This window comes from Klebsiella sp. K-Nf6 (genome assembly GCF_002806655.1).
Lineage (GTDB): Bacteria > Pseudomonadota > Gammaproteobacteria > Enterobacterales > Enterobacteriaceae > Klebsiella > Klebsiella variicola.
The window spans coordinates 114594-172264 of the sequence record NZ_PIBN01000009.1 but is presented as its reverse complement, the minus strand read 5'-3'; the positions used below and the strand labels follow the sequence as shown (position 1 = coordinate 172264).

Genomic DNA, 57671 nt, shown 5'->3' with positions numbered 1-57671 from the left:
TGGAAATCTCGTTGCATATTTTTTCCCTTTCGCTGAGCCGGGCACCAGGCCCGGCGGAAGATGTGAATCGTTACCGGTTAGCTGGAGGTGGCGCCGTTGGGGGAAATGGCGGCCAGTTTTTCCTCGTGGCGGCGCATCAGGATGACCTTGCTCTGCAGCTTCTGCTGGAACTGGTCGACGACCACAGCGGTGACGATCACCACGCCTTTAATCACCATCTGCCAGAAGTCGCTGACGCCCATCATCACCATGCCGTCGGCAAGGAAGACGATGACGAAGGCGCCGATAATTGACCCGGTCACCCGACCGCGGCCGCCGGCCAGCGCGGTGCCGCCGAGCACGGTGGCGCCGATGGCGTCCATCTCGAACATGTTGCCGGTCATCGGGTGCGCGGTTTGCAGCTGTGATGCGACAATCAGGCCAACAAACGCCGCGCACAGGCCGGAGAAGGCATAGACGAATATTTTCGCTTTCACGATCGGCACGCCGGCGAGGCGGGCGGCGGATTCGTTGCCGCCGATGGCGTAGATGTAGCGGCCAAGCGGCGTTTTGGTGGTCAGCCAGTAGCCCAGCACGAGGAAGCCGATCATCAGCCAGATCGGCAGGTAGACGCCGAGCAGAGTGCCGGAGCCGAGGGTGGCGAAACCGGTGTTGCCCAGCGCTTCCATGCCGTTAAGATTCGGGTAGGTGCTCCCGTCGTTAAACAGCAGCGCGGAGCCGCGGGCGACGTACATCATGCCTAAGGTGCAGATAAACGGCGCCACGCCGAAGCGGGTGATCACCGCGCCGTTCACCAGGCCGACCAGCACGCCGAAGATCGCCACGCAGAGGATCACCTCCGGGACGTTAAAGAAAATAACATCGCCGTTCCACAGCGGCAGGCCGTTGGTCAGCAGCGCGCCCGCCACCATGCCGCAGATCCCCGCCACCGCGCCGACGGACAAATCAATGCCGCCGGTGAGAATGACCAGCGTCATGCCGATGGCCAGCAGGCCGGTGATCGCCACGTGCTGGGTCATGATCAGCAGGTTCGAGGCGGTCAGGAAGTTGGGTACCATCACGCTGAAGAACGCGATCACCAGCAGGAGGGCGATAAAGGTGCGGGCCTTCAGCAGGTACATATAAATCATATATTTCTGGTTCATGATGGATTCCAGCCTGATTAATCTTGAGGTGTTGAAGCCGCGATTAACTGTTCGCGGGTCACCGCGTGACGCGGTAGATCGGCGGTAATGCGGCCATCGGCCATCACCAGGATGCGGTCGGCCAGGGCCATCACCTCATCCAGCTCCGAAGATGAAAACATCACCGCCAGCCCCTGCTGGGCCATTTTGCCGATCAGGTGATAGACGTCGGTTTTCGCGCCGACGTCGATGCCGCGCGTCGGTTCGTCGAGGAATACCACCTGTGGCTGAGTCATCAGCGCTTTACCCAGCACCACTTTTTGTTGATTGCCGCCGCTCAGCGAGGTGATGGGCAATGTGGCGTCGCTGACCTTGATCGCCAGCTGCTGGATCATCTCTTTTACGCAGCTCTCTTCTTTTTGCGGGTTCAACCACCGCCAGGCGCGGCGGAACCCCTGCAGGCTGAAATCAGAGAGCGTCATGTTGGCCTGAATCGACATCATCTGTACCACGCCTTCGCCCTGACGGTCCTCTGGCACCAGTGCCAGCCCCTTTTTCAGACGTTGCTGAAAGCGCGTTTTGCCGATGCTTTCGCCGTTGAGATGCACCTCGCCGCGCTGGCAGGGCATCAAGCCCACCAGACCTTTAAACAGCTCGGTGCGCCCGGCGCCCAGCAGGCCGTAAATACCGATCACTTCGCCTTTGCTGAGGGTGAAGGTGACGTCATTAAGTTTGTAGCCGCCGCTCGGATGCAGCGCGGTCAGCCCTTTGACGTCAAGCACTGCGTCGCCTTTCGGCGCCGGTTGATAATCAAAATGTTTTTTCTTATCACCGACCATCTGCTCGATGATCCACGGAACGCTGGCGTCGCTGACGTGACGCTCGCTGATAAAACGACCGTCGCGGAAAATGGTGATGTTGTCTCCAATCTCCATAAGCTCTTCGAGGCGATGCGAGATATAGATGATGGTCACGCCGCGGCGTTTAAGCTGCGCGATCACCTTGAACAGCACTTTGACCTCAGACTGGCTCAGCGCCGAGGTGGGTTCGTCCATGATCAGCACCCGAGTGTCTTTCGACAGCGCGCGGGCAATCTCGACTAACTGCTGGTGGCCGATACCGAGTTCACCGAGCGGGGTGTAGGGATCAACATCCAGCTCCAGCCGTTCCAGCAGCGATTTTGCCAGCGCGTACTGGTATTTTTCGTTAATGCGTCCTTTCTGAAAGAATTCATTCGCCATGAAGATGTTGTCCATCACATTCATATTGGGAAATAAATTCAGTTCCTGGAAAATAATACTGATGCCCAGTTTTTCTGCCTGATGCGTCGACTGTAATGAAACCGCTTCGCCATCAAGAATAATTTGCCCGGAAGAGGGCGTTTCCACACCGGCAAGCATTTTCATCATGGTGGATTTACCCGCACCATTTTCTCCGATCAGCACGTTGACCTTATTTCGATAGACCCGGTAATTAACATTATCCAGGGCGGTCACGCCGGGATAGACGCGCGACAGACCGCGGGTTTCGATAATCACTTCGGACTCAACGGGCTGGGGAGCGACGAGATCGTGCGGCGCCATATTATTGTCCCCCCGCATGAATGATTTTCGCCGGGGTAATTTCCGGGAGAGTTTGCGGAATATCCCAGGCCGAGAAGACGCCGTACACCTCCACGCTATCGCCGGTTTTAACGTTGGCTGTCTGAATCATTTTGACCGCCTGACTGTTGATATTCTTGCTGTACTCGCCGAACAGCACCTGGTCATTAAAGTCCTGATAGCTGGCGCCGCTGTAGCCGTCGCGCAGCTGGGTGCCGCGCAGGGTAGGGCCAATTTGCACCGTCACATTGCCGACGCTGGCGTCGGACAGGGTCATTTTGCCGCTGCGCGAGGCGGTATCGAGTTTGCTGACGGTACCTGAAACCTTGACGTAGAAGATGCAGGGGTTTTCATCCTGCGCACGGTAGCCGAGGGTTTTGCAGGCGCTATCAATGTCTTTTGCCGCCTTGAGCGCGCTCATCAGTTCCGCCGCCGGACGCGCTTTCGTCACCACCTGCGGTACGATGCTCTGCTGCCAGGTTTTATCCATATTCGCCATATGCGGGTTGGGCGGGGATTTCAGGTCTGCCAGCTCCTGCTGCGAGACGATGCGACAGCCCCCTAGCGCCAGTACGGCCAGCGTCAGACAGGTTTTCTTAAACATAATGCTCTCCTCTGCGCCCCCGCAGGGGCGCAACCACCCGAACTCAGGACTTAATGTTGAAATCCTGGACTTTATCGGCGTTATCCTGGGTAATCAGAATGCCGCGGAACATCACGCGCTGTTTGGCCGGTTTTTCGCCTTTTTGCAGGTAATTATCCAGATCGGTGACGCCCTGGGCAGCGATAGCCTGCGCCTGCAGCATCACGGTTGCCTGCAGGGTGCCGGCTTTCACGGCGTCGCGCTCATCGTTGCTGCCGTCGATGCCGACGACAATCACATCGCTACGGTTGGCCGCTTTCAGCGCCGCAATCGCGCCAAGGGCTACCGGCCCGTTGCCACAGATGACGCCTTTCACGTCGGGGTGCGCCTGCAGGATGCTGTCCATGATGCGTTTGCCGTCGATCAGGGTGCCTTTGGCATCCTGTTTCGCCACGCTGACCATATCCGGATACTGGTCAATGACCTGATGGAAAGATTTAGAACGGGTGACGCAGTTATTATCGGCGAGGTTGCAGGTCAGCTCGGCGTATTTGCCTTTCTCCGCCATTTTTTCCACGAAGACGTTGGCGACCTCAGAGCCGGCCTGGAAGTTATTGTGGGTAATTTGTTCCAGCGCCACATCATCAACCGGAATTTCGCGGTTAATTAAGACCACCGGAATGCCGGCTTTTTTGGCTTTTTCAATGGCGGCGACGCTGGCGGTGGAATCAGCGTTATCGAGAATAATGCCCTGCACTTTTTTACCAATCGCGGTGTCGATAAGCTCATTCTGCTTTTTGACATCTTCGCCATGGGACAGCACGGTGGTTTTATAGCCGAGCGCCTGGGCTTTTTCGCTGGCGCCTTTGGCTTCCGAGGCGTAATACGGGTTATCCAGCGAGTTGACCATGATCATAATGGTGCCTTTCTCCGCGGCGTGCGCGGCAAAGGAGAAGGCGGTCAGGGTAGCAGCGGTTAAAAGGGTTATACGTAATTTCATGACTCTGTTCCTGTATTTTTATATTCGAACAAATGAGCCCCTGAGCGGGCAGGCTTTTACGGTCTGAAATTTCCCCTGATGTATTCGGGGATAGCGATATCGTTATGGGCCGGGTTTCTCCTGTGATAAGTGAATGCGTGTCGTCGCGCAGTCTGGCGGTCAGGCTGGCGAGTCCGGTTTCCATAATGTTCGGTCGACCGCATGGCGCCACTCCTGCCAGCGCGTTTGTAAGCGCAGGTGGCGGGCCATGTCGGGCTGAAAGGTGCTGTGTTCGGTTAAGAAGGCCTGCAGATCGGCGGTCGACCCCGGATGGAGCGCTTTGCGCGCCAGCAACGCCGCGCCGATGGCGGACAGCTCCGGCACGTCGCTGCGCATCACCGGGCAGCCGAGCAGATCGGCTTGGTATTGCATCAGCCAGTCATTGTTGGTCGGCCCGCCGTCCACCATCAACGCCGTCAGGGTGAACTCCTCATGCTGACGCATCGCCACCACCACGTCGGCTATCTGATAGGTGATGGACTCCAGCGCCGCACGGATCAGATGCGCGCGTTTCACCCCGCGACTCAGGCCGCAAATCACGCCGCGGGCGCTGTCGTCCCACCAGGGCGCGCCAAGACCGGTCAGCGCCGGCACGAAGTAGACCCCGAGGGTTGAGTCGACGGAGGCGGGGAGGGTATTCAGCTCATGGGCCAGCTCGGCGGCAGAGAGTTCGCTCAGTCCGGTGCTGTCCGCCATCCAGGCGACGGCATCGCCGGTGTGGGGAATATTCCCTTCCAGGCCCCACACCAGCTGGTCACCATCGTGCCAGGCGACAGTGGTCGCCAGCGCGTCGATATCGCACTGGGCCGATTTGACCGGGGCCATGACCGAAGAGCCGGTGCCGTAGGTGGCTTTGACGCAGCCGGCCTCGCCGAGCGCGTGGCCGAACAGCGCGGCGTGGGAGTCGCCGATCATCGCCATGATCGGAATACCGTCCGGAATGGCGGCCAGTCCTTTGGTATGGCCGAAGAGGCCGCTCGACGGTTTAATGTCCGGCAACGCCGCGCGCGGAATGCCGAACAGCGTCAGCATCTCGTCGTCCCACTCGCCGCGGTGCAGGTTCAGCAGCTGGGTGCGGGCGGCATTGGAGTAGTCGCAGCAGAAGGCTTCTCCGGCGGTCAGATTCCACAGCAGCCAGCTGTCGATGGTGCCGAGGCAAATCTCACCGCGTTCGGCGCGCAGGTGGCCATCGACAGTCGCATCCAGCAGCCAGCGCATTTTGGAGGCCGAGAACAGCGGGGCGATTGGCAGGCCGGTGGCACACTTAATGTGCTGTTCCTGGCGATCGTGACGCAGTGTGTCGCAGAACGCGGCGCTGCGGGTGCATTGCCAGGTGATCGCCGCGTTAATCGGTTCGCCGCTGTCGCGATACCAGCCGATGGCGGTTTCCCGCTGGTTGCTGATGGCCAGCGCGGCGACGTTTTCCGCGCCAACGTGGGCCACCGCGCTGGCGATCACCGCCAGCGAGGCGGTAACCAGCGCTTCGCCCGATTGCTCCACCCAGCCGTCGCGCGGCGTTTGGATCGCCAGCGGCTGCGAGAATTTGACGATAACCTTGCCCCGGCTATCCAGCACCACCGCTTTGGCGTTGGTGGTGCCTTCATCCAGGGCAATGATGAACTCTTTTGCTGTCGCCTGCATCGTGCTCTCCTCGGTCACTCGGTGTCCTGGAACCGCGGAGACGAGGAATATCTCCCACCGTCTCCTGCGTCTGTGCAGGCCATGTTGTGACATTTCGTTATCATCTTTTTAATCACTGAATATATATTCGATAGTGATTATTTATTTGATACCTTAAGCCACAAACCCGGTGACGGGCTACCGGAAAAATCATCAATTGTGCTGGCAATCACATTTCGCCGATCGGTGAAAGCGGCGGCTGGCGGCTGGAGTGGTTGATTAACTGATTGAATTTAAATGCATTAGCAGAGCCAGCCCTGAAGCTAAAAAAGCACGTCAGGGCGGCAGAAAGGAAAAGCAGCGCGGCAGGTTAGTCGCTAACCAGCATGCGAGCGGTAGGATAATCGGTGATTAAAACATCAATGTAGCCGCCGGTGAGGGCGCCTTTGATGGCCGCGACTTTATCGGTACCGCCGGCCAGCGCGACCACGTTCGGGCATTTTTTGACCTTCTCCAGCGCCATACCGATCACCGGATCTTCATCATCGCGTAACACCGGATGGCCGTTTTTGTCGTAGTAGTGCAGGCAGATATCACCCACCGCGCCGCGCGCCGCCAGCACCTGCAGCATATCTTCATGATAGTAGTTACCGGAGGTTTTCAGCAGCTGGGAGGGTTCGAGAATGCCGATACCGACGATGGCGATATCCACTTCATCAAAGCGCGACACCACGTCAGCGACGTCTTTGCTGGCCAACAGCCGGTTGCGCTCCTCCATGGATCCCTCGATGCTCTGTGACGGCAGCAGCCAGGCGTCGCAGTTCAGGCGCTGGGCGAGGGTCTGGGTAAGAATCGTCGCCTGCACGTTACCGTTTGGCCCGACGCCGCCGAGCAGCTGGATCACGCCGCTGGCTTTCAGGTTTTGCGCATGAACTTCATCGACCATCGCGCGAATGGTTGAGCTCCACGAGGAGACGCCAATCAGATCTTTTGGCCGCAGCCGGGTTTCCAGATAGTGGGCGGCGGCGGAGCCAATCGCCCGCTTGATGGTATGATCGCTGGCCTCTTCCTCGGTATCCACCACCACCGCCTGCTTAAGGCCGTAGCGATCCTCAAGCCCTTTTTCGAGCTTCAGAAAGATGTTGGACGGCTGAACGACGCTGATCTTGACGACGCCTTCTTTCTGGCAGCGGGTAATGGCGCGGGAGACAAATGACTGAGACAGCGAGAGAAGTTGGGCGATATCAGACTGCTTTCGTCCTTCCAGATAGTAAAGCGTGGCAATCTTAACCAATAGCCGTTGTTCATCCTGCTTAGCCATATTAATCCTCGAAAATCATTTATCGCCTTTCTTCAGGCGGTTAGCTGCAGCCATTATCGTAGTGACTTTTATCATACGCGAAAAAAAATCAGACTTAAGTGTGACAGGCGTCTAACTTTTGCCAATCCTCAAAATCGGCTATGGACAAAAACAAAACAGCCAGGCCATAATCGAATAAAGAGTCATTATTGAATATATATTCAAGGCGATTTCGAGTCAACGTGTTTATCCGGGCTTCGCCTGGAGCGGGAGGCAGAATGTTCCTGAGTAGGGCGCTGTGGCAGAAGGCTTACCACCCGGCATGGGGATATCTGGTTTTTTTAGTCCTTGCTGGAATAAATATTCCATGCTGAAAATAAATTCAGAGGTATGAAATGAATCCCTACAGATATGATATTCAGACGCTGGAGCGTAAAGCCCGCGCGGTGCGGCGCCACATTGTGCGCTTAAACGCCAATAGTCCGGCCGGCGGCCACACCGGGGCTGACCTTTCGCAGGTCGAACTATTAACCGCGCTCTATTTCCGCGTCCTTAACGTCGCGCCGGACCGGCTCGACGACCCGCAGCGCGATATCTACATCCAGTCGAAAGGCCATGCCGTGGGGTGCTACTACTGCGTCCTGGCGGAAGCCGGTTTCTTCCCGGTTGAATGGCTGGAGACCTACCAGCATGCCAATTCCCATCTCCCTGGCCACCCGGTGCGGCAGAAAACGCCGGGCATCGAGCTGAACACCGGCGCGCTGGGTCACGGTTTGCCTGTTGCGGTGGGGCTGGCGCTGGCTGCGAAGAAAAGCAACAGCACCCGCCGCATTTTTTTGATTACTGGCGACGGCGAGCTGGCGGAGGGGAGCAACTGGGAAGCCGCCCTGGCGGCGGCGCACTACGGTCTGGATAATCTGGTCATTATTAATGATAAGAACAACCTCCAGCTGGCCGGGCCGACGCGCGAAATCATGAATACCGATCCGCTGGCCGATAAATGGCGCGCCTTCGGTATGGAAGTCAGCGAGTGCCAGGGTAACGACATGGCCTCGGTGGTCGCGGCCATCGAGGGGCTACAGCAGACCGGTAAACCGAACGTCATTATTGCCAACACCACGAAAGGCGCGGGGATCTCCTTTATCCAGGGGCGCCCGGAGTGGCACCACCGGGTGCCGAAAGGCGAAGAGATCGCTCTGGCGCTGGAGGAACTGAAAGATGAGTAATACAGAACACCTGGCTAACGTCATGGTCGAGGCCTTTATTGCTGCCGTAGAAAACGGCGTCGATCTGGTGCCGGTGGTGGCCGATTCCACGTCGACGGCTAAAATCGCCCCCTTTATTAAGCAGTTTCCCGGTCGGCTGGTGAACGTCGGCATCGCTGAGCAGAGCATGGTCGGCACCGCCGCGGGGCTGGCGCTGGGCGGCAAAGTGGCAGTGACCTGTAACGCCGCGCCGTTTCTTATCTCGCGGGCCAATGAGCAAATCAAAGTGGATGTCTGCTACAACAACACCAACGTGAAGCTGTTCGGCCTTAACGCCGGGGCCAGCTACGGCCCGCTGGCCAGCACCCACCATGCCATTGACGATCTGGCGGTGATGCGCGGCTTTGGCAATATCCAGATCTTCGCCCCCTCCACGCCGCGCGAATGTCGGCAGATCATCGACTATGCCCTTGCTTATCAGGGCCCGGTCTATATTCGTCTCGATGGCAAGGCGCTGCCGGAGCTGCTTGACGAGTCGTATCGCTTCGTTCCCGGCGCCGTGCTGACCCTGCGTGAAGGCGAGGACGTCGCGCTGGTGGCCACCGGATCGACGGTGCATGAGGTAGTGGAAGCGGCGCAGCAGCTTGCCGACCTCGGTATCCAGGCGAAAGTGGTCAGCGTGCCGTCGATCCGCCCCTGCGATACCGCGGCGCTGCTGGCGGCGCTCCGGCCGTGTGGTTCGGTGATCACCGTCGAGGAGCATAACGTCAACGGCGGGCTGGGCAGCCTGGTGGCGGAGGTGTTGGCGGAAGCGGGGGTGGGCATTGCCCTGCAGCGGTTGGGGATCCCGGACGGGGAGTACGCCGCCGCCGCCGATCGCGGCTGGATGCGCCAGTACCACGGGTTTGATGCCGCCGCCATCGTTGCCCTGGTGCAAAAAAGGGGCTGATGGCCTGAACGCCCGTCGCGTGAAGCGCGGGCGTTTACTGCTGCAATGCGCAAAGCGTGATGACCTGCTCCTCCGACGCTATCCAGTGCAAGGGATAGCGTTGCTCCGCAAACTCAAGCGCTAAGGTGCTTGCCGTTATGTCCACGATCTGAAAATCGGCGAACCCCAGCGCGCGCTGATTTGCCGCAGGCGTCGCCTTAAACCCACTCTCTTTGGCCGAAAACGCCAGCGTCAGCGCCAGCGGAAAGGGCAGGCCGCTGCGCAGCAGCGCCGTTTTTTCCGCCGGACTGATAATGCTGCTCTCCAGCTCCGCCGACAGCTGTGGGGGAAACCGGCGCTCAATATCGACGCCCACCGGCCGATCGGCGATCACCGCCAGCGCGCGCTGGCCGCAATGGCTGATGCTACCGAACCAGGGCGTGGGCCACAGCGGCTGGCGCTGGTCGCCGATGGCGGGAGGCTGTTTCTCCCCCACCTCACGCAGGGCGTACACCGCGGCGATGCGCCCGGCCAGGTGCTCCGCCTGCCGCTTGCGGCCCCAACTGCTCAGGCTGGCGTGATAGGGCAACCAGAACAGATCTTCAGGCTGGAAAGTCGCCGGGTCGAAATCGATCTGCTGCAGCGTATAGCCGGCCAGCGACAGCGTGGCGTGATGGATGCGCATAGGACAAGGTTACCGCGGTTGTCCCCGCCCTTTATCCTGCAAGGGCGGGGGAGGGAGAACCCGCTATCAGAAGTGGGTGTTGACGCTCATATACCAGGTGCGGCCCGATTCGTTATAGGTCTCGGCACCGGCGCCATACATATAGCCGGTGGTGCCCCCGGTGGTCTGGGCGTTGCCCGCGCGCCAGTGACGCTTGTCGAAGACGTTATCCACGCCGCCGGTCAGACTGACGTATTTGGTGACGTCCCAGGTCGCGCTCAGGCCGAGGATGCTGTAGGGGCTAACCTCGTTCTTCTCGCTGCCGGTAACCGGTTGACCCTTGTAGTTGTACTTCTTCGGCTCCTGCTTGCCGTACCAGGTGAAGGTCGACTGCAGCGAAACGTCATCGCGTACCTGCCAGCTCAGCGTAGAGTTCAGCGTATATTCCGGGATAATCGACAGACGATCGCCGGTCTCTTTGTTCTTACTCTGCAGCATGTAGGTGATGTTGTTGGTCCAGTTGACGGTCTCGCTCACCGGCACGTTCAACGTCCCTTCCAGGCCTTCCACCACCGCTTTTGGTACGTTTTCCCATTGGTAGAGGTCGGTGCCGCTGCCGTTGGTATAGACCGGGGCATAGCCCGCTTCAATCTTGTTGCGGTAGTCGTTGCGGAACCAGGTGACGCCCGCCAGCCAGCCGTCGCGTTTAAACTCGAGGCCAATCTCTTTGTTGATGCTGGTCTCGGCTTTTAAGTCGTCGTTACCCTGCAGATAGCAGCCGGATTTACTGGCGTAGCAACCCTGGCCTTTGCTGTAGAGAATGTAGTTCGGGTTGGTCTGATACAGGCTCGGCGCTTTATAGGCGCGGGCGATACCCATCTTCAGCGTGAAGTCGTCCCACAGGCCCTGCGACAGGTTGAGGGACGGGCTCCAGTTATTGCCGACGATGCTGTGATGATCGAAACGCAGCGCCGGGGTCAGCATGGTGGTGTCGGTCAGCTCCATGTTGTTCTCAGCGAACAGCGAGAAGATTTCCGCCTGCGAGTATGGGCTGCGGCCAGTGCTGTCGTAGCCCGGGATGCTGCCGCCCGACAGCGCCTGGGTGTTGGAGGCGTTATCCTTCATCCGCTGCTGGTTCCACTCGCTGCCCAGCGTCAGGTTCTGATTAACCAGATAGTCGAAGGGAATGCTGACTTCACTGTGCAGCATCACATCCGACAGATCGATATCCGAGAACTGATTACTGTTAAAGATCCCCTCGGTGCCCCCGGCCAGGCCTTCGCCTTTGCGCGAGTTGCGGGTGCGCTCGTACTGCGCCCAGTTGCTGGTGGTCACCCCGTTGTCCCAGGCGCCGTTCCAGGTGACCGAGTAGGTGTTGCGATACAGACGGTTGGTCTCTTTACCGTAGTTCTCTTTCACCAGGTCGTTGGTGTTGGTGTTCTGGGTGTCGCCGGCGTAGAGGTTGCCCTGGCGGCTGTAGCCGGCTTCAAACTCCAGCGACTGCATCGGGGCGAATTCCCAGCGCACCAGACCATCGATGTTTTTATTTTGTACCCCTTCGCGCCCGGCAGGCAGGGTGTCGGCATAGATCCCGGTACGTTCGGACTGATGGCCCTGGTTGATATCCCAGGCGTCGGCCTGCGTTTTGTCGAGGTTACCGAACAGGCGGAAGCTGAAATCGCCGCCCAGCGGGCCGCTGAGGCTGAAGTTAGTGCGTTTGGTGGAGCCTTCATCCTTGTGCTCCGGGGCGTTCATATAGGTGTTCCATGAGCCGTGCCACTCATCGCCGGTTTTTTTGGTGATGATATTCACCACCCCGCCGGCGGCGCCGTTGCCGTAGCGGGCGGCGGCCGGGCCGCGAATGACTTCGATGCGTTCGATCATCTCCGGCGGCACCCAGCTGGTGTCGCCGCGGGTGTCGCGCTCGCCGCGCCAGCCAAGGCGCACGGAATTGCGGCTGGTGACCGGCTTGCCATCGATCAGGATCAGGGTGTTTTCCGGGCCCATGCCGCGGATATCAATCTGGCGGTTATTGCCGCGCTGGCCGCTGGTGGAGTTGCCGGTCAGGTTGACCCCCGGCATGGTGCGAATGATCTCCGAGACGTCGCGCGCTGGCGGGCGTTTGCGGATCTCATCGGCGGTGATCGTGGAGACGCCCGGCGCCTGCAGATTCTGCTCGGCGGCGGTGACCACCATGGTCTCTTCAGCCGCGCTGTTTTTATCGTCGGTGGCGGTTTCCGCTGCGCTTAACGGAAAAGCAACCCCGTAAATTCCCAGATTGACCAGCAAGGCCAGGGATTTGATCCTGTTATTCATTGTTATTCCTGCTCTTTAGTCGCCACGTTCCCCAAACGCCCCTTCCCACCGGGAGGGGAGGCGGCATAAATGTTGCCGGAAGAGGGCAAAGGCACTCCGTCGCTAGCTGAATAAGCTCTCTTCGACATGTTTTGTGAAAGACGCGCTTCCCACGGCGCGCTAATACGCTATTGCAAATGCAAATAGTTATCAATAATATTATCAATAAAGAATTACAATTAATTAAAAAAGTCACGCTATACATAGGGTTAATGACAGAATGTTAAGGACAGGAAGCGAGGAGTGGTGGCAAACCCTGCAGGGGCCGCAGTGCCGCGCAGTGGATGGCGCCATCGAGGTGACGTTCTGGTGGCGGGATCCGGCGGGGGATGAAACGCACTCTCCGCGCCGTCGGGTATGGCTCTATATCACCGGGGTGACCGACCACCATCAGAATGCGCGGCCGCAATCGCTGACGCGCCTGCCCGGGACCGACGCCTGGTCCTGGCGAACCACGCTGTCGCCGACCTGGCGCGGTAGCTACTGTTTTATTCCCTCCGACCGTGACGATGATTTTTCCCCTGAGGTGTTCAGCGCTGACGCGCCCGACCGCGCGCTGCTGCGCGAAGGCTGGCGCAAACTGCTGCCGCGGGCGATAGCCGATCCGCTGAACCCGCACAGCTGGCAGGGCGGACGCGGCCATGGCGTGTCCGCCCTGGAGATGCCGCAGGCGCCCGCGCAGCCCGGCTGGGACCGGCTTAATGAGGCGCATCCTCCCGCCCGATGCCTTGAGTGGCGCAGCGCGCGTCTGGGCAACCATCGCCGGGTCTGGATCTACACCCCCGGCGAGGCCGTCGACCCGCAAACGCGGCCCCTGGCGATCCTGCTCGACGGCCAGTTCTGGGCCGAGAGCATGCCGGTGTGGTCGCCGCTGGCCGCACTGACCCGCGAGGGGAGACTGCCGCCGGCGGTCTACCTGCTGATCGACGCGATCGACAACCAGCGCCGCGGGGTTGAGCTGCCCTGTCATCGCGATTTCTGGCTGGCGGTGCAGGAGGAGCTCCTGCCGCTGGTCCGCGATCGCGCCCCGTTTAGCGACCGCCCGGAGCGGACCGTGGTGGCCGGGCAAAGCTTCGGCGGCCTGGCGGCGATGTTCGCTGCTCTCAACTGGCCGCAGCGCTTTGGCGGCGTACTCAGCCAGTCAGGCTCCTACTGGTGGCCGCATCGCGATGGCCGCGGGACGGGCTTTATCGGCGAACGTCTCCGCCTGGGCGAGGTGTCCGCGGCCGGGCTGCGCATCTGGCTGGAAGCGGGCCAGCGTGAACCGATTATTTTTCGTGCCAACCAGGCGCTGTTGGCGCAACTCACTACGACACAGCAGACGATTTTCTGGCGTCAGGTTGACGGCGGGCATGATGCGCTTTGCTGGCGCGGCGGGCTGACGGCAGGGCTTATCCAGCTCTGGCAGCCTCTGCTGTCGCACCCTTAGCACCGCGCTTTACGACAGGAGTTTGATATGCAATTCAGTAACCCTTTCGACAATCCGCAAGGGCAGTTTTACATTCTGCGCAATGACCAGCAGCAGTACAGCCTGTGGCCGGGGCACTGCGCCCTGCCTGACGGCTGGACGGTGGTGTGCCCCCCGCAGTCGGCCGAGGACTGCAACGCCTGGCTGGCGGCCAACTGGTCAACCCTGACTCCCGCCCATCATGCGTCATAAGGAGCTGACAATGACCACTCGTTTACCGCTGGTTGCCGCGCAGCCGGGGATCTGGATGGCCGAGCGCCTCTCCACTCTGCCAGGCGCCTGGAGCGTGGCCCACTATGTTGAACTGCGGGGCGCACTCGACCCGGCGCTGCTGGGTAAGGCGATTGTCGCCGGTCTGCAGCAGGCGGACACCCTCAGCCTGCGCTTTCAGGAAGAGGAGGGGGAAGTCTGGCAGTGGGTGGCGGCCGACCGCACCTTTGGCGAACCGGCGATCATTGACCTGCGTACGGCGCCGGATCCGCATCGCGCCGCCACGGAGCGGATGCAGGCGGACCTGGCGCAGGATCTGCGTGTCGACGGCGGCAACCCGCTGGTGTGCCATCAGCTGCTGCGCGTCGGCGACGACCGCTGGTACTGGTATCAGCGCTATCACCACTTGCTGGTGGATGGCTTCAGCTTCCCGGCGATAACCCGGCAGATCGCTGCCATTTACCGCGCCTGGCAGCGGGGGGAAGCCACTCCTGAGTCGCCTTTCACCCCCTTCGCCGAGGTGGTGGACGAGTACCAGCGCTACGCCGGCAGCGAGGCCTGGCAGCGGGATAAAGCCTTCTGGCAGGCCCAGCGCCAGGCGTTACCGGCGCCTGCCTCACTCTCTGCCGCGCCGCTGGGCGGACGCGCCGCCGGGAGCGATATCTGGCGGATGAAGCTGGAGATGAACGCCGACGCCTTCCGCCGCCTGGCCGGCCATGCGCCGCAGTGTCAGCCCGCTGACCTGGCGCTGGCGCTCACCACGCTGTGGCTGGGCCGCCTGTGCAACAGGATGGACTACGCGGCGGGCTTTATCTTTATGCGCCGGATGGGTTCAGCCGCGCTGACCTCGACGGGGCCGGTGCTCAATGTCCTGCCTCTGGCGGTGCATATTGTCGCCCAGGAGACGCTGGCAGACCTGGCGATGCGCCTCGCCGGTCAGTTGAAAAAGATGCGCCGCCATCAGCGCTATGACGCCGAACAGATCGTTCGCGACAGCGGCAAAGCGGCAGGGGACGAACCGCTGTTCGGCCCGGTGCTGAACGTCAAAGTCTTTGATTACCAGCTGGATATCGACGGCGTCGAGGCGGTGACCCACACCCTCGCCACCGGCCCGGTCAACGATCTCGAGCTGGCGCTGTTCCCGGATGAGACCGGCGGGCTGTCGCTGGAGATCCTCGCCAACAAGGCCCGGTACGATGAAGCCGAGCTCCGTCGCCACATGGCGCGACTGACCGCGCTGCTGGCGCAGTTCGCCGCCGATCCGGCGCTGCGCTGCGGCGAAGCAGAAATGCTCTCCGCCGACGAGCTGGTCCGGCTGGCGGCGGTCAACGATACCGCTGTGCCGCTGCCTGCCACCACCCTCAGCGCGCTGGTGGCCGACCAGGCGCGGAAGACCCCGGATGCCCCGGCGCTGGCGGACGCCCGCTGGCAGTTCAGCTATCGCGAGATGCGTCAGCAGGTGGTGGCGCTCGCGCAGCTGCTGCGTCAGCGCGGCGTGAAGCCGGGCGACAGCGTGGCGGTAGCCCTGCCGCGCTCGGTGTTCCTGACCCTGGCGCTGCACGGTATTGTCGAAGCGGGGGCCGCCTGGCTGCCGCTGGACACCGGCTACCCGGACGATCGCCTGCGGATGATGCTGGAAGACGCCCGGCCGTCGCTGCTGATCACCTCGGAGGATCAGCTGGCCCGCTTCAGCGATATCCCGGGGCTGGAAAGCCTCTGCTACCAGCAGCCGCTGGCCGCCGGGGATGACGCGCCGCTGGCGCTGTCAAAACCGGACCATACCGCCTACATCATCTTTACCTCCGGCTCCACCGGGCGGCCGAAAGGGGTGATGGTCGGCCAGACCGCCATCGTCAACCGCCTGCTGTGGATGCAGGATCGCTATCCGTTATCTGCCGACGACGTGGTGGCGCAGAAAACGCCGTGCAGTTTTGACGTGTCGGTGTGGGAGTTCTGGTGGCCGTTTATCGCCGGCGCACAGCTGGTGATGGCCGAGCCGGAGGCGCACCGCGACCCGCAGGCGATGCAGCAGTTCTTCGCCCACTACGGCGTGACCACCACCCACTTTGTGCCGTCGATGCTGGCGGCGTTTGTCGCCTCGCTGGATGCCGACAGCGTCGCCGCCTGCCGCACGCTGCGGCGGGTATTCTGCAGTGGCGAAGCGCTGCCGACGGAATTGTGCCGTGAATGGGAGCGCTTAACCGGCGCGCCGCTGCATAACCTGTACGGCCCGACGGAGGCGGCGGTGGACGTCAGCTGGTATCCGGCCTGCGGCCCTGAGCTGGCGGCGGTGACCGGCAGCAGCGTGCCGATTGGCTGGCCGGTATGGAACACCGGGCTGCGCATTCTCGATGCCGCGATGCGCCCGGTGCCGCCGGGGGTGGCGGGGGATCTTTATCTCACCGGCATCCAGCTGGCGCAGGGCTATCTGGGGCGTCCGGACCTCACCGCCAGCCGCTTTATTGCCGACCCGTTTGCCCCCGGTGAGCGGATGTATCGCACCGGCGACGTGGCGCGCTGGCTGACGAACGGCGCGGTGGAGTACCTTGGCCGCAGCGACGATCAGCTGAAGATCCGCGGGCAGCGCATCGAGCTTGGCGAGATTGACCGGGTGATGTCGGCCCTGCCGGACGTGGCGCAGGCGGTGAGTCACGCCTGCGTCTTCAATCAGGCGGCGGCGACCGGCGGCGATGCCCGGCAGCTGGTGGGCTATCTGGTCTCTGACTCCGGCCTGCCGCTGGATACCGCGGCACTGAAAGCGCGGCTGGCGGAACAGCTGCCGCCGCATATGGTACCGGTGGTGCTGATGCAGCTCGCCGACCTGCCGCTGAGTGCCAATGGCAAACTGGACCGCAAAGCGCTGCCGCTGCCGACCCTCGGCGGCGAACGCAGCGGCCGACCGCCGGAGCCCGGCATGGAAACCCTTGTCGCCGCCGCCTTCAGCCAGCTGCTGGGCTGCGAGGTGAACGATATCGACGCCGATTTCTTCGCCCTCGGCGGTCATTCGCTACTGGCGATGCGCCTGGCGGCACAGCTCAGCCGCCAGCTGGCGCGGCAGGTGACTCCGGGGCAGGTGATGGTGGCCTCGACGGTGGGCAAACTGAGCGCGCTGCTGGCCGCCGATCTCAGCGATGAGCAGGCCCGGCGCCTGGGGCTGGATACGCTTCTGCCGCTGCGCGAGAGCGACGGCCCGACGCTGTTCTGCTTCCATCCCGCCTCCGGCTTTGCCTGGCAGTTCAGCGTGCTGGCGCGCTATCTCAGCCCGCGCTGGTCAATAACCGGTATTCAGTCGCCGCGCCCGCAGGGGCCGATGGTCACCGCCACCAGCCTCGACGAGGTGTGCGAGCACCATCTGCGCACGCTGCTGGCGCAGCAGCCGCACGGCCCTTATTACCTGTTTGGGTATTCGCTGGGCGGCACCTTAGCCCAGGGCATTGCCGCCCGGTTGCGCCAGCGCGGCGAAGCGGTGGCCTTCCTCGGCCTGCTGGATACCTGGCCGCCGGAGACGCAAAACTGGGCGGAGAAAGAGGCCAACGGGCTGGATCCCGAGGTACTGGCGGAGATCGACCGCGAGCGCGAGGCGTTCCTCGCCGCCCAGCAGGGGCAAGCCTCTGGCGAGCTGTTCAGCGCTATCGAAGGCAACTATGCCGATGCGGTGCGGCTGTTAACCACCGCCCACAGCGCGAAGTTTGACGGCAAGGCGACGCTGTTCGTGGCGGAGAAGACGCGGCAGGCGGGGATGGATCCGCAGGTCGTATGGAGCCCGTGGGTGGGCGAGCTGGAGGTGTTCAGCCAGAACTGCGCCCACGTCGACATTATCTCCCCACAGGCCTTTGAGGCCATCGGCCCGGTGGTGCGGGAGATTCTGGGGTAACGGTTGAGTTCGGGCTACAGCAGGTAGCCCGGCTCAGCGTTGCGCAAGCCGGGGAAAGAGGAGATTACCGGCGGCCCTGCGGCACCACCAGCGGCGTATGCGCCACCGGATCTTCAATGATCGTGCAGCGCAGACCGTAAATCCGTTCAATCAGATCGGCGGTGACGATCTCCTTCGGCGCCCCCTCGGCGACGATCTTGCCGTCGCGCAGGGCGATCAGGTGGGTGGCGTAGCGGCAGGCCTGGTTAAGATCGTGCAGCACCGCCGCCAGGGTATAGCCCTTCTCGCGATTCAGCTCACTCAATAGCTCCAGCAGATCGATCTGATGGCTGATGTCCAGCCAGGTGGTTGGCTCATCAAGCAGCATAATCGCCGTCTCCTGGGCCAGCACCATCGCAATCCACGCCCGCTGCCGCTGGCCGCCGGAAAGCGTGTCGACGCTCTGCAGCGCCAGATCGCTGATCCCGGTCGCCCGCATCGCCTTGTTCACCGCCTCTTCATCTTCTTTGCGCCAGCGGGTAAACAGCGGCTGGTGCGGATAGCGCCCACGGGCCACCAGCTCCTGCACCGTGATATCGCCAGGAGTGGTGGCATTCTGCGCCAGCAGCCCGATGCGGCGGGCAACCTCTTTACTGGCGTACTGCTGGATCTGCGCGCCGTCGAGCCAGACGTGGCCGCTGGCCGGCGTCATCAGGCGACTGAGGGTGCGCAACAGCGTCGACTTGCCGCAGCCGTTGGGGCCGATAATGGCGGTGAAGTGGCCGTCAGGGATGGTCACGTTCAGCGACTCGGCGATGGTCTTGTTACCGTAGGCCAGGGTTAACTGCTCGCCGCGCAAACGGGAGGGGACAGCACTCATTTTTTGCGGGACTCCTGAATCAACAATGCAATAAGGTAAATACCGCCGAGGCTGACGGTTAACACGCCAACCGGCAGCTGCCACGGCATAAACAGCCGCTGGGCGCCGTAATCGGCCAGCGCCAGCAGCAGCGCGCCGCACAGGGCCGATTGGGTCAGTCCCCAGCGGGCCGTGCCGCTCAGGCGGCGGGCGATATGCGGTGCCACCAGCGCAATAAATGAGATCGGCCCGGCCAGCGCCGTCGAGGCGGCGGTGAGCACCACCGCCACCAGCATCAGCAGCAGGCGCGAACGCTCGACCTGCACCCCCAGCGCGCAGGCGGTATCGTCGCCCATCTCCAGCAGTCGCATCCGGCGAACCAGCAGGGCGCTGCCCACCAGCATCAACAGGATCAGCGGCGCCGACGGCCAGGTTTTACCCCAGGTCAGGCCGTTAAGCGATCCGGCGTTCCACAGGCCCGCAGAAAGGGCGGTCTCCAGCGAGGCGCGCAGCAGCAGCCAGGTGTTGAATGCCACCAGCATGGCGCGCACGCCGATGCCGATAATGATCAGGCGGAAGGTCTCGATCCCGTTGCGCCAGGCCAGCAGCCAGACCACCAGCGAGGTCAACACCCCGCCGGCCATCGCCGCCAGGGCAATCGCCGTCAGGTTCTGGCCGAAGAGGACCATCGCCACCAGCACGCCGCTCCAGGCGCCGGTGTTAAAGCCCATCACGTCCGGGCTGCCGAGCGGGTTGCGGGTCAGCGACTGGAAAATGGCGCCGCTGACGCCGAGCGCGGCGCCGATGAGCAGCGCCATTAACACCCGCGGCAGCCGCCATTCGTTCACCACCATCGCGACGTTGCGCGGCGCATCGCCGAACAGCGCCGAGAACACCTGGTCAATCGTCAGGGGCACCGGGCCTTGCGCCAGCCCGAGCAGGGAAATCAGCAGGCTGGCGGCCATCAGCACCAGGCAACTGGCTATCAGGCGGCGGGACGGGGCAATCACAGGCCACCTCCCCGCGGCTGGCGGCGCACCAGCCAGATCAGCACCGGCGCGCCGAGAAAGGCGCTCACCACCGATACCCGCAGTTCGCCGGGCACCAGCAGGCGGCCAATCACGTCGGCAAACAGCAGCAGGGCCGGGGTGGCGAGCAGGGTGACCGGCAGCGACCAGCGATGATCGGCCCCCACCAGCCAGCGCGCCATATGCGGCATCATCAGGCCGATAAAGGCGATGGGGCCGACGACGGCGGTGGCGCTGCCGCACAGGACGGTGATGACGATCAGGCCGATCAGCTGGGTGCGGGCGACGCGGCTGCCGAGGGCGGTGGCGGTATCGTTGCCGAGGCTCAGGCTGTTAAGCGCCCGGCTCAGCAGCAGGGCGGCGATCCCCGCCATCACCACCGGCAGCAGGACAATTTTCAGCGTCTGCAGGGTGCGGATATCCAGCGAACCGGCCTGCCAGAAGCGCAGCTGATCGTAGACGTCCGGGTTGAGCAGGGCGATGCCGTTGGACAGCCCCTCCAGCACCGCCGCAAGGGCGACCCCGGCGAGGGTGAGGCGCACCGGGCTCAGCTGGCCGCCGCCCTGACTGCCGGTAAAGGCCACCAGCAGCGAGGCGCAGAGCGCGCCGCAAAACGCCAGCAGCAGTTGCTCCTGCGGGGAGGTGATCCCGAACAGCGCCGCGCCGAGGACGATGGCGAAGCTGGCGCCGGAGTTGACCCCCAGCAGGCCGGGGTCGGCCAGCGGGTTGCGGGTGAGCGTCTGCATCAGCGCGCCGGCGAGACCGAGGGCGACGCCGGCCAGCAGACCGGCCAGGGTACGCGGCAGGCGCGCGTCCAGCACGATGGTGCAGTCGGCGCTTTGACAGGTTCCGCTGAAGGCGGTGAATACCGTGCCGATCGGCAACGATTTAGCGCCGATGGTCAGGCTAAGCGCGGCGGCTAAGGCGAGTAACAGCAACAATCCGGGCACGGCGACAGAGCGTACCGCGGTCGTAGAAAACGACATAACTGACATCCCTGATATGATAATGATAGTAATTATCGTTATCGATTTTATTCAGCTATGGTAGCATGACCCACAGTAAAAAGGGTATTAAAAATAACGACAAGGCGCTGTAATGAACCGACAATCCTGGCTGCTCAATCTCAGCCTGCTGAAAACTCACCCGGCGTTTCGCGCCGTTTTTATCGCTCGCTTTATCTCTATTCTGTCGCTTGGCCTGCTGGGCGTGGCCATTCCGGTCCAGATCCAGATGATGACTCATTCGACCTGGCAGGTCGGGCTGTCGGTGACCTTGACCGGCGCGTCGATGTTTGTTGGCCTGATGGTGGGGGGCGTGCTGGCTGACCGCTATGAACGTAAACGCCTGATCCTGCTGGCGCGCGGCACCTGCGGCGTGGGCTTTGTCGGCCTGTGTCTGAACGCCCTGCTGCCGGAGCCGTCGCTGGCGGCGATCTACCTGCTGGGGATCTGGGATGGGTTCTTCGCCTCGTTGGGGGTGACCGCGTTGCTGGCGGCGACGCCGGCGCTGGTGGGACGGGAAAACCTGATGCAAGCCGGGGCCATCACTATGCTGACGGTGCGTCTTGGCTCGGTGATTTCGCCGATGATCGGCGGCCTGCTGCTGGCCACCGGCGGCGTGGCCTGGAACTTCGGCCTGGCGGCGGCGGGGACCTTTATCACCACCTTAACCCTGCTGCGTCTGCCGCAGCTGCCGCCACCTCCGCAGCCGCGCGAGCATCCGCTGCGCTCTCTGCTGGCGGGGTTGACCTTCCTCTGCCAGAGCCCGCTTATCGGCGGGATTGCGCTGCTTGGCGGTCTGCTGACCATGGCCAGCGCGGTGCGGGTGCTCTATCCGGCGCTGGCCGGGAGCTGGCAGATGTCGGCCGGACAGATTGGCCTGCTGTATGCCGCTATTCCGCTCGGTGCGGCGCTGGGGGCGTTGACCAGCGGCCAGCTGGCCCAGACGGTGCGGCCCGGCGCGCTGATGCTGGCGACGACGGTGGGATCGTTTGTCGCCATTGCGCTGTTCAGCCTGATGCCGCACTGGGCGTTGGGCGCGCTGTGCCTGGCGCTGTTTGGCTGGCTGAGCGCCATCAGCTCGCTGCTGCAGTACACCCTGATCCAGACTCAGACGCCGGAAAATATGCTCGGGCGGATTAATGGTCTGTGGACCGCGCAAAACGTCACCGGCGACGCCATCGGCGCGGCGCTGCTCGGTGGCTTAGGGGCGGTGATGGCCCCGGCGGCTTCCGCCAGCGCCAGCGGCTGGGCACTGGCGCTCGTCGGCGTGCTGTTGGTGGGGCTGCTACGCGAGCTGCGCCGTTTCCAGCGCCCGGAAATCGTCAACGAAAGTTAAGTAGGGTGCGATTGCCCGGTGGCGGCTGCGCCTTACCGGGCCTACGGTCTGGACTGGGGGACGCTGGCATTGTAGGCCGGTGCAAGCGCTGCGCCGCCCGGCAAAAGAGTTCAGGCCGCATTCCCGTCCTGATGCCCGGTGGCGGCTACGCCTTACCGTGCCTACGGTCTGGCCTGGAGGGCGCTGGCATTGTAGGCCGGTGCAAGCGCCGCGCCGCCCGGCAAAAGAGTTCAGGCCGCATTCCCGTCCTGATGCCCGGTGGCGGCTGCGCCTTACCGGGCCTACGGTCTGGCCTGGGGGGGCTGGCATTGTAGGCCGGGCAAGCGCAGCGCCGCCCGGCAAAGAGTTCAGGTTGCGTACCCGTCCTGATGCCCGGTGGCGGCTGCGCCTTACCGGGCCTACGGTCTCGGGCATTGTAGGCCGGTGCAAGCGCAGTGCCGCCCGGCAAGTGATGGTACGGCCCGCGTTAGCCGAACAGGCTGGAGAGACGCTGGAGCACCAGCAGGGCGCTGTAGTAGTCAAGGCGGAAGGTCTCGGTGCCCAGCGGGTAGACGCGTTTACCTTCGACCGCCGGGAGATGCGCCAGCAGCGGGTTGGCGTAGATGGCATCCGCATCTTTCTGGTCGCCGGCGAACAGGAACAGGCTCTGGCCGTTCAGACCGGCCGCGAGGTTCTCCCCGCCCAGCTGCACGATATCGTGGCGTTTACCCTGGCTATGGCTGGCGGGCAGGCCGCCCGGCAGCGTCGCCAGGCTAAAGCCCAGCTGTTCGAGCATCTGCCCCTGGGCCGATGCCGGCGTCCAGATATTGGCGCTGTGTGCGGCGGCGGTATAGACCAGGGCGGTCACCGGCTGCGGCGGCAGTTTCATTTTTTCTTTTAACGAAACGAGCTGTTTATTGAAGTCGGCAATGCGCGCGCTGGCCTGCTGCTCATGGCCGGTGATCTGCCCCAACTGGGTGAGAAGAGTTTGCCAGCTTTTATCGTCATAGTTGATGACCAGCGTCGGGGCGATCGTTTTGAGCTGATCGTACAGCGGCAGGGCAGAGTCGCCGCCGGTGGCACTCACCAGGATCAGATCCGGCATCTGGGCGGCCACCGCTTCCGCGCTCGGTTCGCCGATGTACAGCCGCGCCAGCTTACGGGCTTTGGCGACCTCGCTCCACTGGCGCAGAAATCCCTGGCTATCGGCCACGCGGTTGTTCGGCGTGGTGGCGCCGCTGGCGACCACCGGGGCGTCAATCGCCAACAGCGAGCCGGTGAGGGTCACGCTGGTGGAGACAATGCGCAGCGGCTGGCTCGCCAGGGTGTGCGTCCCGTAGCTGTCGGTGATCTGGCGCGGCCAGTCCGCCGCCTGGGCTGAGGTAATTCCTAAAAGCAACAGCATGCCGGTCAGCGCACTGCGGCGGCAGAAAGAAAAGTAGTTCACGTCATCGCATCCTGATTCGAAAGGTAATAAATGCGTCTCATTTTCAACTTTGCGTCAGCAGGATGCAAGCCAAAGTGGCGCGCAATGACGTAACGCGGTTGACATGGCGGGCAATACCTTTTAGGTTAGCCAACCAAAATACAAATGATAATTATTCGTAATATATTTATCGTTTTTGGAGGATGATATGGAAACGTCACTGGCTGAGGATGTACAGAAACACACCCAGACCCTGTCTCCGGACAGCTTCTTCTTTATGTCGCCGTACCGCAGTTTTAGCACCTCCGGCTGCTTCCGCCGCTTTTCACATCCCGCCGTCGGCGGCGATGCGCTGAACGGTGAGTTCCAGCAGCAACTGGCCGCCGCTTTTGCCGACGCCCGCGCGGCGGGGATCCGCAAGCCGGTGATGGTGGGGGCTATCCCGTTCGACACCTGTCAGCCTTCCGAGCTCTATATCCCCGAGCGCTGGGAAGCGTTCTCTCGTCCGGAAAAACAGCGTTCCGCCCGCTACGCCGCGCCGCTGGAGACAATGGAAGTGGTGGAACGCCGGGAGATCCCGGAGCAGGACGCGTTTTTAGCCATGGTGGAACGCGCTGCCGCGCTGACCGCCACCCCGGAAGTGGACAAGGTGGTGCTCTCAAGGCTTATCGATATTACCACCCGCGACCGCGTCGACAGCGGCGCGCTGATGGAGCGACTGATCGCCCAGAACCCCGCCAGCTTTAACTTCCACGTGCCGCTCTCCGACGGCGGCGTGCTGCTGGGCGCCAGCCCGGAGCTGCTGCTGCGTAAAGAAGGGCCGCGCTTCAGCTCATTGCCGCTGGCTGGCTCCGCTCGTCGTCAACCGGACGATGTGCTGGACCGGGAAGCGGGTAACAGGCTGCTGGCATCCGGCAAAGATCGCCACGAGCACGAGCTGGTGACCCAGGCGATGAAGAGCGTGCTGGGCCCGCGCAGCAGCCAGCTGTCGCTGCCGGCATCGCCGCAGCTGATCACGACGCCGACGCTCTGGCATCTGGCGACGCCAATCGAAGGCACCGCGCTGGCGCAAGAAAATGCCATGTCGCTGGCGTGTCTGCTGCACCCGACCCCGGCGCTGAGCGGCTTCCCACACCAGGTGGCGAAGCGCCTGATTGCCGAACTGGAACCCTTCGACCGCCAGCTGTTCGGCGGCATCGTCGGCTGGTGTGACGATGAAGGCAACGGTGAGTGGGTGGTAACCATCCGCTGCGCGCGTCTGCAGCAGCGTACACTGCGCCTGTTTGCCGGCGCGGGCATCGTTCCGGCCTCCTCGCCGCTGGGCGAATGGCGCGAAACCGGCGTCAAACTGACCACCATGCTTAACGTATTTGGCTTGAATTAAGAGGCAAGGATGATTGCATTTACCCGTTGGCCGGAGGCGTTCGCGGCCCGCTATCGTCAAAAAGGCTACTGGCAGGATCTGCCGTTAACCAATCTGATCACCCGTCACGCGGAAAACGACGCCGTGGCGATTATCGATGGCGAGCGGCAGATTAGCTACCGCCAGTTTAATCAGCTGGTGGACAACCTTGCCTGCTCGCTGCAGCGCCAGGGACTGAAGCGCGGGGAAACCGCGCTGGTGCAGCTGGGCAACGTCGCCGAGTTTTACATCACCTTCTTCGCGCTGCTGCGCATCGGCGTCGCGCCAGTGAACGCGCTGTTCAGCCATCAGCGCAGCGAGCTTAACGCCTACGCCGCGCAGATTAAACCGGCGCTGCTGATTGCCGATCGCGAGCACGCGCTGTTTGCTGACGATAGCTTCCTCCATGCGTTTATCGCTGAACATCCTTCCCTGCGCGTCGCACTGTTGCATAACGACGGCGGCGAGCGCGATCTGGCGACGGAGATTAACCGCCCGGCGGATAACTTTGTCGCCAATCCAACCCCTGCCGACGAAGTGGCCTTTTTCCAGCTCTCCGGCGGCAGCACCGGGACGCCGAAGCTGATCCCGCGCACCCATAACGATTACGACTACAGTATCCGCCGCAGCAACGAGATCTGCGGGATTAATGCGGAGACGCGCTACCTCAACGCGCTGCCGGCGGCGCATAACTATGCGATGAGCTCCCCGGGTTCGCTCGGCGTCTTCCTCGCCGGCGGGCGGGTGATCCTCGCCGCCGACCCGAGCGCCACCCTCTGTTTCCCGCTGATTGAACAACATCAGATCAACGTTGCCTCGTTGGTGCCGCCGGCGGTCAGCCTGTGGCTGCAGGCCATTCATGAATGGGGCAGCAACGCGCAACTGCAATCGCTGGAGCTGTTGCAGGTTGGCGGCGCGCGCCTGTCAGCGACCCTCGCCGCGCGCATTCCGGCGGAAATCGGCTGCCAGCTGCAGCAGGTGTTCGGCATGGCGGAAGGGCTGGTGAATTACACCCGCCTTAACGACAGCCCGGAGCGGATCATCCATACCCAGGGCTGCCCGATGTGCCCGGACGATGAAGTGTGGGTAGCGGATGCCGATGGCAACCCGCTGCCGCGCGGCGAAGTGGGCCTTCTGATGACCCGCGGGCCGTATACCTTCCGCGGCTACTACAACAGCCCGCAGCATAACGCAGAAGCCTTTGACGCTGACGGGTTTTACTGCTCCGGCGATCTGATTTCGATCGACGAAGACGGCTATATCACCGTCCAGGGCCGGGAAAAAGATCAGATCAACCGCGGAGGCGAGAAGATCGCCGCCGAAGAGATCGAAAACCTGCTGCTGCGCCATGAGGCGGTGATCCACGCCGCGCTGGTCAGCATCGAAGACAACCTGCTGGGTGAGAAAAGCTGCGCTTATCTGGTGGTGACCTCGCCACTGCGCGCCGTCGCGGTGCGCCGTTTCCTGCGCGAGCAGGGGGTGGCTGAATTTAAACTGCCGGATCGCGTGGAGTGCGTTGCCGCGCTGCCGCTGACGCCGGTGGGCAAAGTCGATAAAAAACAATTACGTCAGTGGCTGGCCGAAGGCAAGCTGGGCTGAAGGAGAACAGAGAATGGCAATCCCTAAATTACAGGCATATGCGCTGCCGGAAGCCAGCGATATCCCGGCGAACAAAGTCAACTGGGCCTTTGAGCCGTCGCGCGCCGCGCTGCTGATCCACGATATGCAGGAGTATTTCCTCAACTTCTGGGGCGAAAACAGCGCGATGATGGAGAAAGTGGTGGCGAATATTGCCGCCCTGCGCGACTTCTGCAAACAGAACGGCATTCCGGTGTACTACACCGCCCAGCCGAAAGAGCAGAGCGATGAAGATCGGGCGCTGCTGAATGATATGTGGGGGCCGGGTCTGACCCGCTCGCCGGAACAACAGCAGGTGATTGCCGCGCTGGCGCCGGATGAAGACGATACCGTGCTGGTGAAATGGCGTTACAGCGCATTTCATCGCTCGCCGCTGGAGGAGATGTTGAAAGAGGCCGGCCGCGACCAGCTGATCATCACCGGCGTTTATGCTCATATCGGCTGCATGACCACCGCCACCGATGCTTTCATGCGCGATATCAAACCGTTCTTTGTCGCCGACGCCCTGGCGGACTTCAGCCGTGAAGAGCACCTGATGGCGCTGAAATACGTCGCCGGCCGCTCCGGCCGCGTGGTGATGACCGAAGAATTGCTGCCTCTGCCGGCTTCTAAAGCGGCGCTGCGCACGCTGATCCTGCCGCTGCTCGACGAATCCGACGAACCGCTGGATGATGAAAACCTGATCGACTACGGTCTGGATTCGGTGCGGATGATGGCCCTGGCCGCCCGCTGGCGCAAAGTGCACGGCGATATCGACTTCGTGATGCTGGCGAAGAACCCGACCATCGACGCCTGGTGGGCGCTGCTCTCCCGTGAGGTGCAATAATGGCGGCGCTGGATTTTCGCGGCCAGACCGTGTGGGTGACCGGCGCAGGTAAAGGGATCGGCTATGCCACCGCGCTGGCTTTCGTCGAGGCCGGGGCTAACGTCACCGGTTTCGACCTTGCCTTTGCCGGCGAAGGCTACCCGTTTGCCACCGAAACGCTGGACGTCGCCGATGCCGACCAGGTTCGCGACGTGTGCGCGCGGCTGCTCAACAACATCGAACGACTGGACGTGCTGGTGAACGCCGCCGGGATCCTGCGCATGGGCGCCACCGATCAGCTGAGCGCGGAAGACTGGCAGCAAACCTTCGCGGTCAACGTTGGCGGCGCGTTTAATCTGTTTCAGCAGACGATGGCCCAGTTCCGCCGTCAGCGGGGCGGGGCGATCGTTACCGTCGCCTCCGATGCCGCGCATACGCCGCGTATCGGCATGAGCGCCTATGGCGCCTCGAAAGCGGCGCTGAAAAGCCTGGCGTTAACCGTTGGCCTTGAGCTGGCGGGCAGCGGGGTGCGCTGTAATCTGGTCTCGCCGGGCTCTACCGATACTGATATGCAGCGCACCCTGTGGGTTAGCGACGATGCCGAGCAGCAGCGGATCCGCGGCTTCGGCGAGCAGTTTAAGCTCGGGATCCCGCTGGGTAAAATCGCTCGTCCGCAGGAGATCGCCAATACCATTTTGTTCCTCGCCTCTTCTCACGCCAGCCATATTACCCTGCAGGATATTGTGGTTGATGGCGGCTCGACGCTGGGGGCGTAAATGGCCTGGAAGCGAGAGCTCACGCTGGCGGCGCTGAACGCCAGCAGCGAAAACACTATGGTGGCGCATCTGGGGATCGTCTACACCCGGCTGGAAGCGGGGCTGCTGGAGGCGGAGATGCCGGTGGATGCGCGCACCCATCAGCCGTTTGGCCTGCTGCACGGCGGCGCTTCCGCGGCGCTGGCGGAGACGCTGGGCTCGATGGCCGGTTGGCTGATGACCGAAGAGGGGCAGTGCGTCGTCGGGACTGAGCTGAACGCCAGCCATCACCGGGCGGTCTCCAGCGGGAAAGTGCGCGGCGAATGCCGTCCGCTACATCTTGGCCGCCAGAGCCAGAGCTGGGAGATAGTGGTGTATGACGAGAAGGGGCGGCGCTGCTGTACTTGTCGTCTGGGCACCGCGGTGCTGGGCTAAGGAGCCGCTATTTCCCCGGCTTGCGCTACGCTTAGCCGGGCTACGTATCGGCGCAATGAGTAGCCCGGATAAGGCGCAGCGCGCCGCCATCCGGGAATTTCCCTGCTCGGGCTGCGCTTAGCCGGGCTACGGATCTGTAGGTCGGGTAAGGCGTTAGCCGCCACCCGACAAAAAAAACGGCACCGTTCACGGTAATCCTTTCATTCATTTTCCTGCCTTAAGTGATCTCGCTAGCAATGTGAGACAAATCTCTGTGGGCGTACGGCATCTGCGCTGTTTCGATGTTGTTAAATTCTGCGTTGTGATCTAGAAACAAAATGTAACATCCTGATTACCCTACCGGTGGACCACAACAATGAATAATTCAGGGAAATACCTCATCTGGACATTGCTCTCCGTGATCGGCGCCTTTGCCCTCGGCTATATCGCCTTAAACCGGGGTGAGCAGATCAACGCGCTGTGGATTGTCGTCGCCGCGGTCTGCGTCTATCTGATCGCGTATCGTTTCTATGGTCTGTATATCGCCAAAACCGTGCTCGGCGTTGACCCGACGCGAATGACGCCGGCGGTGCGGCATAACGATGGCCTCGACTACGTTCCAACCGACAAGAAAGTGCTGTTCGGTCACCATTTTGCGGCGATTGCCGGGGCAGGACCGCTGGTGGGCCCGGTGCTCGCCGCGCAGATGGGCTACCTGCCGGGGATGATCTGGATCCTCGCCGGCGTGGTGCTGGCCGGGGCAGTACAGGACTTTATGGTGCTGTTTGTTTCGACCCGTCGCGATGGCCGCTCGCTTGGCGAACTGGTCAAAGAGGAGATGGGGCCGACCGCAGGCGTCCTGGCGCTGGTGGCTTGCTTTATGATCATGGTCATCATCCTCGCGGTCCTGGCGATGATCGTGGTGAAAGCGCTGACCCACAGCCCGTGGGGCACCTATACCGTCGCCTTTACTATTCCGCTGGCGATCTTTATGGGCATCTATATTCGTTACCTGCGTCCGGGACGCATCGGCGAGGTGTCGGTGATCGGCCTGGTGATGCTGGTGTTCGCCATCATCTCCGGCGGTTGGGTGGCGGAAAGCCCGACCTGGGCGCCGTGGTTTGATTACACCGGCGTACAGCTGACCTGGATCCTGGTGGGCTACGGCTTTATTGCCGCGGTACTGCCGGTCTGGCTGCTGCTGGCCCCGCGCGACTACCTCTCCACCTTCCTGAAAATCGGCACCATTGTTGGGCTGGCGATTGGCATTCTGATTATGCGCCCGACCCTGACCATGCCGGCGTTGACCAAGTTCGTCGACGGTACCGGCCCGGTGTGGAGCGGCAACCTGTTCCCGTTCCTGTTTATCACCATCGCCTGCGGCGCGGTCTCCGGCTTCCACGCGCTGATCTCCTCCGGCACCACGCCGAAAATGTTGGCCAACGAAGGCCAGGCCTGCTTTATCGGCTACGGCGGCATGTTGATGGAATCCTTCGTCGCCATTATGGCGCTGGTGGCGGCCTGTATCATCGACCCAGGCGTCTACTTCGCGATGAACAGCCCGATGGCGGTGCTGGCGCCGGCGGGAACCACCGATGTCGTCGCCTCGGCGGCGCAGGTGGTGAGCGGCTGGGGCTTTAGCATTACGCCTGATACGCTGCATCAGATCGCCAGTGAGGTGGGTGAACAGTCGATTATCTCCCGCGCCGGCGGCGCGCCAACCCTGGCGGTGGGGATGGCCTACATCCTGCACGGCTCGCTGGGCGGGCTGATGGATGTCTCGTTCTGGTACCACTTCGCCATTCTGTTTGAGGCGCTGTTTATCCTGACGGCGGTTGATGCCGGCACCCGCGCGGCGCGATTCATGTTGCAGGATCTGCTGGGCGTGATTAGCCCGGGGCTGAAAAAAACCAGCTCGCTGCCGGCTAACCTGCTGGCGACTGCGCTGTGCGTGCTGGCGTGGGGCTACTTCCTGCATCAGGGGGTAGTGGATCCGCTGGGCGGGATTAACACCCTGTGGCCGCTGTTCGGTATCGCCAACCAGATGCTGGCGGGGATGGCGCTGATGCTCTGCGCGGTGGTCCTGTTCAAGATGAAACGCCAGCGCTACGCGTGGGTGGCGCTGCTGCCGACCAGCTGGCTGCTGATCTGTACCCTGACCGCCGGCTGGCAGAAGTCGTTCAGCCCGGACACCAAAGTCGGTTTCCTGGCGATCGCTAATAAATTCCAGGCGATGATCGACAGCGGCACCATTCCGCCGCAATATACCGAATCACAGCTGGCGCAGCTGGTGTTTAACAACCGTCTCGATGCCGGGCTGACCATCTTCTTTATGATTGTGGTGGTGGTGCTGGCGCTGTTCTCGATTAAAACCGCGCTGGCGGCGCTGAAAGAGGACAAACCGACGGCGAAAGAGACGCCGTATGAGCCAATGCCTGAAAACCTGGACGCGATTGAGACCCAGGCGAAAGGGGCGCATTAACCGGTGTGCCGGGTGGCGGCTTCGCCTTACCCGGCCTACATTTCTGATCCTCCTTCTCCCTTTGGGAGAGGGAAACAAAAGAGAAATGACTTATGTTCGACACCCTTTCCAAAGCGGGAAAATATTTAGGCCAGGCGGCGAAGATGATGATCGGCGTGCCGGATTACGATAACTACGTCGAGCATATGCGAATAACCCACCCGGATCAGACGCCGATGACCTATGAAGAGTTCTTTCGCGAGCGCCAGGACGCGCGCTACGGCGGCAAGGGCGGGGCGAAGTGCTGTTAACCCTCTTTGGGGAGATAGAGGCTGATTTGCTCCTGGGTACAGCCGTAAATCGCCGCCAGCTTCTCGCGGGTGCGCTTCTGCGGACGGGAGTCCAGCGCTTCCAGCTGTGACACCGCGGACTGGCTGATGCCGAGTTTAGCCGCGACCTCCTGCTGGGATAGCCCGCGCAGGATGCGCCACGCGGCCTGCAGGCTGACGTTTTCTTTATGCATCACGTCGCATACTTCGCCAGGCAGCATGACGTTATCATAGATGTCTGATTCATAAGGAATATCTTCCCAATCGTTTTCATCCTCGTCGTCGTACTCCAGCAGCGCCAGGCGCATACGAAAGTAATCACTGTAAGGAATGACGACATACTGGTCTTTTCCTTCTTCATCCTTGATGTACTGAATAGTCATATTCGGTATGTTCCTCATGAAGGTAGGTGGTGGTGGTTCGGCGTTTAACCGCCACGACGTAGCAGGTATCGCCCGGCGGATCCCCAAAGGTGTAGATGACTCTGTAATCACCTAATCGCAGCCGGTAGTGGTTTTCGGGAGAGGACAATTTTTTGATATCCGAGATAGGTGAAGCTTTATCATCCATCTTCTCCAGCCTGGATTTAATGCGGCTCTTATACCGATTATCGATTTTAGAAAATTGCTTATCTGCCGTTTTTGACCAGACAATCTTCATCTGTACCTCCACTGTACGCCCACACAAAATATAAGGAAATAATAAGACTATTAGATAAATTCCGAATTTCTTATGGGGTACTGTAGAGCGGAGAAAAAACGCAGGTAAGAGGCAAAACGCAACCCGTCGAGGCGGAGCGGGAAGGCCTCTGCCGGGTGACAGAGGCTTGCAGAAAATGTGCGATCAGGCGTTCAAACCGCCATCCACGTCCAGCCCCGTACCGGAGATCTGCCCGGCGGCCGGGCTGGCGAGGAAGGTAACCGCCGCGGCGATGTCTTCCGGCTGGCCGTAGTGACCGACCGCAATCATCTGGCGCTGGGCTTCCGCCTGTTCCCCGTCTTCCGGGTTCATATCGCTGTTGGTCGGCCCTGGATGGACAAGGTTAACGGTGATCCCGCGAGGGCCTAAATCACGCGCCAGGCCACGGGTCAGGGAGTTGAGGGCGGACTTGGTCATGGCGTAAACCGCGATGCCCGGCATGGCCACGCGGTTAGCCAGACAGCTGCCGATATTGATGATCCGTCCGCCATCGGCCATATGCACCAGCGCTTCCTGGGTGGCGATGACCACCCCACGAATATTGACGTTGATAAGCGCGTCAATGTCCGCCAGCGTCATGGATTCCAGTGGGCCGCCGCGGGCGATCCCGGCGTTGTTGACCAGAATATCCAGCCCGCCGAGGGACCGGGCCGCATGGGTGACGGCATCCTGAATCGCCTGCGCGCTGGCGCTGTCGGCCTGCACCGCCTCGCCGTGCCGACCCAGCGCCTTTATTTCATCGGCGACTGCCTGGGCTTTATCGGCCGATTTTTCATACGTAATAACCACATCGGCACCGGCGCGTGCCAGCGACAGCGCGATTGCGCGACCCAACCCACGGCTGGCGCCGGTAACCAGCGCCTTCTTACCTGTTAAATCGATCTGCATGATGACCTCGTTGCGAGAGTGGTGAGAATCATCATTAGGTATAGACGGTCGGGGTGATTAACGGCTGAAGTATTCCACCTTCTCAAACGCCGCGCGCAGAACCTCAGGGGTTAACGTCACCGGTAAATAGTGAATCGACTCGCCCGGGCGCAGGGTATGGGCAATGACCCGGTCCAGTTCTGTGCGGTTATTGATATCGACCTCCAGTGCCGCCAGGGTGGTCGGCAGGTTAAAGCGCTGATACGCCTGCACTAACTGCGCCAGCACATCGTCCTGAGCAAGCAGGGCGCTCTGTACCAGAATGCCGTAGGCGACTTTGGTACCGTGGAGGAATTTATCCGTCTGCGGCAGCACCGTCAGTCCGTTGTGCACCGCATGGGCGGCGGCGACCCGGGTGTAACGTTCCCCCAGCCCGCCAACCATCCCGCCGCCGGCGATAATCGCATCTACCACATCGCGAAACGCCTGGGTCAGATCGCCGCGGCGCTGGTCCGCCAGCGCCGTTTCGCTGCTGGCCAGCAGCACGTCGCGGATCGCCAGCGCGCCGTTAATCCCCAGCCGCACGGTGAGCGGCAGCGCCTCCGGCTGCGGCGCCAGCACCACGGCCTCATACCATTTGGCTAAGGTGTCGCCAATGCCCGCCAGCAGATACTCCGCCGGGGCGTTGAGAATGATGCGCGGCTCGACCAGCACCAGGAAGTTGGCGTCATCGAAGATCTCAAAATTCAGGGCCTGTCCGGCGTCGCTGTACCACACCGAGAGCGGCGTCCACGCCGCGCAGGTAGCGGCGATAGTCGGGATGGCCACCAGCGGTACCCCCAGGCGGCGGGCCAGCACTTTCGCGCTGTCGAGCAGCGCGCCGCCGCCGACGCCAATCACTACCGCCCGATCGTCACCGGAGGCCTGCACCAGCTCCGCCACGTCGCGTTCGCTGCAGTGGCCGGTAAAGCGGATCTTTTTTGCCTCCGGCAGGTGGAAGGCCGCCGGCAGAAAAGGTTCGGCACCGGCCAGGGCGCGCTCGCCATAGACCCACACCGCCCGCGAGAGCTGGTCGGCGCTGAAAAAATCGCTCAGCCGCTCAAGGCTGCCAGGGTGGGAGAAATAGTTGGCCGGGCCGGGTACGACGCGGATGTCGCTGTTGCTCATGGAAGCTGTCCTTATAGGTGTTGGGCTAAACTGATGTTATGTCTGGACATCCAGATGGCTAATATTATTTCGTTGTATCTTATGCTTTTTACGCAGTTGTCAGCCAGCGGCGGCTATGAAAAATTCGTTAAATCAGAAGATTAATTACCGCACGGGAACAGTGATGAGCGCGAACCGCCTTGAGATGCATAACATTAGCCTGGCCTTCTCCGGCTTTCAGGCACTGAACAAGGTGGACTTTACCCTTCATGGCGGGTCGGTGCATGCCCTGACCGGGGCCAACGGCGCGGGTAAGTCGACGTTGATGGCCGTGCTGTGCGGGACGCATGCTCACTATCAGGGCGAGGTGACGATCAACGATCAGCCGGTCACCATTCGTTCGCCGCGGGATGCTAAACAGTTGGGGATCCACCTGGTGCAGCAGGAGGTGGATGTGGCGCTGGTACCGGGCCTGAGCATTGCGGAAAACATCATGCTGGACAGGCTGGCGGAGCCGGGCATGGCGTTTCGCTGGTCGCGGGTTCGGCAGCTGGCGCGCGAGGCGCTGGCGCAGCTGGACGTGGCGCTGGACGTCAGACGCTCCATTGACAGCTGCACGCTCGCCGAAAAACAGCAAATCCTGCTGGCCCGCGCCCTGTCGCATCATTGCCGCTTTTTGATTCTGGATGAGCCCACCGCGCCGCTGGATCAGCATGAAAGTGAGCGCCTGTTTGCGGTAGTACGCCGTCTGCAGCAGCAGGGGATCGGGGTGGTGTTTATTTCGCATCGTATCCATGAACTGAAGGCAATCTGCGACACCCTGACGGTGCTGCGCGACGGGCGGCTGATTGAAAGCGGCCCGATGGCGCCGCTGAGCGGCGAACAGATTGTCGAAAAGATGCTGGGCCACGAGCTGAGCGATATCTTCCCGCCGCCGCGCCCGCCGCACGGCGAAGAGGTGCTGCTGCAGATTGACGGTTTGCATGATGAGGCGCTGCTGCAGGATATTTCGCTGCGCCTGCGGAAGGGGGAAATTCTTGGTATCGCCGGGCTGGCCGGCGCGGGCAAAACCGAGCTGTGCAAAGCGCTGTTCGGCGCCAGCAAAAGCCGGGTGCAGCGTGGCGAGCTGAACGGCCAGCCGTGGCGACCGCGCGATCCAGCCGACTCGGTGGGGCGCGGCCTGGCGCTGGTCCCGGAGGAGCGGCGCAAAGAGGGCATTTTCATCGAAGAGCCGATCGCGATGAACCTGGCGGTCAGCGCCGATAACAGCTTTTCGCGCTGGAGCCTGTTTGGCCATCGGCAGGCCTGGCGCTGGGCGGAGGAGGTGATTGCCCGCCTCGGCGTGCGCGCCACTGGCCCGGGGCAGACGCTGCGCCGTCTTTCCGGCGGCAATCAGCAGAAGGTGGCCATTGGCAAATGGCTGCGCAGTCATGCCAATGTTTTGATTTTTGACGAACCGACCAAAGGGGTCGATGTGAAAGCGAAAACCGATCTGTTCATGCTGATCGATGGTCTGGCGCGGGAAGGCAAAGGGGTGATTTATGCCTCGGGTGAATTCGCCGAGCTGGTCGGTTTATGCGACCGCATCTGCGTGCTATGGGACGGACGGATTGTGGCGGAGATCCCCGGCGCGGAAGCCCGGGAAGAGACGTTGCTTTATTATTCAACCGGAGGAGCGGCAGCGTGAGCAAGGCCCTGGCAGTAAACGCGACGGTATCGGGCCGTCAGCGATTTTTTGATTTTCTCTATAAGTGGGGCATGTTGCTGACCGTGGTGCTGCTGGTGGCGGTCTTTGGCCTCGCCTCGGACAACTTCCTTGATCCGTTCAACATCATCAACATTCTGCGCTCGATCGCGATTGTCACGGTGATTGCCATCGGGGTGTCGATTTCTCTCACCATTGGCGGCTTTGATCTGTCGGTGGGATCGACGGCATCGCTGGCTAACGCGCTGGTGATTTCCCTGTTTGTCTGGCATGGCCTGGGGACCACCGAAGCGATTCTGATCACCCTCGCGCTCTGCACCTTGGTGGGGCTGTTTAACGCCTTTCTGATCGTGGTGCTGCGCATTCCTGACATGCTCGCCACCCTGGCCAGCCTGTTTGTGATTCAGGGCGTGGCGATGACTTACAGCTACGGCGGTTCGATTACTGAAAACATGGTGCTGCCGAGCGGCGAGATGGCGGAAGGCACTATCCCGGCGGCCTTTGGCGAGCTGGGGCAGGTGCCGACCATCGTCATCATCATGCTGGTGGTGACGCTGGTCGCTCAGCTGGCGCTGTCGTTCACCACCCACGGACGGCGGATGTACGCCATCGGCGGCAACCCGGAAGCCGCGCGGCTCTCCGGCCTGCGGATCACTCGTTACAAAGTCGCAGCATACGTGATTGCCTCGCTGCTGGCCGGACTGGGCGGCATTCTGCTGGCCTCGCGTATCGGATCCTCGCAGGTCAACGCCGGCGGCGGCTATCTGATGGACGCGGTGGCGGCGGCATGGATCGGCTTTTCGCTGGCGGGCTCCGGTAAACCGAACGCCCTGGGGACGCTGGTGGGGGCGGTGATCCTCGGCGTGCTCTCCAACGGGCTGGTGATGCTCTCGGTGCCGTATTACGCGATGGACATTATTAAAGGGTTGGTCCTGGCTGGCGCGCTGGCACTGACCTATTTTCAGCGCCGTACTTAACATTTTACAGGGTAAACAGCATGAAAAAGATCGCACTCTCTCTGATGACGCTGGGTCTGCTGCAGTCGACGGCGGCGCTGGCCACTGCCCCGACGCCGGTGCCGGCGGCGATTGCCGAGCACAGCGGCCCGATCCGTATTGCGGTGATCCGCAACCTGGGGTCTGACGATAACACCACCCAGTTTGTCTCCGGGGCGCTGCAGGAGGGCAAAAAGCTCGGTTTCAAAATCAGCACCTTCCTGAGCAACGGCGATGACGCCAAATTCCAGGACTTCGTCAACCAGGCCATCAGCCAGAAATACGATGGCATTATTCTCTCCCAGGGGCGTGACCCGTATTCCACCGCCCTGGTGAAGAAGGCGGTGGATGCCGGGATCAAAGTGGCGGTGTTCGATACCGCGGTGAGCGGTGAGATCCCCGGGGTGACGGTCAGCCAGCAGGATGACGCCTCACTGACCGAGCTCTCTTTTGGCCAGCTGGTGAAAGACTTTAACGGCAAGGCCAACATCGTCAAGCTGTGGGTGGCGGGCTTCCCGCCGATGGAGCGCCGTCAGGCGGCTTACCAGACGCTGCTGAAGCAAAATCCGGGAATTAAAGAGCTGGAGTCGATCGGCGCCGTTTCATCCGATGTGCAGGGCGACACCGCTAACAAGGTGGGGGCGATCCTCGCCAAGTATCCGAAAGGGAAAATCGACGCTATCTGGGGCACCTGGGATGCCTTTAGCCAGGGGGCCTACAAAGCGCTGAAAGAGAATGGCCGCACCGAGATCAAACTCTACAGCATTGATATTTCCAACCAGGATCTGCATCTGATGCGCGAAGCTGGCAGCCCGTGGAAAGTGAGCGTGGCGGTGGATCCGAAGCTTATTGGCGCGACCAACGTGCGGCTGATCGCCAATAAGATTGCCGGCGAACCGACGCCAGCCACCTACGACTTCAAGGCGGCGGCGATTCCGCAGGCGCTGCTGGCGGCTCAGCCTGGGGCGGTGAACGTGGCATCGCTGGGGAAAATTATCCCTGGCTGGGGCCAGACCGAAGACTTTATCGCGCCGTGGTTCGCGACGCTGGAAGCGAAAAACAAATAAAATCAAGCCGGGTGGCGGTGGGGGGCGGCCTGGTGCCCTCACCCCGGCCCTCTCCCACAGGGAGAGGGGAAAAACCATGCCACCGGGCGAAAGGGATCCCCTATGTCAGCATTACCTTCCCCCGAATACAGCCGCAATATGCGGCTGATTGGTCATAGCGATCAGGGCGGTCGTCCGGACGGCGTGCAGCTGATGGTGCATCGCGGATTCGCCTATATCGGCCATATGGTGTCGCAGGGCTTTTCCGTGGTGGATGTTCGCGATCCGACCCGGCCCACCACCGTCAACTATATTGCCGCGCCGCCGGGCACCTGGAACGTGCATCTGCAGGCGCATGACGATCTGCTGCTGGTGATCAACGCCCGGGATCTGTTTGCCGACGCCCGTTTTGCTGATGAGAAGGTCTACTACACCCGCTCGGTGGGCGACACGGTCAGCGATGTGCAGGACAAGGGCTGGAGCGCCGGGCTGCGCATCTTTGATATTTCCACTCCCGCGCAGCCGCGGGAAATCAGTTTCCTGTCGCTTAACGGCATCGGTATTCACCGCATCTGGTACGTCGGCGGCCGCTGGGCGTATGTGTCCGCGCTGATTGACGGTTTTACCGACTACATCTTCCTGACCATCGATCTGGCCGATCCGCGTAAGCCCGAAGTGGCCGGGCGCTGGTGGCTACCGGGGATGCACCAGGCCGGCGGTGAAACACCGGACTGGCCGCAGGGCAAACGCTATGCGCTGCATCACGCCATTATTGCCGGGGATACCGCCTATGGCAGCTGGCGCGACGGCGGTCTGACGCTGCTGGATGTCAAAGACCGTACCCAGCCGACGCTGATTAGCCATCGCAACTGGAGCCCGCCGTTCGGCGGCGGGACGCATACCGCGCTGCCGCTACCGGATCGTGACCTGCTGGTGGTGCTCGACGAAGCGGTGCTCGACAATCAGGAGGACGGCGAGAAGCTGATCTGGCTGTTCGATATCCGCGAGCCGTCAAACCCAGTGAGCATCGCCACGTTCCCGCCGCCGGACGAAGCGGATTATGTGGCGAAAGGGGCGCATTTCGGCCCGCACAACCTGCATGAGAATCGTCCCGGCAGCTTTGTCAGCTCGACGCTTATCTTCGCCACTTATCAGAATGCCGGCGTGCGGGCTTACGATATATCTAACCCATATCGTCCGCAGGAGACCGGAGCGCTGGTGCCGGCGGCGCCGAAGACGATGATGGATACCCGTCCCGGCCGCCCGCAGGTGATCCAGTCCTGTGACGTGTTTGTCGATGCGCAGGGCATTATCTACAGCACCGATTATAACGGCGGGCTGTCGGTGATTGAATATCTGGGGTGAGGGCAAGGTAAACGCAAAATTGTGCTCGCATTTCTGCCGGGTGGCGGCTTTCGCCTTACCCGGCCTACGAAAGACTGCAATATCAAACCGTTATGCAGTTATCTGTAGGCCCGCGCAAGCGCAGCGCCGCCGGGCAAACCCTGAAGATTGCACTTTTTTAGGGTTTGCTCCCTCTCCCTGTGGGAGAGGGTTGGGGTGAGGGCAACAGGCCGAACTCAGCTGTACTGGCGTACCCGCGCCAGCAGCTCGTCGACGCTGTCGATACGCTCGGCCAGTACAATCAGCGCTTTGCCGAGGGTAATGGCGTGGCGCAGGCATTCATGGCGCATGGCGTCGTCCTGGATAGTGTCGATATCCGCGACGTGCGACAGCCCGACGCTGCGGCGGATCAGTTCGCTGCCGCAGAAGCCAACCGCGTCGGCCCAGACTTTCTTCAGAAAGGCGGAAGCGTAGCCGGGGTAAGCCAGGGCCGCGTCGCGGGTTTTCTCCGCCGCCAGCGCCTGGAAGCGTTCGGCGAAGGTGGTCCACAGCTGGTGGATATCGTTCAGTCGCTGCTCGCGTGCGGCGGCGGCGTCGCGAATGCCGAGCTGGCCCGGCAGGCCGCAGTAGTTAAGCAGCAAGTTGCCGATGGCGGTGCCGATATCGAAGCCAATGGGGCCGAAATAGCCGAACTCGGCGTCGATGGCCTTCAGGCTGCCTTCGGCAACGAAGATCGACCCGCTGTGGATATCGCCGTGCAGCAGCGCTTCCGCATGGGCAAAGAAACGGTGCTTCAGCGCCGCCACAGCCAGCTTTAACTGCGCGTCGTCGCGCAGGGCGGCAACATCGGCCTCCAGCTCCGCCGGGTAGTTATTGCGCTCGTGGATCTGATACGGGTCGTTAAAGAACAGATCCTCGGTGATCTCGCACATCGCCGGGTTACTAAACTGCGCCACCTGCGCTTTTTTCTCGTGGGGATGGAGATAGAAATCGCTGGTGTGAAACAGCACCTGCGCCAGATAGTCGCCAAGCTGGCGGGCCGCCTGCGGGTAGTAGACGTTAGCGATAAGCTCCCCGCGCCAGATACGGTGGTCGGAAAGATCTTCCATCACCATCACCGCCAGCTCGGGATCAAAGTGATGGATTTTTACCGTGTGCTGCGGGCTGTGCTGATAGTGGGCGACCAGGGTCTGCGCTTCCAGACGGGCACGGTCGAGGGTCAGCGGCCAGGATTCGCCGACACAGCGCACGTAGGGCAGGGCCTGTTTGACGATAACCCGGCTGACGCCCTGGCGATCGAACACTTTAAACACCAGATTGAGGTTGCCATCGCCCACTTCCTGCGCGCTGACCAGCTCCGATGGGTTGTCGATGCCGGCGAACTGTTGCGCGTAAGCCACGGCATCGTGGGCGGTGAAGGTATGGTATTGCGACATTGCCTCGATCCTCGAATTCTGATTAAGCCGTTCAGACGTCTATACTTCTGGATTCCATCCTGACACAATGTGATACAACAACGCAACAGGGATTTAACGACATGCAGACATTACAGACCACCAGCCTGCGGGTGAGTGAAAATCAGCTTTTTATTCTCGACCAGCAGGCCTTGCCGCAGGAAAAACGCTGGCTGGCGGCGGATAACGTTGCGCTGCTGGTGGACCATATTCACGCCCTGCGGGTGCGCGGCGCGCCGTTGATTGGCCTGTCCGCCAGCCTGCTGCTGGCTCTGCTGGCCCAGCGCGGACTGAACCGGGATGAACTCCAGCAGGCGCTGGAGACGCTGCGCGCGGCGCGGCCGACGGCGGTCAACCTGATGAATAATCTGGATCGCATGAAGCAGGCGCTGGCCCGGGAAGATTACCCGCAGGCGCTGGAAGTGGAAGCCCTGCGTCTGGTCGAAGAAGATAAACAGCTGTGCGACCGCATCGCTGAGGCGGGCAGTGCGCTGGTGAAGTCCGGTAGTCGACTGCTGACCCACTGCAACACCGGCGGCCTGGCGACCGCCGGGGTGGGGACCGCCCTGGGGGTTATCGCGCTGGCGCACCGGCAGGGAAAGGTGGCCAACGTGTGGGTCGATGAAACCCGGCCGTTGCTGCAGGGCGGACGTTTAACCGCCTGGGAGCTGGGCGAACTGGGCGTGCCGTATCAGCTGATCACCGATTCAATGGCCGCCAGCCTGATGGCGCAGGGGCAGGTGGACGCAGTGTGGGTCGGCGCCGACCGTATCGCTGCCAACGGCGACGTGGCGAATAAAATCGGCACCTACTCTCTGGCGGTTTTGGCCCATTATCACCAGATCCCGTTTTACGTCGCTGCCCCGCAGACCACCCTCGACCGCTATTGCCCGAACGGCGCGGCGATCCCCATTGAGCAGCGCGCCGCGGCGGAAGTGACCGGGGTGGCGGGCAGCTTCGGCGCGGTACAGTGGGCGCCGACGGGGGCTGCCGTTTACAATCCGGCGTTCGACGTCACGCCTGCTGGGCTGATAAGCGGCTGGGTGCTGGACAGCGGGGTGGTCACCCCGGCGCAGGTCGCCGCCGGGGCGTTTGCGCCGGACAACGGATAGCAGACACCGTGCCGGGCCTGGAAAAAACGGCTTTCCCGGGCCCGCGCCGCTACGGCAGAACCATCGTTATCGTGGGGGCGGACGGCCGGTCGATACGCTGACCGAGGGCGGTAATAGCTGCCTGGAAGGGACACAGCGTACCGACGTCGGTCTGACGGCAGCCCGGCTGACGCCACTCCTGACGCAGCATCGGGTGCTGCGCGTCCGGCGTCTGCAGACGACGCAGGTCGTCGAGGCCTTGCGCCTGGAAATAGACCCGCAGATAGCGTTCCCCGCTCTTCGCGTTGCGCCAGCGCTCCAGCACCAGGCTACTGCCCGGCGGGATATTTCCCCGGCTGTAGCCCGGTAGCTGCCAGCTAAAGTTCATCAGCGTGCGCACCATGGCGATATTGGTGTCATGGGCCACCAACAGCAGCCAGCGTACGTTCGGGGTCGCCTCCGGTTTGACGCCGTCGAGCATGGCGTTGAGCAGCACCGACCCGCGTTTTTGCGCGGTATACAACACATCGTTACTCAGATCGTAGTTTTCCGTTAACAACGGCAGCAGGGCGGTGATCTGACTGGCCTGGGTGATCTTGCCCCACGCCAGCTGGCTGAGAGGCAGGTTTTCACTCCAGCCGAGGCGCAGCGTTTCCACCATGTTGGCCATCACGCTCAGTCCGCTAATGGTGGTTTTCCCGCTTTTGCTCTGCTCGACCTGCCAGGGGGTATCGAAGATCGGGCAGGGTTTATCGGCCTGACAAACCGCCTGTTTCAATAGCTGGATGGCTGGCGCCAGCGCCTGCCGACGCTGCGCCAGATCCCCGGCCTTCTCTTTTACCGCCGCCAGCTGACGGGCGGGGTCGGTCTGCGTGGCGGCGAACTTGTCGGTCTGAAACAGGGGATCGGCGTCCCCGCTGACGTAATGGATAGCGACGCCGCAGCCGGGGAAGGCGCCATCCACCAGCGCCTGGGCGGTCGCTCGCGTCCGCTGCAGCGGGCTGGCGCGCACGTAAATCGACTCCGCCGTCGGGCATCCCGCCTGCAGCAGGCCGAGCTGGCGATAGTGCTGGCCTTCCTCACGCCCTTTGTTAACCACGGCGGCATAGCCATGGCCGGTGAGCTCGCCGTCATGGGTGGTCCACTCGGTCCACGGTCGTCCGGTGGCGGCCTCGATGGCTTCCCGGTTACCGGCCGTCGGCGGGCGGATACCGTGGCGGCTGAGCTCGACCACTTTCTCCAGTTGCCAGTCCGCGGCGGCGGCAGATTGCAGCGCCAGCAGCGGCAGCGCGCAGGCGATAAACAGGCGTAACAGCCCCTGATGTCTTGCAGGCATCATATCTTCTTCCTTATTCGTTAATCGGTTATGAGGAGAACGAGGTCTGCCGTTCGACGGCATGGCGTCGGGCGACGATGGCGGCAGTGGTAAAACAGAGTAGCGCGGAACCCAGACCGGTACCCACCCAGAACAGCGCCAGCGTGCTGAAATCATACAGCGTTTTGCCGTTCTCGAGGATCGCCGTTTTATCAATAATGATCCCGGTGAGAAACTCGCCCAGGCCGGCCCCGGCGTAGCTGGCGATGCCGATGGTGCCGAGCGCGGCCCCGGCGGCTTTGCGCGAGGAGATATCGACGGCAATCAGCCCGCCGAGGAAGCAGGTCAGGGCGCCAATGGTGGCCCCGAAGATAACCATCGCCAGAATGTCAGTGTAATAATTGTGCGGCGACCAGAGCATCAGGGCGAAGCCGGCGGTGTTCAGCAGGCTGATAAACCCGGCCATCACGCTGCGGTTGCGCGGGAAAAAGCGGTCGGAGAGCATGCCGGCGATGATGGTCCCGGCGATCCCGGCGATGGCGTTGACGCCGATAATCCCGGACGCCTCCAGCGTGGAATAGGCTTTATCCTGCTCGAGAAAGAAGATCCCCCACGAGTTGACGGCGTAGCGGTCGATGTACATAAAGGCGGAGGCGAGGGCGAGGGTCCACAGCGCCGGGTTGCGCAGCGCCAGCAGCTGGTTTTTAAACACCGAGCCGCGCGCTTCGGCCTCCTCCTGCGGTTCATCGCGGATGACGTTGATGGACGGGAAGCCGCTGCTCTGCGGCGAATCGTGCATGAACAGCACCAGCAGCACCACCCCGGCGGCGCCGAGCGCGGCGGTGGACAGGTAGCCCATCTGCCAGCCAAATCCGGCGATCACCGCGGCGATCACCATATAGGTCACCGCCTCGCCGATATTATGCGCCGTCGACCAGATGCCATAGAAGGTGCCGCGCTCCTTAACGCCGTACCAGCGCGCCAGTGAGACCGCGCAGGGGCCGACGCCCATCGACTGGGCCCAGCCGTTGATCCCCCAGAAGATGGCCAGCAGCAGGGCGTTAGTGGTCATCCCCATCATCAGGTTCATCCCGGCGCTGAGCAATAAACCGAGGCTCATATAGCGCACCACGTTGGCGTGATCGGCGATAAAGCCGTTGACCAGTTTGCCGATGGCGTAGCTGAAGAACAGGGTAGAGCCGATCATGCCCAGCTCCGTCGGGGTGATCCCCAGCTCCACCAGCGCGCTTTTGGCGACGGTGAATGATAAACGGCAGACGTAAAAGGTCACGTAGGCCAGGGTCATGGCGATAAAGGTTTGCCAGCGCACCCGGCGAAAACGGTGTTCATCAAACGCGGCGCCCGCTTTCGGCGGCGACGCCCGGAAAAAAGCGATAATTCCAGACATAAGTGGTTCTCCGCAGGTCGGAGGCGTGACTGATTGATGTGGTTCGTCCGTGAGTGAAGTTATCGTTACTGTGTAGAGTACATAATCAGAGATAGCCTGACCCGTAAGGGTTAATGTAAGGGTTGGGGGATCATCTTTTTCAGCTGCGGGTACAGCGTCTGGCTGGCCAGCAGCAGCGGATTGCCGCGCTGGATCCCCTCCTGAGCCAGAAAATCGTTGCTGGCGCCGCCCGCTTCGCGCATCAGCACCAGCCCCGGCAGGGCGTCCCACGGGTTCATGTGCGGCTCGTAGTAGCCAATCAACCGGCCAGCCGCCGCCCAGGCGCTCATCAACGCCCCGGAACCGTTGCGGATAAACATGCCGCCGTCGCTGAGCAGCGCCTGCAGAAACGGCAGAAAGTCCGCCGGGGTGACGCGATGCGAGGTGCCGACGCCCATCACGCCCTCTTTGACCGTCGTCGCGGGGTGTGGACGGATCGGGGCGTCGTTGAGCCAGGCGCCATGGCCCCGCAGGGCGTGAAACAGCTCGCGATGGTTGGGGTCGTAGACCACGCCGATGACCGGTTCGCCGTCGGCGACGATCGCCAGCGACAGGCACCAGGTGTGCAGGCCGTTGAGGAAACAGCTGGTGCCATCGATGGGGTCGACCACCCACAGGATCCGGGCGTCGGGCAGGCGGGTGCCGCTCTCTTCGCCGAGAAAGCCATCTTGCGGAAACGCGCTCTGAATGCGCTGTTTGACAAAGGCCTCCACCCGTTTGTCGGCCACGCTGACCACATCCTGCAGGTCATCGCCTTTATGGTCGACGGTCAGCGCCTCGCGCTGTTGATAGTATTCAAACGCCAGCTCAGCCCCCGCCTTCGCCAGCTCGCAGGCCAGACGGTAGCGGGCCTGTAGCGCTTCTGATTCCTGAGATTGCATAGTGACTCCCTATTTTGCACACGTGTGCATTTTGCGTAAAAAAAACAGCCCCGAAGGGCCGAATGAGTGTGGCCGGGTTTCGCAGAAGATTCTGTGATCGCTCCAGCATAAAATGATTTTTTCATTTAGCGCTATGACGAATAATTAGTTTCACTGGCACTTCGCGATGGCGTGAGGGCAGGCTGAAGCGGGCGATCCGCGTCATCAACAGATCCACCGCGTGGTGCGCCAGCAGGGCGGTATTCTGCTGGACGGTGGTGAGCTGATAGGGCTGCCAGTCCGCCTGCGGGATATCGTCAAAACCGACGATGGCCGGCAGCGGGGCGGGGGCGTCCCGCAGGCCATCCAGGGCGCCCAGCGCCAGCATATCGGTGGCGCAGAACAGCGCCTGCACCCCGGGGTTTTCAGCAACCAATTCTCTGGCGGCCTGGTAGCCGGCCTGATAGCCGCCGCCGTCGCAGAAGCGGCTGCTCACCGTCATACCCGACGTCCGGGCGATAAAAGCCTCATAGCGCTCGCGGGTGCTGAAGTTCTCGCGATTTTCGCCAATAAAGCCAACCTGCTGCCAGCCTCGACGACTGAACAAGCCCGCTACCAGCTTCGCTCCCTGGGCGTTATCGCTGCACACCCGATCGCAGCCGGCGAGGTCCGCATGACGGTTGATCAGAGTGACGGGGATCTTGCGCGCCAGATACTCTTCCGCCAGCGACAGCGGCGGCGCGCCGGAGGTGATGATCACCCCGGCGACGTGATAGCTCAGCAGTTGTTTAAGCGAGGGGGCGAGCTGCTGCGGATCGTCAGCGTTCATCAGCAGCGGCATAAAGCCATTGAGCGCCAGCTGATGGACCAGCGGCGCCAGCAGTTTGCTGCGAAACGGGTTGTCGAAACCGGCGGTGACGATGCCGATAAAATTACTGCTGCCAGTGATCATCGTCCGGGCGATGATATTCACCTGATAGCCCAGGGCTTCCGCGGCGCTCAGCACCTTCTGCCGGGTCTTATCCGACACCGAGGCGCCGGGGGTGAAGGTGCGGGAGACCGCCGAGCGCGAGACGCCGGCCAGTCTGGCCACGTCCTCGGCCTTAATCCATTTTTTATCGCTCATCGTCGTTTCGCGCCGTCTGTTATCCAGGAAGCCGACGCCCGGGCGGGCGTCGGTCACGCACACTGCCTGAAAAGGTATCACAGAAAGGCGTCGTCGCGCAGCGCCTTGCGCCCTATGCCGGGTAGCGGATGTGCTCCACCTCACGCTGCAAAATCACCTTGCCGTGGCGAATGGAGGTCAGCACCCGTGCCTGGCGCCGAACGGCCTCGTAGTCGTTTTCCGCATCGAGGATCAGCAGATTCGCCGGGCGGCCTTCGGCGAGGCCGTAGTTATCGCCCAGACACAGCGCCCGGGCGCTGTTATCGGTGACAAAGTCGAGACAGCGCTGCAGATCGTCATAGCCGAGCATATGGCAGATGTGCAGCCCGGCATCCAGAATGCGCAGGATATTGCCGTTCCCCAGCGGGTACCACGGATCCTGAATCGAGTCCTGGGCAAAGCAGACGTTGATGCCGGCGCGATCCAGCTCCGCCACCCGGGTGACGCCGCGCCGTTTCGGCCAGCTGTCAAACCGGCCCTGCAGATGAATGCTTTCGGTCGGGCAGGAGATGAAGTTGATGCCCGAGGCTTTCAGCAGGCGAAACAGCTTTGAGCAGTAGGCGTTATCATAAGAGCCCATCGCGCAGGTGTGGCTGGCGGTGACCTGCGCCCCCATGCCGCGCACCCGCGCCTCCTCCGCCAGTACTTCAAGGAAACGCGACTGCGGATCGTCGATTTCATCGCAGTGGACATCCACCAGGAGGCCGTAGCGCTGGGCGAGGTCCATCAAAAACATCACCGAGCTGACCCCTTTGTCGCGGGTGTTCTCATAGTGCGGAATGCCGCCCACTACGTCGGCGCCCATCTCGATGGCGCGGGTCATGAGTCCGCGGCCGTCGGGGTACGATTCGATTCCCTCCTGCGGGAAGGCGACAATCTGCAGATCGATAAGATCGGCGGCCTCTTGTTTCACCGCCAGCAGCGCCTTCAGGGCCGCCAGCGACGGATCGGTGACATCCACATGGGTCCGGACGTGCTGGACGCCGAAGTCGCGCAGCATGCCGATGGTTTTCAGCGCCCGCTGGCGGGTGTCCTCCGGGGTAATACTCGCTTTGCGCTGGCTCCAGCGGGTGATGCCTTCAAACAGGGTGCCGCTGCGGTTCCACTCCGGCTCGCCCGCGGTGAGGGTGGCGTCAAGATGGATATGCGGCTCGACGAAGGGCGGGATCGCCAGCCGGCCCTGGGCGTCGATATCCCCGGCGTCGGCAGTCTGCATCGCGGCCTGGGCGGTGATGCGGTGAATCATCCCGTCCTGCAGGTCAAGAGTAAACAGCGCCTCCTGGCGGCGCAGGCGAGCGTTAATAATTTTCATGGTGGGTCCTGTAAATGGTTTTGCGATAAACGCCAGATCACCAGCGCGACCGAGGCGTTGAGATGAAACTGAGGGTGGCTGACCGGGTAGCCGGTCAGTTTTTCAATACGCTGGATGCGCTGATGCAATGTGTTGCGATGCAGGCCCAGCCGGTCGGCGGCCCGCACCACGTTGCCGTTCTCCTGTAGCAGCGTCTCGAGGGTCTCCAGTAGTAGCCATGGCGCTTTGCGGCCCGGCTCGATCAGGCAGCCCAGAGTGTCGTGCATAAAATCGTTGAGCAGCGCCGGGTCGCTGACCGCGGACAACAGTTTGATAAACCCCAACTGCTGATAGTCGCTGATACGCTGGGTCGGCCGCAGGGTATCGCACAGATCCAGCGCCTGGCGCGCCTGCGACAGCGCCCGCGGGTAACCCTGCAGCTGCCTGACCGGCGCGGAGAGGCCGCAGAGCAGCGACAAACTCTCCTCTCCGTCCGCCAGCGCCTGCAGCCACTGCTGCAGCCATTTTTTCTGCTGAAAGCCTTCCCCCTCCTCATCCGGCAGCAGGAAAAGGAACATGTTGCTGCGCTCCAGCAGCGGGAAGGGGTTGCCCTGCTGGTTGAGCTGCTGCTGCAGCTGCTGACGCACGCTGCGGTGGGCCTGCAGCAGCCAGGCTTCGGCCTGTTCGGGCGGGAACTGGCGAAACAGGCGGGACAGCCCCTCCAGACGCAGCGCCGCCAGCCGCAGCGGACGGGTAAAATCGAGCTGCTGGTGGAGGGCCCGCTGATGGAGCATCTGCAGATCCGGATAGTCGCCGGTGACCAGCTGCATCAGAATGTCGCGCTGTGACTGCAGGGCGTTTTCGCTGCGGACCAGCGCGGTGCCGATGCGCTCGGTGACAATCACCATCTTCAGCAGGTAGGGCTGCTCAATCAGCGGAATGCCCAGCTCGTCGGCAAGGGCGATCAGCGTGGCGGGAATGGCGTGGATATAGGCCTCGCCGGTGAGGATCACCATCCCGGCGATGCCGCGCTGTTTCCCCTCCATCAGCAACTGGATCAGGTTGGCTTCATCACGGGGATGGTTGATGCCGGTAATAAAGACCAGCTCGCCGCCCATGATCCACTCGGCGATATGTTCATTTTCCGCCACGTAGTACCAGCGTACGGCCCGCTGCAGCCCTTGCTTTCCCGCCCGCAGACGCAGAGCGGAGAGTCCCTCAAGGGCCAGCAGTTCGCTGACCGTCAGGCTCATGGCTCCTGCTCCGCGACGGCGGCAGGCTGGCGTTTGCTTAGCAGGGTCAGGACGATATAGACCAGCGCGGAGACGGTGATCCCCACCAGCGGCGCGATCCACGGTGACAGATAGGCCACCACCGCGCCGGCGGCGTAGGCGCCGAGTCCCAACCAGTTAAAACGTGGCAGGCGGGCGTTCTGCAGCAGGGGATAGCGCCCGCCGCGGGCGAACCAGTAGTCGGCGAGGATCACCCCGCCAATGGGCGGAATAATACTGCCCAGCAGCACAAGGAAGGGGATCAGCATTTCATACATACCGCCAATAGCGAGCACAATGCCCACCCCGGCGGCGGCGATGGTTAGCGTCCGGCGACGTTCGCTGCGCAGCAGATGGCAGGCGGCGGCAGAGACGTTATAGATGGTGGGTCCCTGAATGGTCAGCAGGTTGAGACACAGCATGATCACCGCGGCGACCGACAGCCCCTGCAGGATCAGGACTTCCACAATATCGGCCTGTTGATAAACGATGGCGCACCAGGCGCCAGCGACGATCATCAGCCCGTTACCGATGAGGAAGCTGCCCATGCTGGCGAGAATGGCGGTCCGGCTGGAGTTAGCCAGCCGGGTCCAGTTTGTCGCCTGGGTGGCGCCGCTGGCGAAAGTCCCGAAGACCATGGTGATGGCCGCCGACCAGGTCATGGTGTCGCTCGGCGCAATGCGGGTCATTGCCTGCCAGCCGCCGGCGTGGTGCAGCGCCAGATACATGGAGACCATCAGCAGCACAAACATCAATGGCACCGACAGGCGCGACAGCGCGTCCAGTCCCTTGTAGCCCACCAGCGCGGTGACGCAGAACAAAATACCAAACAGCACCATCAACGGCTGGGTCAGCGCCTCGGGCAGGGCGAGGATCTTCACCAGCGAGATAGCGACCGTGGCGGTCCCCCAGGCGTACCAGCCCAGCTCGGCAAAGCCAAGAATAAAGTCGGCCAGCTTGCTGCCGATCTCCCCGAAGCAGAACCGGCCCATCAGCACCGTATTCAGGCCGCTGCGCGCGGCGATCCAGCCCAGCGACGCGGCATAGAGAGCCAGCAAGGCGTTGCCGATGACGGCTATCCACAGCAGATTGACGATGGAAAAGGAGACGCCGAGCTTGCCGCCGGCAAACATCGTGCCGGTGAAAAAGGTAAAGCTGAATAACACCATGGCGATAGAAAATACGCCTTTGCGTCCGGCGGCGGGCGCTTCGACGAGGGGAAAATCATTGCTGTTTGACATCCTGGAACCTCTGGCTGGTAGATGGGCGGTGATAGCCGGAAGTAGCAAGAGATGTGCCAGGAAAAACCGGGCACGGGGAATATCACAAGATGTGCACAGTGCACAGTAATGATGGGGTAAAGACGATGAGATGCCATTTTAGTGGGCATCCTGCCATGTTTTGCACCAGTCCAGGGCAGAGGAGGGCGGCGAGCGCATCCCTGGCGCAGGAGGAGAATTTCAGCCAGGACGATCCGCCAGTTTTTGGTCAGGGAGTAGTGGAGAATAGTGGTGTACTGAAAACGGTTGGTTAAATCACTGTGAATAAAGGTTATTTAATATGCATTTATGATATAACCATTTGTCTTGTGTGTGTTTCCTGAAATATTGTCCCCTCCGGTTAGCGGTGTTAGTATCGGATAAATAGCCATTTAGACGGCTAAATAAATCATCGCTAACCTAAGGAACTGCTATGTGGCAAGAAAGACTCGCGCAACTGGTCACCACCTGTCATTGGATCGGGGCGAAAGGCTGGGCGCCGGCGACCGGCGGCAATATGTCGGTGCGTCAGGATGACACCTGGTGCTGGCTAAGCGAGTCGGGCCGCGACAAAGGCAGCCTGACGACCGAGGATTTTCTGCAGGTTGAGATCGCCACCAACCAGGCGCCTTCCGGACGGAAGCCGTCGGCCGAGACCGGCCTGCACACCCTGGTGTATCGCCTGTTCCCGGAAGCCAACGTGGTGCTGCATGTGCATACCGTCAACGCCACCGTGCTGTCGCGCATCGAAAAAAGCGACACGCTGGCGCTGCAGGGGTATGAAATGCAGAAAACCCTTAGCGGGCAGCACAGCCATCTCGATACCGTTCCGGTCGCCATCTTTGATAATGACCAGGATATTGACGCCCTGGCGGCGCGGATTGCCGATTATGCGCAAACGCGCCCGCTGCGCTACGGCTTTCTGCTGCGCGGCCACGGCCTGACCTGCTGGGGGAAAGATATTCAGGAGGCCCGCCGTCAACTGGAGGGGCTGGAGTTCCTGTTCGAGTGCGAGCTGATGCGCCGCCGCTACGAGCCCTGAGCCGGAGCAGGTATGGATTTTTATCTTGGGATCGATATCGGCACCTCGCGGGTGAAAGCGGTGCTGTTTGATCAGCATTTCACCGCCTGCGCCAGCGCCGCGGAAAACACCTCACCCCGCCTGTCGGCCAATGGCTACGCGGAACAGGATATGACCCAGCTGTGGCATTCGGTGCTGGCTATTCTGCGCCAGATTGCCCGCCACCCGGCGCTACAGGCGGGGCGGCTGCGGGCCATCGGCCTCGCCGGGCAAGGGGAGGGGGTCTGGCTCAGCGATGAGCAGGGCGAACCGGTGGGCCCGGGGATCTTGTGGAGCGATACCCGCAGCCACGAGCTGATGAGCGACCTGCTGCGCCGACCCGGCTTCGACCGCCGCTATTTCGCCGATACCGGCACCCACCTGCAGCCCTGCAATACCAGCCTGCAGCTGTACTGGCTGAAACAGTATCAGCCGGCGCGGCTGGCGGCCGCGCGCTATCTGTTTTTCGCCAAGGACTGGATCCGCTTTCGCCTGACCGGCGTGGCGGCGCTGGAGCTGACGGACGCCAGCAGCTCGTTACTTAACCAGCAGACCGGCGGCTGGTCCTCGGTGGTGATGAATGAGATGGGGCTGGACGAACTGCTGCCGCTGTTTCCCCCGCTGCTGGCCCCGGATGCCCCGGCCGGCACGCTGAGCGATGCGGTGGCGGCGCTGACCGGGCTGCCCGCCGCGACGCCGGTGGCCGCCGGGGCGCTGGATGTCTGTAGCGCCGCGCTGGGCTGCGGCGCGGTCAACGAAGGGGATATCTACACGATCCTCGGCACTACCTGCTGCACCGGGATCGTCTGCCGCGGCCCGCAGACGGTGAACGAGGCGACGCGCTTTGTCACCCATACCGAAGCCGGGCAGGTGATCTCGCTGTTTCCGATGCAGGCCGGTACGCCAAACATTGACTGGCTGCAGCAGCATATTTCGCTGGACGGCGATCTGGATCGGCTGGAGCAGGCGATCGCGGAGGTGGAGCCAGGCAGCGGCGGCGTCTTCTGGCAGCCGTACCTCAATGGCGAACGCGCGCCGTTTTACAGCCCGGACGCGCGGGCCGGCTTTTTCGGCATTAGCCCGCAGACCACCCGCGCCGAACTGCAGCGCGCGGTGTTTGAAGGCCTGGCCTTCGCCATTGTCGATGCGCTACAGGGTTATCCGCAGGGCGGCGAGCTGTATCTGACCGGCGGCGGCGCAGCCTCGGCGACCTGGCTGCAGATTATCGCCGACTGTACCGGGCGTACGGTGGTCTCCAGCGCCTTTAACGAACTGAGCGCGCGCGGCGCGGCGATTCTGGCGGCCCGCAGCGTCGCGTCGCTGGCCGGGACGCCTCCGCTGGCGCAGACCCGCTATCAGCCGCGCCCTCAGGCGCATGCCCGCTACGCGGCGTTGTATCCCGTTTACCGCCTGCTGCGCGAGCAGATGCTGCCGGTATGGCAGGCCAGACAGGCCGCCCTTCAATCTTTTTCTCAGGACCTACAACCATGAAAATCGTTTTTACCGCCGAGCATGCTGGCGACCTTAGCGCCTTCCACCCGCTGGGCGAGCTGCTGGTGGAGGGATGGGCGCTGGGGAAACCGAAGCTCAGCGCCGGTCAGCTGATTGAGTTGGCCCACGACGCCGAGGTGCTGGTGACCAGCTATGATGAGGTGACGGACGCGGTGATGGCCGCCTGTCCGCGCCTGCAGGTGATCGCCTGTACTCGCGCGAATCCGGTGAATATTGATACCCAGGCTGCGCAGGCGCGTGGCATCCGGGTGCTCTACACCCCGGGGCGCAATGCCGATGCCGCCGCGGAGCTGACGCTTGGCCTGATGCTCAGCCTGGCGCGCCATATTCCGCAATCCCATGCGGCGCTGAAGCGGGGGGAATTCACTCAGGCTGATAATGCCGCCGCCGCTACCCAGCATGGCCTGCGGCGGGATGTGGTCTGGGACGTGAGCCCGGAAAGCCCCTATGAAGTGTTTAAAGGCAGTGAACTGCGCAATAAAACGCTGGGGCTGGTGGGCTATGGCAACATTGGCCGCCGGGTGGCGCGTATCGCCCGGGCGTTCGGCATGGCGGTGTTGGTGGTGGATCCGTTCGTCGCCGCAGAGGATATTAATGAGCCAGGGTTACAGAAAACGACCCTGGAGGCGCTGTTCCGCGACGCGGATATCGTCAGCCTGCATCTGAGCAGCGGGCCGCACAGTGACGGGCTGGTGAATGCGGCGCTGTTAAACAGCATGAAGCCCGGCGCGCTGCTGATCAATACCTCTCGCGCGGCGGTGGTCGACGAAGCAGCGCTGATTGATGCCCTGCGTCACGGCCCGCTGGGCGGCGCGGCGCTGGATGTCTATCACCGCGAACCGCTGTGGCGCGATCATCCTTTTGTCACCGAGTTCGATAACGTGATTATCACGCCGCATATCGCCGGAGCCACCCGGGAGAGTATCGCCAAACACACGGCGATGATTGCCGCCGATCTTCAGCGCTATGTCGCCGGGGAGCCGCTGCTGTACCAGTGGCGTTAAGCCGCTTGCGCCGCTGCGGCGGCGCGGGCCCGGCGTCAGGGGCGATGAGCCGCCATAAAAGCCTGGGTCTGTTCCCAGTCCACTACCCCGGCATCTGATCCCATCCCGGTCGCCACCAGCGCGGCCACCGCCGAGGCGACGTCACACGCTGCTTTCACGCTGAGTCCGCGCGCCAGCGCGGCAATAAACCCGCCGCAGTAGCTGTCGCCGCAGCCGGTGGTATCCACCGCCTCGACCGGCCACGGCGCAATATGCTCCAGCGCGCCATCGCGACGGATAAGCCAGGAGCCGTTCTCGCCGTCTTTCAGAATGCATGTGCCCACGCCGAGTGTCAGGAAGAAGCGGCCGATGGCCTCCGGCTGCGTCTCGCCGGAGAGAAAGGCGGCTTCCTCCAGCGAAGGCATGAAATAATCCACCGACGGCAGCAGGGGCCGCAGTAGTTCGAGGGTGTCTCCATTCGGGGCGATAAGGTCAAAGCTGGTGGTGACTCCGCGTGCTTTAGCCGCCTGCAACAGCCGCGCGCTCTGTCCCTGGTCCATTGCCGCCAGCAGTCCGGTCCCGCCGTGATGCAGGAAACGACAGTCGAGGACGGCGTCAAATTCCGTTTCACTGACGAACAGGGCGTCGGACGCGCCCCGGCAGTGCAGGGCCGGACGCTCGCCGTTGGGGCGAATCGGCAGGATCGTCGCCGAGGTCTCTTTCAGCGCGGTGCGCTGGATAAGCGAGCAGTCGATGCCCAGCCGGGCATAGCTGGCGAGGATAAAGTCGGCCTTTTCATCTTCACCCAGGCAGGCCACCGCTGCGGTGCGGATCCCCAGCTTCGCGGCGTTAATATTGGCCCCGGCGGCGGTGCCGGCGGGGTTGAGGCGAATTTGCTCAATAAAGGCGACGCCGCCGCGCGGCGGGATCGCCACCACCGGGCGCCCGGCGATATCCAGAATAGTCAGGCCGACAAACACGGCGTCAAAGGTTGCCATCGTTCTCCCGTTTAGCGATGCGTTTGGCGCAGGCGCGCCTGCCAGAAGGAAAGGGCGAGGGCCACCACCAGAATCACGCCGACCAGCGCGTCCTTCACCAGATAATTGAGCCCCATCAGGTTCAGGCCATTATCAATAATGGCAAGGAACAGCACGCCCCCGAGGGTGCCGAGGATGCTGACCCGGCCCAGACGGTTAAAGGCGGTGCCGATAAATACCGCCGCAATGGCGTCCATCAGGTAAGACTGCCCGGCCAGGGGAGTAAACTGCCGCAGGTTGGCGGAGAGGATCACTCCGCCGATGGCGCAGAGCGCCGAAGCGGCCACCAGCACGCCGAGCATGGTCAGGCGATCGCGGATCCCGGCGATACGCGCCGCTTCGCTGTTCTGGCCGATGGCGCGGACATATTTGCCCCACAGCGTGCGCTCGGTGACCAACCATGCCACCAGCCACAGCGCCAGCACAATCACCACCGGCGTGGGGATCCCACCAAGGTTGCCCACTGCCAGATCGTGATATTCCGGGGCCATCCGCCGATAAGCTATCGCGCCGCCGCCGTCGGTATAGATGCGCTCGGCGCTGCTGGCGATAAACCAGGTGCCGAGCGTGGCGAGGAAGGGGCGGATCCGGCAGATGAGGATCAGAAAGGCATTGAGCAGGCCAATCAGCACGCCGCCGAGCAGGGCGCAGCCTACCGCGGCCTGCCACGGCAGATGCCAGGTTTTCAGCGCGACGAGGGCGAAGGCGGCGCCGAAATCGAGTGCGACGCCCACTGACAGATCAATCGCCCCGGCGCTGACGATCAGGGTCATCGCCATCGCCACAATCAGCAGGATCGCGCTGCCCTGCAGCAGGTTGGCCCAGTTATCCACGGTTAAAAATACCGGATTCGCCCAGCCAAACAGGGCGATGGCCAGCAGGGTGATGACGCCAAATCCGGCCCGCGACAGCCAGGCCAGCGGGCTGCTGGCCGTCTGTTCCGCCGGTGCCGGCGTTTTCAGGGTAATTTGGCTCATGCCTCGCCTCCTTTGTGTCTGACCGCCGATGCCGCCAGCACCACCAGAATCAGTCCGCCTTTAATGGCGCCCATCCAGAAGATATTGACCCCCAGCAGGCCGAGCCCGTTAGAGAGGGCGTTGACCAGAATTGCCCCCAGCAGCGCTCCCCAGATGGTGACCACTCGACGGCGCGAGAAGGCAGCGCCGATAAAGGTCGCCAGCACGGTTTCCAGCAGCAGCGGCGTGGCCGTCCCGCTGGAACTGCCGGAGCCCTGGCTGAGCAGCGGCAGAATAGCCAGCCCGGCGGCTATGCCCGCTAACAGCCAGACCCGCAGGGTCAAGCGGCGCACGTTCAGGCCGCTCATCTGCGCCATATCGCGGTTGCCGCCCACCGCCTGCACATGCTGGCCGAAGCGGGAGTGGTGGAGCAGGAACTGGAACAGGATAAACACCCCCAGCAAGTAAATCAGCGGCCAGGGCAGGCCCAGCACGCTGTTATCGCGAAAGGCGACCATCAGCGGATCGCTGACCGCGATGCGTCGCTGGCCGGTCAACAGATCTGTCAGGCCGGTAAACGCCACGGAGGTCGAGAGGGTGGCCAGCAGCGGCGGCAGGCCGGCCGCCAGCACCAGGAAGCCGTTGATCGCCCCGCAGAGCAGGCAAACCGCCACCAGCAGGGCTAGCAGCAGGAGATACGGCGTGTGCCATTCGGCCAGCCCAAGACTGAGCAACGCGACGCCGAGCACCGCCGTCGCCGGCAGGGAGAGGTCGATGCCGCCGGAGACCACGTCATCCCCGCCAACGGCGATGACGCAGACCAGACCGAAACAGAGGATCGCCAGCGGAACGCTCTGGACCAGCATCAGGCTGATATTTTGCCAGCTGAGGAAGAAGGGAGACTGTACGCTCAGCCATACCAGCAGCGCCAGAAACAGGATCAGGGGAAATTTTTCAATCAGCGTCGCCAGGCCCGGACGGCCGCGACGCGGGATAGCGGTACTCATGGTGAAGGCTCCTGTCCGCCGTTGATCGCCACCAGCAGGGCGTCCAGCGTTAGCCCGCGGGTGGGCAGATTGGCCGCCAGCGCGCCGCGCCAGAGGACCAGGATCCGGTCGCATAGTCCGAGCAGTTCGGGGGCATCGCTGGAGGAGACCAGCACCGCCCGTCCTTTATCGGCCAGCTGGCGCGTACGTTGATAAATATCGCGACGGGCACCGATATCGACCCCAAGGGTGGGTTCATCGAGAATAAACAGCCGGGCATCGGTGCCGAGCCAGCGGGCGAGGATCGCTTTTTGCTGGTTGCCGCCGCTCATGTAGCGTACCGGCAGCGCCGGGCGTCCCGGGCGGATCGCCAGCTGTTCTATCCAGTAGCGCGCTTTCTTCTCAGCGATACCCCGCCGCTCCCAGCCAAAGGTAGCGGTCTCCGGCAGTGAGGCGAGATTAATATTGTCGGCGGTGGTGAAGGGCAGGATCAGCCCCTGATGGCGGCGGTCGCGCGGCACCAGCGCCATTCCGGCGCGGATCGCCTGCTTCGGCGTTCGAATGCGCCGCGGCTGGCCGTCGAGGTGGATCGTACCGCGTTCCGCCGGGCGTAAGCCGTAGAGTAAGTCGACCAGCACATCGCGTCCGGCGCCCAGCAGGCCGGCGACGCCGACGATTTCGCCCGGCTGAATATCAAAAGAGAGATCCTGCAGCTGCCGCCCGTCGCTCAGCTGGCGCACCGAGAGCAGCGGGGCCGCCCCGGTGTCTGCCGCCGGGTGCTGGCGCGGGGTATACA

50 protein-coding genes (2 of these 50 cut by a window edge) are annotated in these 57671 nt (G+C 62.3%); 21 read left to right on the top strand and 29 right to left on the bottom strand.

Annotated elements, in window-relative coordinates; translation table 11 throughout:
* The 7 genes from CWM61_RS16715 to CWM61_RS16685 form a co-directional block, all read right to left on the bottom strand.
* Positions 1 to 17: the 5' end (the start) of an SDR family oxidoreductase gene (locus tag CWM61_RS16715; RefSeq protein ID WP_074386591.1), read on the bottom strand. The gene continues 781 nt to the left of window position 1, outside the view; only the first 17 of its 798 coding nucleotides appear in the window; it begins with the start codon at positions 15 to 17; its stop codon lies beyond the left edge, outside the window.
* Positions 18 to 77: 60 nt separating this feature from the next.
* Positions 78 to 1145 (bottom strand): ABC transporter permease, encoded by a 1068-nt coding sequence (locus CWM61_RS16710; RefSeq protein ID WP_100631578.1) that lies wholly within the window; start codon positions 1143 to 1145, stop codon positions 78 to 80.
* A gap of 17 nt (positions 1146 to 1162) precedes the next feature.
* Positions 1163 to 2707 carry a sugar ABC transporter ATP-binding protein gene (locus tag CWM61_RS16705; RefSeq protein ID WP_100631597.1) on the bottom strand — a complete coding sequence of 515 codons (1545 nt, stop codon included), beginning with the start codon at positions 2705 to 2707 and terminating at the stop codon, positions 1163 to 1165.
* 1 nt (position 2708) lies between these two features.
* Positions 2709 to 3329, bottom strand: coding sequence for a DUF2291 family protein (locus CWM61_RS16700; RefSeq protein WP_100631577.1), 621 nt, complete (start codon positions 3327 to 3329; stop codon positions 2709 to 2711).
* Between the two features lie 43 nt (positions 3330 to 3372).
* Positions 3373 to 4308: a D-ribose ABC transporter substrate-binding protein gene (locus CWM61_RS16695; RefSeq protein ID WP_004176926.1), complete on the bottom strand. Its 936-nt coding sequence runs from the start codon at positions 4306 to 4308 to the stop codon at positions 3373 to 3375.
* 159 nt (positions 4309 to 4467) lie between these two features.
* Positions 4468 to 5988: an FGGY family carbohydrate kinase gene (locus CWM61_RS16690; protein WP_100631576.1), complete on the bottom strand. Its 1521-nt coding sequence runs from the start codon at positions 5986 to 5988 to the stop codon at positions 4468 to 4470.
* Positions 5989 to 6337: 349 nt separating this feature from the next.
* The gene (locus tag CWM61_RS16685) at positions 6338 to 7288 is read right to left on the bottom strand and encodes a sugar-binding transcriptional regulator (RefSeq protein WP_002893602.1); all 951 of its coding nucleotides are present in this window, start codon (positions 7286 to 7288) and stop codon (positions 6338 to 6340) included.
* A gap of 374 nt (positions 7289 to 7662) precedes the next feature.
* On the opposite strand from CWM61_RS16685, the gene CWM61_RS16675 reads away from it, so the two are divergent.
* Positions 7663 to 8493, top strand: coding sequence for a transketolase (locus CWM61_RS16675; RefSeq protein WP_074386586.1), 831 nt, complete (start codon positions 7663 to 7665; stop codon positions 8491 to 8493).
* Entirely contained in the window at positions 8486 to 9421 is a 936-nt protein-coding gene (locus CWM61_RS16670; protein ID WP_023297201.1) for a transketolase family protein, read from the top strand. The genes CWM61_RS16675 and CWM61_RS16670 overlap by 8 nt, the downstream gene beginning before the upstream one ends.
* A gap of 34 nt (positions 9422 to 9455) precedes the next feature.
* On the opposite strand, the gene entD is transcribed toward CWM61_RS16670, so the two are convergent.
* Positions 9456 to 10085, bottom strand: a complete 630-nt coding sequence (gene entD / locus CWM61_RS16665; RefSeq protein WP_100631574.1) for an enterobactin synthase subunit EntD — start codon at positions 10083 to 10085, stop codon at positions 9456 to 9458.
* A 66-nt stretch (positions 10086 to 10151) separates the two neighbouring features.
* Entirely contained in the window at positions 10152 to 12380 is a 2229-nt protein-coding gene (fepA, locus tag CWM61_RS16660; RefSeq protein WP_032729591.1) for a siderophore enterobactin receptor FepA, read from the bottom strand.
* A gap of 259 nt (positions 12381 to 12639) precedes the next feature.
* Here fepA and fes point away from each other — a divergent pair, with 259 nt between their 5' ends.
* From fes to entF, 3 genes are read left to right on the top strand one after another with little or no spacing between them, the layout of a single operon-like run.
* Positions 12640 to 13848, top strand: coding sequence for an enterochelin esterase (gene fes / locus CWM61_RS16655; protein ID WP_100631573.1), 1209 nt, complete (start codon positions 12640 to 12642; stop codon positions 13846 to 13848).
* Between the two features lie 27 nt (positions 13849 to 13875).
* Positions 13876 to 14079 (top strand): MbtH family protein, encoded by a 204-nt coding sequence (locus CWM61_RS16650; RefSeq protein ID WP_074386583.1) that lies wholly within the window; start codon positions 13876 to 13878, stop codon positions 14077 to 14079.
* A gap of 10 nt (positions 14080 to 14089) precedes the next feature.
* On the top strand, positions 14090 to 17971 hold the full coding sequence (gene entF, locus CWM61_RS16645) for an enterobactin non-ribosomal peptide synthetase EntF (protein ID WP_100631572.1): 3882 nt from the start codon (positions 14090 to 14092) through the stop codon (positions 17969 to 17971).
* A 64-nt stretch (positions 17972 to 18035) separates the two neighbouring features.
* Here entF and fepC read toward each other — a convergent pair whose 3' ends face one another.
* The 3 genes from fepC to fepD are packed head-to-tail and all read right to left on the bottom strand — an operon-like array spanning position 18036 to position 20823.
* Positions 18036 to 18830, bottom strand: coding sequence for an iron-enterobactin ABC transporter ATP-binding protein (fepC, locus tag CWM61_RS16640; RefSeq protein WP_100631571.1), 795 nt, complete (start codon positions 18828 to 18830; stop codon positions 18036 to 18038).
* Entirely contained in the window at positions 18827 to 19819 is a 993-nt protein-coding gene (gene fepG, locus CWM61_RS16635) for an iron-enterobactin ABC transporter permease (RefSeq protein WP_012968727.1), read from the bottom strand. The genes fepC and fepG overlap by 4 nt, the downstream gene beginning before the upstream one ends.
* On the bottom strand, positions 19816 to 20823 hold the full coding sequence (fepD, locus tag CWM61_RS16630) for a Fe(3+)-siderophore ABC transporter permease (protein ID WP_008805582.1): 1008 nt from the start codon (positions 20821 to 20823) through the stop codon (positions 19816 to 19818). Before fepD ends, fepG begins: the two co-directional genes overlap by 4 nt.
* Before the next feature lie 112 nt (positions 20824 to 20935).
* Between fepD and entS the strand changes: the two genes are divergently transcribed.
* Positions 20936 to 22177: an enterobactin transporter EntS gene (entS, locus tag CWM61_RS16625; protein WP_100631570.1), complete on the top strand. Its 1242-nt coding sequence runs from the start codon at positions 20936 to 20938 to the stop codon at positions 22175 to 22177.
* A gap of 466 nt (positions 22178 to 22643) precedes the next feature.
* Here the strand turns inward: entS and fepB are convergent, their stop codons facing one another.
* Positions 22644 to 23603, bottom strand: coding sequence for a Fe2+-enterobactin ABC transporter substrate-binding protein (gene fepB, locus CWM61_RS16620; protein WP_100631569.1), 960 nt, complete (start codon positions 23601 to 23603; stop codon positions 22644 to 22646).
* Between the two features lie 187 nt (positions 23604 to 23790).
* On the opposite strand from fepB, the gene entC reads away from it, so the two are divergent.
* From entC to CWM61_RS16585, 7 genes are all read left to right on the top strand, one after another.
* The gene (gene entC, locus CWM61_RS16615) at positions 23791 to 24966 is read left to right on the top strand and encodes an isochorismate synthase EntC (protein ID WP_100631568.1); all 1176 of its coding nucleotides are present in this window, start codon (positions 23791 to 23793) and stop codon (positions 24964 to 24966) included.
* Between the two features lie 9 nt (positions 24967 to 24975).
* Positions 24976 to 26583 (top strand): (2,3-dihydroxybenzoyl)adenylate synthase EntE, encoded by a 1608-nt coding sequence (gene entE / locus CWM61_RS16610; RefSeq protein WP_100631567.1) that lies wholly within the window; start codon positions 24976 to 24978, stop codon positions 26581 to 26583.
* A 13-nt stretch (positions 26584 to 26596) separates the two neighbouring features.
* A complete protein-coding gene (gene entB, locus CWM61_RS16605) occupies positions 26597 to 27448 on the top strand; it encodes an enterobactin biosynthesis bifunctional isochorismatase/aryl carrier protein EntB (protein WP_100631566.1) in 852 nt (283 codons plus the stop codon).
* Positions 27448 to 28203: a 2,3-dihydro-2,3-dihydroxybenzoate dehydrogenase EntA gene (gene entA, locus CWM61_RS16600; RefSeq protein ID WP_074386575.1), complete on the top strand. Its 756-nt coding sequence runs from the start codon at positions 27448 to 27450 to the stop codon at positions 28201 to 28203. Before entB ends, entA begins: the two co-directional genes overlap by 1 nt.
* Complete coding sequence (entH, locus tag CWM61_RS16595; protein ID WP_025714607.1) at positions 28204 to 28617, top strand: proofreading thioesterase EntH; 414 nt, start codon at positions 28204 to 28206, stop codon at positions 28615 to 28617. It begins immediately after the preceding gene.
* A 355-nt stretch (positions 28618 to 28972) separates the two neighbouring features.
* Complete coding sequence (cstA, locus tag CWM61_RS16590) at positions 28973 to 31078, top strand: pyruvate/proton symporter CstA (protein ID WP_074386574.1); 2106 nt, start codon at positions 28973 to 28975, stop codon at positions 31076 to 31078.
* A gap of 92 nt (positions 31079 to 31170) precedes the next feature.
* Positions 31171 to 31368 (top strand): YbdD/YjiX family protein, encoded by a 198-nt coding sequence (locus CWM61_RS16585; protein ID WP_002893903.1) that lies wholly within the window; start codon positions 31171 to 31173, stop codon positions 31366 to 31368.
* Here the strand turns inward: CWM61_RS16585 and CWM61_RS16580 are convergent.
* From CWM61_RS16580 to CWM61_RS16565, 4 genes are all read right to left on the bottom strand, one after another.
* Complete coding sequence (locus CWM61_RS16580) at positions 31365 to 31769, bottom strand: helix-turn-helix domain-containing protein (RefSeq protein ID WP_002893905.1); 405 nt, start codon at positions 31767 to 31769, stop codon at positions 31365 to 31367. The two genes, CWM61_RS16585 and CWM61_RS16580, sit on opposite strands and share 4 nt — an antisense overlap.
* A complete protein-coding gene (locus CWM61_RS16575; protein WP_061155386.1) occupies positions 31744 to 32046 on the bottom strand; it encodes a type II toxin-antitoxin system RelE family toxin in 303 nt (100 codons plus the stop codon). The genes CWM61_RS16580 and CWM61_RS16575 overlap by 26 nt, the downstream gene beginning before the upstream one ends.
* A gap of 183 nt (positions 32047 to 32229) precedes the next feature.
* Positions 32230 to 32973: an SDR family NAD(P)-dependent oxidoreductase gene (locus tag CWM61_RS16570; protein WP_100631565.1), complete on the bottom strand. Its 744-nt coding sequence runs from the start codon at positions 32971 to 32973 to the stop codon at positions 32230 to 32232.
* A gap of 57 nt (positions 32974 to 33030) precedes the next feature.
* Complete coding sequence (locus CWM61_RS16565; protein ID WP_074386572.1) at positions 33031 to 34119, bottom strand: oxidoreductase; 1089 nt, start codon at positions 34117 to 34119, stop codon at positions 33031 to 33033.
* 163 nt (positions 34120 to 34282) lie between these two features.
* Between CWM61_RS16565 and CWM61_RS16560 the strand changes: the two genes are divergently transcribed.
* From CWM61_RS16560 to CWM61_RS16545, 4 genes are all read left to right on the top strand, one after another.
* Positions 34283 to 35785: a sugar ABC transporter ATP-binding protein gene (locus CWM61_RS16560; protein ID WP_074386571.1), complete on the top strand. Its 1503-nt coding sequence runs from the start codon at positions 34283 to 34285 to the stop codon at positions 35783 to 35785.
* The gene (locus CWM61_RS16555) at positions 35782 to 36780 is read left to right on the top strand and encodes an ABC transporter permease (protein ID WP_074386570.1); all 999 of its coding nucleotides are present in this window, start codon (positions 35782 to 35784) and stop codon (positions 36778 to 36780) included. The genes CWM61_RS16560 and CWM61_RS16555 overlap by 4 nt, the downstream gene beginning before the upstream one ends.
* 20 nt (positions 36781 to 36800) lie before the next feature.
* On the top strand, positions 36801 to 37865 hold the full coding sequence (locus tag CWM61_RS16550) for a sugar ABC transporter substrate-binding protein (protein ID WP_100631564.1): 1065 nt from the start codon (positions 36801 to 36803) through the stop codon (positions 37863 to 37865).
* A gap of 102 nt (positions 37866 to 37967) precedes the next feature.
* Positions 37968 to 39209 carry an LVIVD repeat-containing protein gene (locus CWM61_RS16545; RefSeq protein WP_100631563.1) on the top strand — a complete coding sequence of 414 codons (1242 nt, stop codon included), beginning with the start codon at positions 37968 to 37970 and terminating at the stop codon, positions 39207 to 39209.
* Between the two features lie 215 nt (positions 39210 to 39424).
* Here CWM61_RS16545 and mtnK read toward each other — a convergent pair whose 3' ends face one another.
* Positions 39425 to 40624: an S-methyl-5-thioribose kinase gene (mtnK, locus tag CWM61_RS16540; RefSeq protein ID WP_074386568.1), complete on the bottom strand. Its 1200-nt coding sequence runs from the start codon at positions 40622 to 40624 to the stop codon at positions 39425 to 39427.
* A 101-nt stretch (positions 40625 to 40725) separates the two neighbouring features.
* On the opposite strand from mtnK, the gene mtnA reads away from it, so the two are divergent.
* Positions 40726 to 41754, top strand: a complete 1029-nt coding sequence (gene mtnA, locus CWM61_RS16535) for an S-methyl-5-thioribose-1-phosphate isomerase (RefSeq protein WP_074386567.1) — start codon at positions 40726 to 40728, stop codon at positions 41752 to 41754.
* A gap of 49 nt (positions 41755 to 41803) precedes the next feature.
* Here mtnA and CWM61_RS16530 read toward each other — a convergent pair whose 3' ends face one another.
* From CWM61_RS16530 to codB, 7 genes are all read right to left on the bottom strand, one after another.
* Positions 41804 to 43072 carry a histidine phosphatase family protein gene (locus tag CWM61_RS16530; RefSeq protein WP_061155380.1) on the bottom strand — a complete coding sequence of 423 codons (1269 nt, stop codon included), beginning with the start codon at positions 43070 to 43072 and terminating at the stop codon, positions 41804 to 41806.
* A gap of 25 nt (positions 43073 to 43097) precedes the next feature.
* A complete protein-coding gene (locus tag CWM61_RS16525; protein WP_100631562.1) occupies positions 43098 to 44456 on the bottom strand; it encodes an MFS transporter in 1359 nt (452 codons plus the stop codon).
* A gap of 110 nt (positions 44457 to 44566) precedes the next feature.
* Positions 44567 to 45376, bottom strand: coding sequence for an inositol monophosphatase family protein (locus CWM61_RS16520; protein ID WP_023287364.1), 810 nt, complete (start codon positions 45374 to 45376; stop codon positions 44567 to 44569).
* Positions 45377 to 45497: 121 nt separating this feature from the next.
* A complete protein-coding gene (locus CWM61_RS16515; RefSeq protein WP_165784235.1) occupies positions 45498 to 46448 on the bottom strand; it encodes a LacI family DNA-binding transcriptional regulator in 951 nt (316 codons plus the stop codon).
* A gap of 145 nt (positions 46449 to 46593) precedes the next feature.
* Positions 46594 to 47832: a cytosine deaminase gene (codA, locus tag CWM61_RS16510; protein WP_100631561.1), complete on the bottom strand. Its 1239-nt coding sequence runs from the start codon at positions 47830 to 47832 to the stop codon at positions 46594 to 46596.
* Complete coding sequence (locus CWM61_RS16505) at positions 47829 to 49064, bottom strand: PucR family transcriptional regulator (protein WP_074386563.1); 1236 nt, start codon at positions 49062 to 49064, stop codon at positions 47829 to 47831. The genes codA and CWM61_RS16505 overlap by 4 nt, the downstream gene beginning before the upstream one ends.
* The gene (gene codB / locus CWM61_RS16500) at positions 49061 to 50323 is read right to left on the bottom strand and encodes a cytosine permease (RefSeq protein WP_074386562.1); all 1263 of its coding nucleotides are present in this window, start codon (positions 50321 to 50323) and stop codon (positions 49061 to 49063) included. The genes CWM61_RS16505 and codB overlap by 4 nt, the downstream gene beginning before the upstream one ends.
* A gap of 451 nt (positions 50324 to 50774) precedes the next feature.
* On the opposite strand from codB, the gene CWM61_RS16495 reads away from it, so the two are divergent.
* From CWM61_RS16495 to CWM61_RS16485, 3 genes are read left to right on the top strand one after another with little or no spacing between them, the layout of a single operon-like run.
* Positions 50775 to 51383 carry a methylthioribulose 1-phosphate dehydratase gene (locus CWM61_RS16495; RefSeq protein WP_008805607.1) on the top strand — a complete coding sequence of 203 codons (609 nt, stop codon included), beginning with the start codon at positions 50775 to 50777 and terminating at the stop codon, positions 51381 to 51383.
* Between the two features lie 12 nt (positions 51384 to 51395).
* Positions 51396 to 52892 carry an FGGY-family carbohydrate kinase gene (locus CWM61_RS16490; protein WP_100631560.1) on the top strand — a complete coding sequence of 499 codons (1497 nt, stop codon included), beginning with the start codon at positions 51396 to 51398 and terminating at the stop codon, positions 52890 to 52892.
* On the top strand, positions 52889 to 53917 hold the full coding sequence (locus CWM61_RS16485) for a 2-hydroxyacid dehydrogenase (protein WP_061155372.1): 1029 nt from the start codon (positions 52889 to 52891) through the stop codon (positions 53915 to 53917). The genes CWM61_RS16490 and CWM61_RS16485 overlap by 4 nt, the downstream gene beginning before the upstream one ends.
* Positions 53918 to 53952: 35 nt before the next feature.
* Here the strand turns inward: CWM61_RS16485 and CWM61_RS16480 are convergent, their stop codons facing one another.
* The 4 genes in view from CWM61_RS16480 to CWM61_RS16465 are tightly spaced (at most 11 nt apart) and all read right to left on the bottom strand, a layout consistent with a single transcriptional unit that may run on beyond the window.
* Entirely contained in the window at positions 53953 to 54894 is a 942-nt protein-coding gene (locus CWM61_RS16480) for a carbohydrate kinase family protein (RefSeq protein ID WP_032732685.1), read from the bottom strand.
* Positions 54895 to 54905: 11 nt separating this feature from the next.
* Positions 54906 to 55910 carry an ABC transporter permease gene (locus CWM61_RS16475; RefSeq protein WP_046622420.1) on the bottom strand — a complete coding sequence of 335 codons (1005 nt, stop codon included), beginning with the start codon at positions 55908 to 55910 and terminating at the stop codon, positions 54906 to 54908.
* On the bottom strand, positions 55907 to 56896 hold the full coding sequence (locus CWM61_RS16470; RefSeq protein ID WP_061155370.1) for an ABC transporter permease: 990 nt from the start codon (positions 56894 to 56896) through the stop codon (positions 55907 to 55909). The genes CWM61_RS16475 and CWM61_RS16470 overlap by 4 nt, the downstream gene beginning before the upstream one ends.
* Positions 56893 to 57671: the 3' portion of a sugar ABC transporter ATP-binding protein gene (locus CWM61_RS16465; RefSeq protein ID WP_162678330.1), read on the bottom strand. Its footprint extends 724 nt past the window's final position; only the last 779 of its 1503 coding nucleotides appear in the window; its start codon lies off the right edge, out of view — the gene reads right to left on this strand; the stop codon is at positions 56893 to 56895. Before CWM61_RS16465 ends, CWM61_RS16470 begins: the two co-directional genes overlap by 4 nt.

Bases quoted from the DNA above. Each gene is read 5' to 3' on its own strand.
- CWM61_RS16585 (WP_002893903.1), top strand. From the start codon at position 31,171: ATGTTCGACACCCTTTCCAAAGCGGGAAAATATTTAGGCCAGGCGGCG.
- codB (WP_074386562.1), bottom strand. From the start codon at position 50,323: ATGTCAAACAGCAATGATTTTCCCCTCGTCGAAGCGCCCGCCGCCGGA.
- entD (WP_100631574.1), bottom strand. From the start codon at position 10,085: ATGCGCATCCATCACGCCACGCTGTCGCTGGCCGGCTATACGCTGCAG.
- CWM61_RS16575 (WP_061155386.1), bottom strand. From the start codon at position 32,046: ATGAAGATTGTCTGGTCAAAAACGGCAGATAAGCAATTTTCTAAAATC.
- CWM61_RS16695 (WP_004176926.1), bottom strand. From the start codon at position 4,308: ATGAAATTACGTATAACCCTTTTAACCGCTGCTACCCTGACCGCCTTC.
- fes (WP_100631573.1), top strand. From the start codon at position 12,640: ATGTTAAGGACAGGAAGCGAGGAGTGGTGGCAAACCCTGCAGGGGCCG.
- CWM61_RS16505 (WP_074386563.1), bottom strand. From the start codon at position 49,064: ATGAGCCTGACGGTCAGCGAACTGCTGGCCCTTGAGGGACTCTCCGCT.
- CWM61_RS16670 (WP_023297201.1), top strand. From the start codon at position 8,486: ATGAGTAATACAGAACACCTGGCTAACGTCATGGTCGAGGCCTTTATT.
- CWM61_RS16475 (WP_046622420.1), bottom strand. From the start codon at position 55,910: ATGAGCCAAATTACCCTGAAAACGCCGGCACCGGCGGAACAGACGGCC.
- entB (WP_100631566.1), top strand. From the start codon at position 26,597: ATGGCAATCCCTAAATTACAGGCATATGCGCTGCCGGAAGCCAGCGAT.
- CWM61_RS16560 (WP_074386571.1), top strand. From the start codon at position 34,283: ATGAGCGCGAACCGCCTTGAGATGCATAACATTAGCCTGGCCTTCTCC.
- CWM61_RS16710 (WP_100631578.1), bottom strand. From the start codon at position 1,145: ATGAACCAGAAATATATGATTTATATGTACCTGCTGAAGGCCCGCACC.
- CWM61_RS16530 (WP_061155380.1), bottom strand. From the start codon at position 43,072: ATGATGCCTGCAAGACATCAGGGGCTGTTACGCCTGTTTATCGCCTGC.
- entS (WP_100631570.1), top strand. From the start codon at position 20,936: ATGAACCGACAATCCTGGCTGCTCAATCTCAGCCTGCTGAAAACTCAC.
- mtnK (WP_074386568.1), bottom strand. From the start codon at position 40,624: ATGTCGCAATACCATACCTTCACCGCCCACGATGCCGTGGCTTACGCG.
- CWM61_RS16690 (WP_100631576.1), bottom strand. From the start codon at position 5,988: ATGCAGGCGACAGCAAAAGAGTTCATCATTGCCCTGGATGAAGGCACC.
- fepA (WP_032729591.1), bottom strand. From the start codon at position 12,380: ATGAATAACAGGATCAAATCCCTGGCCTTGCTGGTCAATCTGGGAATT.
- CWM61_RS16650 (WP_074386583.1), top strand. From the start codon at position 13,876: ATGCAATTCAGTAACCCTTTCGACAATCCGCAAGGGCAGTTTTACATT.
- CWM61_RS16525 (WP_100631562.1), bottom strand. From the start codon at position 44,456: ATGTCTGGAATTATCGCTTTTTTCCGGGCGTCGCCGCCGAAAGCGGGC.
- fepD (WP_008805582.1), bottom strand. From the start codon at position 20,823: ATGTCGTTTTCTACGACCGCGGTACGCTCTGTCGCCGTGCCCGGATTG.
- CWM61_RS16520 (WP_023287364.1), bottom strand. From the start codon at position 45,376: ATGCAATCTCAGGAATCAGAAGCGCTACAGGCCCGCTACCGTCTGGCC.
- mtnA (WP_074386567.1), top strand. From the start codon at position 40,726: ATGCAGACATTACAGACCACCAGCCTGCGGGTGAGTGAAAATCAGCTT.
- CWM61_RS16495 (WP_008805607.1), top strand. From the start codon at position 50,775: ATGTGGCAAGAAAGACTCGCGCAACTGGTCACCACCTGTCATTGGATC.
- CWM61_RS16550 (WP_100631564.1), top strand. From the start codon at position 36,801: ATGAAAAAGATCGCACTCTCTCTGATGACGCTGGGTCTGCTGCAGTCG.
- fepC (WP_100631571.1), bottom strand. From the start codon at position 18,830: ATGAGTGCTGTCCCCTCCCGTTTGCGCGGCGAGCAGTTAACCCTGGCC.
- CWM61_RS16675 (WP_074386586.1), top strand. From the start codon at position 7,663: ATGAATCCCTACAGATATGATATTCAGACGCTGGAGCGTAAAGCCCGC.
- CWM61_RS16700 (WP_100631577.1), bottom strand. From the start codon at position 3,329: ATGTTTAAGAAAACCTGTCTGACGCTGGCCGTACTGGCGCTAGGGGGC.
- entH (WP_025714607.1), top strand. From the start codon at position 28,204: ATGGCCTGGAAGCGAGAGCTCACGCTGGCGGCGCTGAACGCCAGCAGC.
- CWM61_RS16685 (WP_002893602.1), bottom strand. From the start codon at position 7,288: ATGGCTAAGCAGGATGAACAACGGCTATTGGTTAAGATTGCCACGCTT.
- cstA (WP_074386574.1), top strand. From the start codon at position 28,973: ATGAATAATTCAGGGAAATACCTCATCTGGACATTGCTCTCCGTGATC.
- CWM61_RS16570 (WP_100631565.1), bottom strand. From the start codon at position 32,973: ATGCAGATCGATTTAACAGGTAAGAAGGCGCTGGTTACCGGCGCCAGC.
- CWM61_RS16545 (WP_100631563.1), top strand. From the start codon at position 37,968: ATGTCAGCATTACCTTCCCCCGAATACAGCCGCAATATGCGGCTGATT.
- entF (WP_100631572.1), top strand. From the start codon at position 14,090: ATGACCACTCGTTTACCGCTGGTTGCCGCGCAGCCGGGGATCTGGATG.
- CWM61_RS16480 (WP_032732685.1), bottom strand. From the start codon at position 54,894: ATGGCAACCTTTGACGCCGTGTTTGTCGGCCTGACTATTCTGGATATC.
- entC (WP_100631568.1), top strand. From the start codon at position 23,791: ATGGAAACGTCACTGGCTGAGGATGTACAGAAACACACCCAGACCCTG.
- CWM61_RS16470 (WP_061155370.1), bottom strand. From the start codon at position 56,896: ATGAGTACCGCTATCCCGCGTCGCGGCCGTCCGGGCCTGGCGACGCTG.
- CWM61_RS16580 (WP_002893905.1), bottom strand. From the start codon at position 31,769: ATGACTATTCAGTACATCAAGGATGAAGAAGGAAAAGACCAGTATGTC.
- CWM61_RS16705 (WP_100631597.1), bottom strand. From the start codon at position 2,707: ATGGCGCCGCACGATCTCGTCGCTCCCCAGCCCGTTGAGTCCGAAGTG.
- entA (WP_074386575.1), top strand. From the start codon at position 27,448: ATGGCGGCGCTGGATTTTCGCGGCCAGACCGTGTGGGTGACCGGCGCA.
- CWM61_RS16490 (WP_100631560.1), top strand. From the start codon at position 51,396: ATGGATTTTTATCTTGGGATCGATATCGGCACCTCGCGGGTGAAAGCG.
- CWM61_RS16565 (WP_074386572.1), bottom strand. From the start codon at position 34,119: ATGAGCAACAGCGACATCCGCGTCGTACCCGGCCCGGCCAACTATTTC.
- codA (WP_100631561.1), bottom strand. From the start codon at position 47,832: ATGAAAATTATTAACGCTCGCCTGCGCCGCCAGGAGGCGCTGTTTACT.
- CWM61_RS16485 (WP_061155372.1), top strand. From the start codon at position 52,889: ATGAAAATCGTTTTTACCGCCGAGCATGCTGGCGACCTTAGCGCCTTC.
- entE (WP_100631567.1), top strand. From the start codon at position 24,976: ATGATTGCATTTACCCGTTGGCCGGAGGCGTTCGCGGCCCGCTATCGT.